A 57,671-nucleotide genomic window follows, 5' to 3' on the forward strand; every position below is an offset into this window, starting at 1 on the left:
CTCAGAATCTATTTTCCGCTAACTTGCAACAACGCTTTTATACTCATGTGCGATTCCCCTACCCCTTGGGGGGGGGAGATGTTCGGCAGGACAGAGGGGGGTGCCTTGCGAGCGCGCGAGTTACCCGCTCACACATAACTCCCCAGCGCGATCCGGGTAAAACGCCAGTTCACCTCCGGTAATTGCGAGGCGGGGAAGGTCAGCACGATCTGCTTGGTGCGCACCGGGCCGCGGAAGCCGGCGAAGAAGATGGACTCGTCGAGTTCCGGCGCCAACTCTATGCTGGAGAAGGCCCAGGTGTCGTCGCGGTCGGCGCTGAGGATCAGGAGACCATCCTCGTCGAAACCGACATCCACGGACGGGTGGATGTGGAAGCGGATGGTGACGTTGTCGCGGCCATTGTTCCGAGGCGGTTTGTCGCCTGGGCCCAGGAAGCGGTCGCGGCCCTCGATGACGCTGCCATTATGCGAGAGCACGATGGAGCGCTCGTGATAAATACCGAACAGCCTAGCGTAGCCGTCATGACGGGCGGTGAAACCCTGCTGGTCCATGCCCTCGATGCGCTTGATCTGCACCTTGGTCGGCCCGGCGATGATCGGCGTGCCGAGCATGTTGGAAAGGCTGGATGAAAGGCTGAAACGGCAGGAGGATGTGTCGTTGACGGTGGCCGTGGAATGGGCGGCGGTGGAGCGGCCGAGCGGGCGGAATTCCGGCGGGCCGTAGCGGTCGATGCCGGCATTGACTACATAGCGCTGCCGTCCGGACGACATTTCGAAGGCGAGGCAGCCGGCATGGGCATCGCGCGAGGCGGTGACGGGCGGCGGCAGGCCGGTGTCGGCAATGATGGTGGTCGAGCCCATCGACATGCGCTCATAGCCCGAATGCGGCGCGTGGGTGAGCGGCGACCCCGCCGTCTCATCATGACGCAGCACGGCGATGATGCGCTCGGGCAGGGTGGGGCCCACGCCGTTGAACAGGGCAAGGCTGCCGTCGTGATGGCGGAAGAAGCGCAGCGCCGGCAGCATTCGCTCCACCGCCTCGATGAGCGCCTTGGGCGGCGCTTCCGCGCCATTGGCATAGGTCTGGCGCAGCGGCAGGAGATCGGCCAGCAGTTCCAGCACCGTCATGGGATTGCGCGAGATGTGTCCGCCATCGGGGAGGATCTGGCGGATCAACTCATGCTCCAGATGCCGCCGCGCGGCGCGGGCGGTGGAGGGCGAAACGGGCAGCGCCAGCGAGGCGAAGGCGAGCGCGATGCGGGCGCGGAGCTTTTCCTCGCCATCGTCCATCACAGCCGCGACGGTGCGCAAATAACGGACCTGAAAGGCGAGCGAGCGCATGAATTTGCGGTAGGCGCGGAGCTCCGACCCGGCAAGGATGAGATTGGAATATTGCAGCCAGGCGATGATGCGCTGCGCGGTGATCTCGGGCGCCCAGGCCGTCCCGCCCATGCGGCGGCCATGCAGCGCGATCCAGTCATCGACGAGCGCGCGGGCATTGACCGTGGCAAGTTCATTGCCTGCGGCGCGCAGATGGCGCAACCAGCCGAAATTGTGCAGTTCCGCCTCCCATGCCGCGCTGGGCGGCTCGATGGCGAAAGGAGAGCGGCCGCCGGTCTCGACCGTGCGCCCGGCGAGCGAGAAGCGGCCCCGGTAGAATTCCTGCGCGATCTGCGGATCGGCTATGCGAAGGTCAGGTGGGGCGATCAGCACGCGCTCGGGCGTGAAGCCGGTGAAACGCCAGCGGAAGAGCGGCCCCATGCGCACACGCCGACGCATCCGCCGCCACATCTGCGCCGCGGCCAGTCCCCAAAGATGCGGCGTTTCGCTGAGCGCGACCGTCACGGGTTTCCTGCCCCTCGTAGTTTGTTCTAGCCGAATGATCCGGTCCTTGGCAGTTTATGCTTCGCTAATAGTAAAGCCTTTGTTAACCATACTTCGCAAAGGCATTGGTTTCGAGCATGCCTTCCAAAACCGATTCCCACTTTTGGGAGACATGCTTTAATTCGAGAAATCAGCAATCCAATCTAATATCTATATACGGCGGAATCTCGCCGCGAAAAATCCATCCATGCCCGCCAGCCGCGGGTCGGGATGGGGATAGTCCGCCGGGGTCGACCGCAAGAAGCCTTCCGGCGTCACCAGGCCCTCAAGACCCGGAAATTCAGTTTTCGATACAGGATAAGCTTCAAGCAGCTTGTGTTCAAGGGTCTGTCTTGCGACCGCCTCGCCCTCGGCGGGATCGAGCGAGCAGTTGGAAAAAACGATGGTGCCGCCGGGCCTTACCATTTCCACGGCGCGGGTTAGCAGTTCAGCCTGCAGCGCGGCGAGCTTGTTTATGTCCTCGGGCGATTTCGTCCAGGGCACATCGGGGTGACGGCGCACCGTGCCGGTGGAGGAGCAGGGCGCGTCGAGCAGCACGGCATCGAACGGCTCGTCCGGCTGGTATTGCAGGAGATTGGCCTCGACGGCGTGGGTTTCAAGCTTCAGCCGCTCCAGATTGCCCTTGAGGCGGGCGAGGCGATTGGCGGAAATATCGAGGGCGGTGACATCCGCCCCGGCAAGGGCCAGTTGCGCGGTCTTGCCGCCGGGCGCGGCGCAGAGGTCGGCGACGCGCTTGCCCTTGATTTCGCCAAGGAGGCGGGCGGGGAGGCTGGCGGCGGCATCCTGCACCCACCATTCGCCGTCTTCAAAGCCCGGAAGCTCGGTAAGAGCGCTTTCCAGCTTGGCGAGCCGTACCGTGCCGTTCGGCAGCACAATTCCGCCAAGGCGCTCGGCCCAGCCTTGCGGGTCGCTCTTGACGGTCAAATCCAGCGACGGCTCGAGCGCTTGCATGGCGAGGATGGCGTTAGCCTTCACCTCGCCATAGGCTTTGACGAGGCTTTCCGCAAACCAGGCGGGCGCGTTGGGCAAGGTGATGGCGAGCCTGTCCTTGCCGCGGGAGAGTCGGCGGAGCACCGCATTGACCAGCCCGGCGTACCGGCGGTTACGCGGGTCGTCATTGGCGGCGGTGACGGCCAGGTCGACGGCGGAATGGTCGGGGATGTCGAGATAGAGAATCTGCGCGGCGGCTATGTGCAGAAGCGTCTTCAGCGCCACGGCATTTTCCGGCAGGGGCCGGTCGACCAATTGGCTCAGGAGCGCCCCGATGGTGCCGCGATTGCGCAGCGCCGCGCCGAGAATGGCGCGGACCAGTGACCGGTCGCGATCGTCGAGTTTCAGATAGTGGGGATGGCCATGCTTGGCATCCGTGAGCCCGTCGAGCGAAGTTTTCGTCTCGATGACCGCGCCGAGCAATCTTGCGGCGCATTGGCGTGCGGCGAGGCCCGGCTTCTGGACGGTTTCCTGCTGGTTCTGTTTCTGCTTGCTCCGGCTGAGCAACCGCCCGCCGCTCACGACCACGGACCTTTCCGCGGGGCGGTATCGCCGGAATCGGGCGGACTGCCCCAGGGGTGAAGCGCAGTCGGCTCTCCGCCCCAGAGGGGTGAACGCGAGGCCGTGCCGCCGGGTACGGAGCCGAAGTCAGAACCGGACTGCCCCATTTCCCCCGCCATCGCCTGCAGGGCGGCGATGCGGTTCTGCGTGTCGGGGTGGGTGGAGAACAGATTGTCCGCGCCCTGCCCGTTCAGCGGGTTGATGATGAACATATGCGCGGTGGCGGGGTTGTGCTCCGCTTCCGCGTTGGGGATGTCATGCGCGCCCATCGCGATCTTGCGCAGCGCCGAGGCGAGCCAGAGAGGATGGCCGCAAATCTCCGCGCCGCGCCGGTCGGCGGAGTACTCACGGGTACGGCTAATCGCCATTTGCACCAGCATGGCGGCCAGCGGCGCGACGATCATGGCAATCAACATGCCGACGAAGCCCAGCGGATTGTTGTTCTCCCGATTGCCGCCGAAGAAGAACGCAAAATTGCCGAGCATGGAAATCGCGCCGGCGAGCGTCGCGGTGATGGTCATGGTCAGCGTGTCGCGGTTCTGGACGTGGGCAAGCTCGTGCGCCATCACGCCGGCGAGTTCCTGCGGGGTGAGGCTCTGGAGAAGGCCGGTGGAGGCAGCGACGGCGGCGTTTTCCGGGTTGCGCCCGGTAGCGAACGCATTGGGCTGCGGGTTGTCCATGATATAGACGCGCGGCATCGGCAGGCCGGCGCGCTCAGCCAGTTCCCGGACGATGCGGTAATATTCGGGAGCGTTGCGCTCGTCCACTTCATGCGCGCCATACATGCGCAGCACCATCTTGTCGGAATTCCAGTAGCTGAAAATATTCATCCCGGCGGCAAAGACGAGCGCGATCATCATGCCGCCCGTGCCGCCGATGAGATAGCCGAGGCTCATGAACATCGCCGTCATGAAGGCCAGCAGCATGGCAGTCCGCATCATGTTCATCGTCAATCTCCACTTTTGTTCGCCGCAAGCCCGGACGGAAAACCGCTTCACACTTTTCCTGGACTTGCTTTCGGCAAAGCCCGGTTTGCGGCTTTACAGCGTTCGCCTATATGATGGTATCGAAACCGCCAAGCTTCAATGTGTGAGCAAAGGGATATCGAGGGAACTAGATGAGCGAGAAAAAGGATATTCCGCCCGCAGCCGAACGCGCGTTGAAAGAAGCGGAAGAGCGGCGCGCGGCGGAAGCTGCCGAAAAGCAGGTCCAGCGCGAAATCGGCGGGCGCGGCGGCAAGGACCCGGCGCGATTCGGCGATTGGGAAATCAAGGGCCGGGCGATTGATTTTTAGCGAACCGGCGTGGTTAGGCCGGAGCATTGCCTTCACGCCGCCGATTTAAACGGCTTCACATCTGGCAGTTTGCGCTCAAGCGCTTTGGATAACTCGTAATTGGCTTGCAACGCCATCCAAGCGCGTGCCGTCCCTACTCCTGCACGCTCCAGGCGGATCGCAAGGTCGGAACTGATGCCGGATTTCCCATTGATGACGCGGGAAAGCGTCGTGCGGGCGATACCGAGACGCCGCGCCGCATCCGTTACTTCAAGGCCGAGCGGGGTCAGTACGTCTTCTCGCAGCATTTCTCCGGGATGAGGATGATTCTTCATCATATTCATTCTCTTCAATGGTAATCGTTAGCGAAATGCTTCACTGGTGGGCATGAGCAAGTCGACGCTTTACAGGCATGGTACCACTTTGCCGTTAGGGGGAAATATGAAGTTCATTAAAAAGACCGCGCGGGTAATTAAAATCGCTCTTTCTGTAAGTCTAATTTCAGTTGCTCTAACTGGGTGTTTATCGAAATGGCAAACGTTTCACATAGACTTTGGGATAGGAAAAAAACTTGAGAAGGATTGGAAAGGGACGTCCGTCCAGTCCTTCGAAAGCCGGTTTGGCGCCCCTACGGAGAAGACGACGACCAACAATGTCACAACGATGAAATGGATTGCCTCTAAGTTACATTGGGTGTCCTCACAACTTTATAATCAGCCCTTGGGGCCTAATATGTATATGCGCGTTTATAAACCCGCACACTATGAAACTGCAAATTGCATTCTCGCAATTTCTAGCGAAGGTGGCATCATAACCGGAGTCAAGATTATCAGTGATGCGACAATCGAGAGGAAATCTCTCTGCCAGACATCCTTTGGGCGCTAAGCATCTCAGTAGCAGTTAGTGGTCACGGAGCATTGAATGATATCCAAAAATACTGAGCCACAATTCTGTTGCGAACGAATGAAGTATGACCTGAGGCAGGTCTGCGAGCTTCACCCAGACCGCTCTGACTGCCCAGATGCGCTTATCGGGACAATGAATGGCGGGTATGGCCTCCTCATTCACGATGGTGGAAGTTCGATGGTTGAGATTTTATATTGCCCTTGGTGCGGCACAAAACTTCCGAAGATGACCAACTGAACTGGAGCATCCGTCTGATTTGACTTAATGAGGAAGGCCGGAGTTACCCGGCCTTTCGCATTCATCCCTGCCTGTTCTGTCTGTGCTCGATCAACCCTTCCACCACGCCTGGATCCGCCAGCGTCGAGGTATCACCCAGCGAGCCGAAATCGTCTTCGGCTATCTTGCGCAGGATGCGGCGCATGATCTTGCCGGAGCGGGTCTTGGGCAGGCCGGGGGCGAACTGGATCTTGTCAGGCGTGGCGATGGGACCGATTTCCTTGCGCACATGGGCGACGAGCTCCTTGCGCAGTTCGTCGCTTTGCTCGGCATCGGCCATCAGGGTGACATAGCAATAGATGCCCTGTCCCTTGAGGTTATGGGGATAGCCGACCACGGCGGCCTCGGAGACGAGGTGGTGGGAGACGAGGGCCGATTCCACTTCCGCGGTGCCCAGCCGGTGGCCGGAGACATTGAGCACGTCGTCCACACGGCCCGTGATCCAGTAATAGCCGTCCGGGTCGCGGCGGCAGCCGTCGCCGGTGAAATATTTGCCCTTGTAGGTGGAGAAATAGGTGTCCACGAAGCGCTGGTGGTCGCCATAGACCGTGCGCATCTGGCCGGGCCAGCTATCGACGATGCAGAGATTGCCGTCGGCCGCGCCTTGCAGCACGTTGCCTTCCTGATCGACCAGTTGCGGCTGAACCCCGAAGAAGGGTCGCGTGGCGGAGCCGGGCTTCAGCTTCGTCGCGCCGGGCAGCGGGGTGATCAGGATGCCGCCCGTTTCCGTCTGCCACCAGGTATCGACAATGGGGCAGCGGTCTTCGCCCACCACATGGTAATACCATTCCCACGCTTCCGGATTGATCGGCTCGCCGACGGAGCCGAGCAGCCGCAGGCTGGAGCGCGAGGAGCGGGTGACAAATTCGTCGCCCGTGCCCATCAGCGCGCGAATGGCCGTTGGGGCGGTATAGAAGATATTGACCTTATGCTTATCGATGATCTCCCAGAACCGGCCGTAATCGGGATGGTTCGGCACGCCTTCGAACATCAGCGTCGTCGCGCCATTGGCGAGCGGACCGTAGACAATGTAGGAGTGGCCCGTCACCCAGCCGACATCGGCGGTGCACCAGTAGATGTCGCCGTCATGGTAATCGAACACATATTGATGCGTCATCGAGGCGTAGACGAGGTAGCCGCCCGTGGTGTGGAGCACGCCCTTGGGCTTGCCGGTCGAGCCTGAGGTGTAGAGAATGAAGAGTGGGTCTTCCGCGTTCATCGGCTCGGCGGGGCAGGCGGCTTCCGCCGCCTCGGTCTCCTTATGATACCAGAGGTCACGACCCGGCTCCCAGCCGATCTTGCCGCCGGTGCGGCGCACGACGAGAACGTTCTTGACTTCCAGCCCCTGCTTGGCCGCGATGCCGATCGCAGTGTCGGTGTTGGCCTTGAGCGGGATCGGCTTGCCGCCGCGCACGCCCTCGTCTGCGGTGATAACGAAGGTGGATTGGCAATCGACCAAACGCCCGGCGAGCGCATCGGGCGAGAAGCCGCCGAACACCACCGAATGGACCGCACCGATGCGCGCGCAGGCGAGCATCGCATAGGCCGCTTCTGGAATCATCGGCATATAAATGGTGATGCGGTCGCCCTTCCTGACGCCGTGCTTCTTCAGCACATTGGCGAGGCGGCAGACCTCGGCGTGAAGCTCGCGATAGGTGATCTTCCTGTCGAAATAGGGATTGTCGCCCTCCCAGATGATCGCCACCTGATCGCCGCGCTTTTCCAGATGCCGGTCGATGCAATTATAGGAGACGTTGGTTTCGCCGTCCTCGAACCATTTGATCGAGACGTCGCCCGTGAAGGACGTATTCTTTACCTTGGTGTAAGGCTTGAACCAGTCGATGCGCTTGCCGTGCTGTGCCCAGAAACCTTCCGGGTCGTTGATGCTTTCGCGATACCATTCCTGATAGGTTGCGTCATCGACAAGCGTATTCGTCTTTGCGTCCGGCAGGACGGGGTAAACCTTCTCCGACATGAAATTTCCTCCGCTATCCAAGCCGGCGTTGCCTCCCCACCAGCCTTTGAAACAATTAGTTAAGTCTTTTGAATGCTTCTAGCAACAATACCAAAGCAGGATTGGTCTTCATCGGCTGCCGAAAATGGCCGAGCCGACGCGAACAGATGTTGCGCCGAAGGCAATCGCCGTATCATAATCGCCTGACATGCCCATGGAAAGCTTCTTGACACCGGCCTCACGGGCGATCTTTTCCAGAAGCGCGAAGTGCGGTCCGGGGTTCTCATCCGCAGGCGGGATGCACATCAGTCCTTCCATGGCGAGGCCGTGGGTATCGCGGCAACGCTCCACGAAGGCCACGGCTTCCGCTGGTGCGATGCCCGCCTTTTGCGGCTCAAGGCCCGTATTGACCTGCACATAGAGCTTCGGAAAGCGGTTCTGTTTTTTCATCTCGGCGGCCAGCGTCGCGGCAATCTTTTCGCGGTCCACGGTTTCGATCACGTCGAACAGGGCGACCGCCTCGGCGGCCTTGTTGGATTGCAGCGGGCCGATCAGGTGCAGTTCGATGCCCGCGTAAGCCTGCCGCAGTTCCGGCCATTTGGCCTCTGCCTCCTGAACGCGGTTTTCACCGAAAACGCGCTGGCCGGCGTTGAGCACGGGGCGGATATCGTCGGCGCCGAAGGTCTTCGACACGGCGACGAGCGTGACCGATCCTTCGGGCAGTTTCGCCTCGCGTGTCGCCTCTACGATTCTCGCACGGACGGTTTCCAGGCGCTCGACGGCATTGACGGCATCGCTCATGACGTTCATTTCCTTAAATTTATACGGTTTGGGACGCTCACGGCGCGGCGAAGGTTGACGCCCCCGCCATTCCATGGTGAAGGTCCGCCCAAAGATTCAAAATCCTCTTTGCAAGAGAAATACGGTCATGGCAACCGAACGCTATAATCCGCGCGCCGCGGAAACCCATTGGCAGAAGGTCTGGGAAGACGCCAGGATCTTCGAGACCCGGAATGACGACCCGCGGGAGAAATATTACGTCCTCGAGATGTTCCCCTATCCGTCGGGCCGCATCCATATGGGCCATGTCCGCAATTATACGATGGGCGACGTGGTGGCCCGCTACAAGCGGGCCAAGAGCTTCAACGTGCTGCATCCGATGGGCTGGGATGCGTTCGGCCTGCCGGCGGAAAACGCGGCGCGGGACAACAAGGTCAATCCGCGCCAGTGGACCTATGCCAATATCGAGACGATGAAGGGCCAGCTGCGCAAGATGGGCCTTTCGCTCGACTGGACGCGTGAAATCGCCACCTGCGACCCGAGTTATTACCGCCATCAGCAGAAACTGTTCCTCGATTTCTGGAAGGCCGGGCTGGCGGAGCGCAAATCCGCCAAGGTGAACTGGGACCCGGTCGACATGACGGTGCTTGCCAATGAGCAGGTCATCGACGGGCGCGGCTGGCGCTCCGGCGCGCTGGTGGAACAGCGCGACCTGACACAGTGGTTCCTGAAGATCACCTCGATGGGGCAGGAACTGCTCGATGGCCTCGAAACGCTCGACCGCTGGCCCGAGAAGGTCCGAATCATGCAGCAGAACTGGATTGGCCGGTCGGAAGGCCTCTTGATCCGCTGGGCGCTCGACAAGGCTACCGCGCCCGATGGCGAGAGCGAGCTGGAAGTCTACACGACCCGGCCCGACACGCTGTTCGGCGCATCCTTCCTGGCGATCTCGCCGGACCATCCGCTGGCGAAGAAGGCTGCCGAGACCAACCCCGATCTCGCGGCCTTCGCCGAGGAATGCCGCCGCATGGGCACCTCGGTCGCCGCGCTGGAGACGGCGGAGAAGAAGGGTTTCGACACGGGCATCCGGGTCAATCATCCGTTTGACGAAAACTGGAAGGTACCGGTCTATGTCGCCAATTTCGTGCTGATGGATTATGGCACCGGCGCGGTCTTCGGCTGCCCGGCGCATGACCAGCGCGACCTCGATTTCGCCAATAAATATGGCCTGCCGGTGGTGCCGGTCGTCCTGCCTGATGGGGATGACGCCGCGACGTTCCAGATTACGGAAGAGGCGTTCACCGATGACGGTGTGATGATCAACTCACGCTTCCTCGACGGGATGAAGCCCGAGCAGGCTTTCCAGGAAGTGGCGAGCCGCCTCGAAAAGATCACCATCAATGGCCGTCCGCAGGCAGAGCGCAAGGTGCAATTCCGTCTGCGCGACTGGCTGATTTCGCGCCAGCGCTATTGGGGTTGCCCGATCCCGGTGATCCATTGCGACGATTGCGGCGCGGTGCCGGTGCCGGACAGCGATCTGCCGGTGCTGCTGCCCGATGACGTCAGCTTCGACAAGCCGGGCAATCCGCTCGACCATCATCCGACCTGGAAGCATGTGAAGTGCCCCCATTGCGGCAAGGATGCGCGGCGTGACACGGACACGATGGATACCTTCGTCGATTCGTCCTGGTATTTCGCCCGCTTCACCGATCCCCGGAACGAGAATCAGCCGACGACGCTTTCCGCTGTCGACGGCCCCTCGGGCTGGCTGCCGGTCGACCAGTATATCGGCGGCGTGGAACATGCGATTCTGCACCTGCTCTATTCGCGCTTCTTCATCCGCGCCATGAAGGCGACCGGGCATGTCAAAACGGTCGAGGAGCCCTTCCAGGGGCTGTTCACCCAGGGCATGGTGGTGCACGAGACCTACCGGGACAAGAATGGCTGGGTATCGCCCGCCGATATCCGCATCGAGGAGAGCGACGGCCAGCGCAAGGCCGCGCTGCTTTCCACGGGCGAGCCGGTGGAAATCGGCTCCATCGAGAAGATGTCCAAGTCGAAGAAGAATGTCGTCGACCCCGACGATATCATCGCTTCCTATGGCGCGGATACGGCGCGCTGGTTCATGCTCTCCGATTCGCCCCCGGACCGCGACGTGATCTGGACCGAGGCGGGCGTCGAAGGCGCGCACCGTTTCGTGCAGCGCATCTGGCGGCTCATTTCGGAAGCTGCGCCGATGCTGAAGGCGGTTCAGCCGAAATCAGCCTCCGAAGGCGAGGCGGGTGTCATCTCCAAGGCCGCGCACAAGACGTTGAAGGCCGTGGGCGAGGACATCGAGAAGCTGTCCTTCAACCGCGCGGTGGCTCGTCTCTACGAACTCGCCAACACGCTCGCGTCCCCGCTGCAGGCGGCAGCCGGCGGCAAGGCGGATGCGGCTCTGCTTTCGGCGCTGCGCGAGGCGGTGGACATCCTCATCGCCATGATCGCCCCGATGATGCCGCATCTGGCGGAAGCCTGCCGGGCGGAGCTGGGTGCGGACGGACTCGCCGCCACGGCGCCGTGGCCGGCCTTCGATCCGGCATTGATTGTGGAGAACGAGATCACGCTTCCTGTGCAAATCAACGGGAAGAAAAGAGGGGATTTGACAATCGCCCGCGATGCGGATCAACTGACCGTGGAGAAGGCGGTGCTCGAACTTGATTTTATCAAGTCGGCCCTGAACGGGAACGCGCCGAAAAAGATCATCGTGGTGCCGCAGAGGATCGTCAATGTCGTTGCCTGATCGCGCTTTTTTGGCCACGCGGAAGCGTTTCGCGGTTCTAGTGCTGCTGGCGGGGACGCTGGCGGCTTCGGGTTGCACTGTGCAGCCGCTCTATTCGGGCGGCGGCGCGGGTTCGGCCATCGGCGGCAGCGTCCAGCCGGGCATGCGCGACAAGCTCGCCTCGATCGAGATCGAACCGGCGACGACGCGCTACGGGCAGGAAGTGCGCAACAAGCTGATCTTCCTTTTCAGCGGCGGTGCGGGCGAACCGGCCACGCCGGCCTATCGCCTGTCGCTCGGCGTGACATCCTTTACGACCTCAGCGGTCAGCGTCGACGTCGGCGATTCGACGGATAGAACAGGGCGTCCTTCCGCCGGTACGGTGCAGGTCTCGTCGAACTATGTGCTGCGTGATACGGCGGGCAAGCAGATTGCCACGGGCAGGCGGGCGGTGAGCGCCTCCTTCGACCGCCCGCGCCAGGAATTCGCGAATCTTCGCGCTGAGCGCGATGCTCAGGACCGCGCGGCGCAGGAACTGGCGGAACATGTCATGCTGGCCGTGGCGCAGGATCTGGCGCGGCAGCGCTGAGTTTCTGTCGCAGCCTTTAAGCGGCTCGCGGCTGTGGCGGATATCATCGTCGCGCCTGATTCGTGGGATAAGGGCGCGAGATGATGCGACTGACCTCCTTTTCAGCCAAAGGCTACCGATCGCTCCGCTCTGTCCGTCTCGACATTGGGCAGGTTTCGCTGTTTGTCGGCGAGAACGGCGCGGGAAAGTCTAACCTCTACCGGGCGCTGCAATTGGTGAAGGCGGCGGCGGAGGGCACGCTGGCTTCCGAAATCGCGCAGGAGGGCGGGATGCAGTCTGCGCTCTGGACGGGCATGCGCAAAGCGGGGCAGCCGCAGCGAATCATTCTCGAAAGCCATTTCGAGGACGAAGATACGGCGGCGCGTTTCTCCTACCGCATCGAGGCGGGACTTCCGCCGCCGGTATCCGCGGGCTTCGGGTTCGAGCCTCACATGAAGGAGGAGGAACTCAGCCTCGATACCGGACGGCGGCCCGTCGATATGATGAGCCGCAAGGGGCCGGCGGTCTTCGCGCGGGACGGGGAGGGGAAGCGCATCCAGCATCCCGTGCAGATGCTGAATTCGGAAACGGCGCTTTCCCAACTCGCAGGCTCCGGGCGCTATCCCGAAATCAGCGCCATCGGCACGGTGCTTAGGGGATGGCGTTTCTATCATGGATTCCGCACCGACCGGGATTCACCGGTGCGCCAACCGTCCGTCGCGGTGACCTCGCCGATGCTCGATGAGGATGGCGGCAATCTTGCCGCTGTTTTCGCGACGCTCAGGCATATCAGAGGCGATACGGTCGATCTCGACCGCTGTATCGAGGACGCGCTTGGCGGCGCGAAACTGGCTGTGCCGCTGCCGGAGCGGACGGCGTGTTTCGGCCTTGTGCTTCCCGAATTTCCGCAGCGGGTGTTCGGTCCGGAAGAACTGTCGGACGGCCAGATCCGTTTTCTGGCGTTGGCCGGGGCGTTGCTGTCCTATCGCCTGCCGCCGCTCATCGCCCTCAACGAGCCGGAAGCGAGCCTGCACCCCTCAATGTTGCAACCTCTTGCTGGCATAATCGCCAGGGCGGCGGAGCGGGCCCAGGTTTGGGTGGTCACGCATTCCCGCATCCTTGCAGAGGCCATTCATGCCGAAACAGGCGCAAGGCCGGCGACAGTTAGGAGGAAAGACGGGGAGACGGTGGTGAGTGGGTGATCCTCTTCACCCGTGGTTCGAGGCTTAGCCGCCGCCCTCCATTCACTCTAACTATGAGGGCAGGGACCGTTGCGGCTCCAGTAACCGCTCTCCTGAGGTACGATACGAAGCGACGCGGCCTTGAAGGGCGAGGGCGCTTGGCGCCCTCGCCCAAACTATCAGGCGATCTTCTGCCCCGTCTTCGCCCAATCGGCGAGGAAGGATTCCAGCCCCTTATCCGTCAGCGGGTGCTTGGCGAGCGCCTTCAGCACGGCGGGCGGGACGGTGGCGACGTCGGCGCCGATGAGGGCGGCGTCTTTGACATGGTTCACGGTGCGGATCGAGGCGGCGAGGATCTCGGTCTTGAAATCGTAATTGTCGTAGATGGTGCGGATTTCGGCGATGAGTTCCATGCCGTTGATGCCCATATCGTCGAGGCGACCGATGAAGGGCGAGATGAAGGTCGCACCGGCCTTGGCGGCGAGAAGAGCCTGGGTGGCCGAGAAGCAGAGCGTGACGTTGACCTTGCGGCCCTCCGACGTCAGCGCTTTGCAGGCCTTGAGGCCGTCGAGCGTCAGCGGCACCTTGATGCAGATATTGTCGGCGATCTTCGAGAGAATGGCGGCTTCCTTCATCATGCCGTCGAAATCAAGCGCGGTGACTTCAGCGGAAACCGGGCCGGAAACGATGCCGCAGATTTCCTTGGTGACTTCGAGGATATCGCGGCCAGATTTCGCTATCAGCGAGGGATTGGTGGTTACACCGTCGAGGAGGCCGAGATCGTTCAGCTCGCGGATTTCCTTCACATCGGCGGTATCGACAAAGAATTTCATTTCAGTCCTCCATAAACTGGCTGGCGAGGTATCGGGCTTGGCCTTTAAAAGACCCCCCCTCTTATCCTCTAAGGTGGGTTTCCTTTACTCCAAAGCCAAGCCAAGGTCACGCGATCATGTCGAAAGATTCGCACCTACCTCGCAGGATCGTACCCGTGCTCGTGCCGATGCCCGCAGAACGGCCCTATTCCTATACCGTGCCTGATGGGATGAGCGTCGTGCCGGGTTCGATCGTGCGGGTGCCGCTGGGCCCGCGCGAGGTGGCGGGCATCGCTACGGGCGGAGAGACGGATTCGGTCGACGCGAAGAAGCTGCGGCCGATTTCGCAGGTGTTCGACTGCCCCCCGGTTCATCCGGATATGCTTCGCTTTGTCGCGTGGGCGGCGGATTATACGCTGTCGCCGCCGGGCATGGTGGCGCGGATGCTGCTGCGCGTCCCCGCCGCCTTCGACCCCGAGCCGCCGATTCCGGGCCTGCGCTATGCGGGTGAGAGGCCCGACCGGCTGACGGATGCGCGCGCGCGGGTGATGGAGCTCATTGAGGATGGCATGGCGTGGACGCGTTCCGGTCTTGCCCATGCAGCCGGGGTCTCGACGACCGTCGTTGAAGGGCTGAAGACGCAGGGCGTGTTCGAGGAGGTGATGATCCCGCCGCCGCCGGTGGTGGCCGCGCCCGACATCGACTTTGCCCGCGCCGATCTCTCGCCGGACCAGCGGGCGGCGGCGGACATGCTGGTGGAGAATGTCGAGGCGAAAGGCTTTTCCGTCTGCCTGCTCGACGGTGTGACCGGCTCGGGCAAGACGGAAGTTTATTTTGAGGCGGTGGCGAAGGCGATCGAGCAGGGGCGGCAGGTGCTGATCCTCCTGCCGGAAATCGCGCTGACGCAGCAATTCCTCGATCGCTTCCACAATCGCTTCGGGGCGAAGCCCGCCGAATGGCATTCCGACTTGCCCCCGAAAATGCGTGAGCGCGTCTGGCGGCAGGTGGCGGAGGGGCAGGTGCGGGTGGTGGCGGGGGCGCGCTCGGCGCTGTTCCTGCCGTTCCGCGAATTGGGGCTGATCGTGGTCGATGAAGAGCACGATCCCGCCTACAAGCAGGAGGACCGGGTCTTCTACAATGCCCGCGACATGGCTGTCGTACGCGGCCATATCGGCGGTTTTCCCGTCGTGCTCGCCTCGGCGACGCCATCGGTCGAAAGCCAGGTCAATGCGGAGCAGGGGCGCTACCGGCGTATCCGGCTTTCTTCCCGCTATGCCGAAGCCGCGATGCCTGACCTCAAAACCATCGACATGCGCCGCTCGCCGCCCCCGCCGGGGCGGTTCCTCTCGCCGGTGCTGACCGGAGCCATCGCCCAGACCCTGGAGCGGAAGGAGCAGGCGCTGCTGTTCCTCAACCGGCGTGGCTATGCGCCCTTGACGCTGTGCCGCGTCTGCGGGCACCGCTTCCAGTGCCCGGATTGCTCGAGCTGGCTGGTGGAGCACCGCTTTCGGGGCCAGCTCATGTGCCATCAATGCGGCTATCACGAGCCGGTGCCGCAATCCTGCCCGTCCTGCGGCACGCTCGATCATCTGGTCGCTTGCGGGCCGGGGGTGGAGCGTATCGCGGAGGAAACGGCGGCGGCGTTTCCCGATGCGCGGATCATCGTGCTCTCATCCGACCTGCTTGGCGGGGTGAAGCGGCTGCGGCTGGAGTTGGAGGCTGTCGCCAAGGGCGAGGCGGATATCGTCATCGGTACGCAGCTGGTGGCGAAGGGCCATAATTTTCCGGGCATGACGCTGGTGGGCGTCATCGATGCCGATCTGGGCCTCGCCAACGGCGACCCGCGCGCGGCGGAGCGGACATTCCAACTGCTCAATCAGGTGACAGGCCGCGCCGGCCGCACGGGACGCAAGAGCATCGGCCTTCTCCAGACCTACCAGCCGGAGCATCCTGTCATGCGCGCCATCGTCTCGGGCGACGCCGAGGCGTTCTATGCGCGCGAGATAGAGGAGCGCGAGCGCGCCGGGCTTCCACCCTTCGGGCGGCTGGCGGCGCTGATCGTTTCGGCCAATTCGCGCGCGGAGGCGGAGAGCCATGCGCGAGGGCTACGGAGGGCCGCGCCGTCATCGTCGGAAATCGCCGTGCTCGGGCCTGCCGAAGCGCCGCTCGCGCTGATTCGCGGGCGGCATCGGTTTCGATTGCTGATCCATGGGACGAAGCGGGCGGATATTCAGGCTTTCATCCGGGCACTGCTCGCAGCAGGGCCGAAGGAGCGGGGATCGGTGCGGGTGCAGGTGGATATCGATCCGCAGAGTTTTTTGTAGAGTTGTTTTTTTCAGAATTGGAAACGTTGGAGGGGGGCGGCGTAGAGCGCCGGCGTTTCCGTTGGTTATGAAAAACGCAACAAGCGCTTTTTGTCGCACTTTTTTCAAACCTGCCTTATAGAGCGCGGATCGATTTTCGACGCATGGGGAATGACATGGATTTCTATTGGCCGGCGAGTGATGGGGAGTGGCTGGCATGGGCTTCGGCGCTTGTTACCGTGCTGTTCGGGCTTATCCTGTTCCTTGCGCCCGGCCTGTCGATGAAGCTGCTGCGGCTTGCGCCGCAGGGCGAGCGGCCGGAGGCTTTTGCCTCGATCCGCGCGACAATGGCGGGATTTCATATAGGCTTGGGCCTTTCCTGTATCATCTTCGCCCAGCCCTTCCTCTGGCTGGCGCTTGGGGCGGCGTGGGGTTTCAGCCTGTTCGGGCGGCTCATCTCGATCATGTCGGACAAGGGTAGCACGTTTTACAACTTTATGGCTGCGCTGCTCGAATTTCTGCTCGCCGCCGCGCCGCTGCTTTTCGCTTTCGGTTTCGTCGCTTAAGGGGGCCTGAGGGGCAAAAAACCCGGCAATTGCGACAAAGCTGACCAAAAACAGCGGGATTCGCGTGTTGCGAGTCCCGTTCGTTCATGCTAGAGGGCAAACGAATTTCAGCGGGGATGTTCAGCACATCTAATATGCGCTGAGAAAAATCAATAAAGTCAATGATTTAGGTTGACCTGACCTTCAGGCCCCAAGTCTTGACGCTAACCAAGAGAGCCTGTTGTCCGTGACGGAAAGTTCATCGCTCATTTCAGGTGTCGCGCGGCGTTATGCCGGATCGCTGTTCGATCTGGCGCTGGAAGCAAATTCCGTCGCCGCTGTGGAAAAAGACCTCGGCCGGTTCGAGGCTCTCTTGAATGGCAGCGACGATCTGAAGCGCTTGGTCACAAGCCCGGTCTTTTCGACCGAGGAGCAGGAAAAGGCGATCGCCGCCGTCGCCGACAAGGCGGGCATCACGGGCCTCGTTGGAAACTTCCTGCGTGTCGTCGCCGCCAATCGCCGGCTGTTCGTGCTGCCCGGCATGATCGCGGCGTTCCGTGAGATCGCAGCGACGCATCGCGGCGAGATTTCCGCCGACGTGACCGCCGCCCATGAACTGTCTGCCGCACAGCAGAATGAATTGAAGGCGACGCTCAAGGGCGTGGCCGGCAAGGACGTGACGATCAATGTCACCGTCGATCCGTCGATCCTCGGCGGCCTCATCGTCAAGATGGGCTCGCGCCAGATCGATACCTCCCTTCGCACCAAACTTTCTTCTCTCAAGCTTGCACTGAAAGAGGTCGGCTGATGGACATCCGCGCTGCGGAAATTTCCGCAATCCTGAAAGAGCAAATCAAGAACTTCGGCAAAGAGGCGGAAGTCTCCGAAGTCGGCCAGGTTCTGTCCGTCGGTGACGGCATCGCCCGCGTTTACGGCCTCGACAACGTCCAGGCGGGCGAAATGGTCGAGTTCCCGAGCGGCATTCGCGGCATGGCGCTGAACCTTGAAAGCGACAATGTCGGCGTCGTCATCTTCGGTTCCGACCGCGACATCAAGGAAGGCGACACCGTCAAGCGCACGGGCTCCATCGTGGACGTCCCGGTCGGCAAGGGGCTGCTCGGCCGCGTGGTCGATGCGCTCGGCAATCCGATCGACGGCAAGGGTCCGATCCAGGCGACCGAACGCCGCCGCGTCGACGTGAAGGCTCCCGGCATCATGCCGCGCAAGTCGGTGCATGAGCCGATGTCGACGGGCCTCAAGGCCATCGATGCGCTCATCCCGGTTGGCCGCGGCCAGCGCGAGCTGATCATCGGCGACCGCGAGACCGGCAAGACCGCGATCATTCTCGACACGATCCTGAACCAGAAGCCGGGGCATGATTCCGGCCCCGAGAACGAGAAGCTCTACTGCGTCTATGTCGCCATCGGGCAGAAGCGCTCGACCGTCGCGCAGTTCGTGAAGGTTCTGGAAGAGCGTGGTGCGCTCGAATATTCGATCATCGTCGCCGCCACCGCTTCCGATGCGGCGCCGATGCAGTTCCTCGCGCCGTTCGCCGGCTGCGCCATGGGCGAATATTTCCGCGACAACGGCATGCACGCCCTCATTGGCTATGACGACCTCTCCAAGCAGGCCGTCGCCTATCGCCAGATGTCGCTGTTGCTGCGCCGCCCGCCGGGCCGCGAAGCCTATCCTGGCGACGTCTTCTACCTGCACTCGCGCCTGCTGGAACGCGCGGCGAAGCTCAATGAGGACAATGGCGGCGGTTCGCTGACCGCGCTGCCCGTCATCGAGACGCAGGGCAACGACGTGTCGGCCTTCATTCCGACCAATGTGATCTCGATCACCGACGGCCAGATCTTCCTCGAGACGAACCTGTTCTACCAGGGCATCCGTCCCGCCGTGAACGTCGGCCTTTCGGTGTCGCGCGTCGGCTCCGCCGCCCAGATCAAGGCGATGAAGCAGGTCGCGGGCTCGATCAAGGGTGAACTGGCGCAGTACCGCGAAATGGCGGCCTTCGCGCAGTTCGGCTCGGACCTCGACGCGGCGACGCAGCGTCTTCTCAACCGCGGCGCGCGCCTGACGGAACTCCTGAAGCAGCCGCAGTTCTCGCCGCTGAAGACGGAAGAGGAAGTCGCGGTGATCTATGCCGGCGTCAACGGCTATCTCGACAAGCTCGCCGTCAACCAGGTGGGCAAATTCGAGCAGGGGCTGCTGGCTTATCTGCGCAGTGAGCACAGGCAAGTGCTGGATTCGATCCGCACCGAGAAGCAGCTCACCGACGACATCAAGGCCAAGCTCAAGGCGGCTGTGGACGCTTTCGCCAAGAACTTCGCTTGAGTTTTAGCCGCATGACCTCTCTAGGTCATGCTGTTTTTAGTCGCATGATCCTGCCCGAAAAGTCTGCGACTTTTCGGGGTCATGCTACCGACAGGACGAACGGATGCCTTCACTCAAGGATCTGAGAAACCGTATCGCCTCGGTCAAGGCGACGCAGAAGATCACCAAGGCGATGCAGATGGTCGCCGCGGCGAAACTGCGCCGCGCCCAGGAGGCCGCGGAGGCCGCGCGGCCCTATTCGCAGCGCATGGGTACGGTTCTCGCCAACATCGCGCAGAATGTCAGCGGCGAGGATGCGCCTGTTCTTGTCACCGGCACGGGTTCCGACAAGGTGCACCTGCTTGTCGTCTGCACGGCGGAGCGCGGCCTTTGCGGCGGTTTCAACTCGCAGATCGCGCGTCTGGCGCGCGACCACGCGCGCAAGCTCCTCGCTGAAGGCAAGACGGTGAAGATCATGACCGTCGGCAAGAAGGGCGCGGACATCCTGCGGCGCGAGTTCGGCTCGATGTTCATCGAGCATTTCAACCTGCGCGAGGTGAAGCAGATCGGCTTCGCCAATGCCGACGAGATCGGGCGCAAGGTTATTGCGCTGTTCGATGAAGGCGCGTTCGACGTCTGCACGCTGTTCTATTCGGAGTTCAAGTCGGTCATCAGCCAGGTGCCGACCGCGCAGCAGCTCATTCCCGCTTCCGCAGGCGGCGAGGCGGCGGCGACCGAAGGTCAGGGCGCGCTTTACGAATATGAGCCGGACCCGGCGACGATCCTGAGCGACCTTATTCCGCGCAATATCTCGGTGCAGATTTTCCGGGCGCTCCTGGAAAATGTGGCCGGCGAGATGGGCGCCAAGATGAGCGCGATGGACAATGCGACGCGCAATGCCGGCGACATGATCAACAAGCTGTCGATCACGTATAACCGCCAGCGGCAGGCTCAGATCACCAAGGAACTGATCGAAATCATTTCGGGCGCGGAAGCGCTCTAATCGGAAGGTAAGGATCGATGGCAAAAGCAGCGACCCCGAAAACTACCGCCGAGGCCACGCCGGCTCCGGCAGAAAAGGCCGCGCCCAAGGCCGCGGCAGCAAGGACCACGAAGGCCGCGGCAGCGAAAGCGCCCGTGGCTGCGAACCTGTCGAAGGGTGGCGCCAAGGGCCGCGTCAAGCAGGTCATCGGCGCCGTCGTCGACGTGCAGTTCGATGATCACCTGCCGCTGATTCTGAACGCGCTCGAGACCGAGAACCTTGGCAACCGTCTCGTTCTGGAAGTGGCGCAGCATCTGGGCGAAAACACCGTGCGCACCATCGCCATGGACTCGACCGAAGGTCTGGTGCGCGGCCAGGAAGTCACCGACACCGGCGCTCCCATCGAGGTTCCGGTCGGCGAAGCGACGCTCGGCCGCATCATGAACGTTATCGGCGAGCCGGTGGACGAAGCCGGTCCCATCGACACGCCGATCAAGCGCGCCATCCACCAGAACGCGCCTGAGTATATCGAGCAGTCGACGGAAGCCCAGATCCTCGTCACGGGCATCAAGGTCATCGATCTTCTGGCTCCCTACGCCAAGGGCGGCAAGATCGGCCTGTTCGGCGGCGCGGGCGTCGGCAAGACCGTTCTGATCATGGAACTGATCAACAACGTCGCGAAGGCGCATGGCGGCTACTCCGTGTTCGCCGGCGTCGGCGAGCGCACCCGTGAGGGCAACGACCTCTATCACGAAATGATCGAATCGGGCGTCAACAAGCCCGGCGGCGGCGAAGGCTCCAAGGCCGCGCTGGTCTATGGCCAGATGAACGAGCCGCCCGGCGCCCGCGCCCGCGTTGCGCTTTCCGGTCTGACCGTCGCCGAATATTTCCGCGACCAGGGCCAGGACGTGCTGTTCTTCGTGGACAACATCTTCCGCTTCACGCAGGCGGGTTCCGAGGTGTCGGCGCTTCTCGGCCGTATTCCTTCGGCGGTGGGCTATCAGCCGACGCTCGCCACCGACATGGGCGCCCTGCAGGAACGCATCACCACCACCACCAAGGGCTCGATCACCTCGGTGCAGGCCATTTACGTGCCCGCCGACGATCTGACCGACCCGGCGCCGGCTACGTCCTTCGCGCATCTTGACGCGAAGACCACGCTGTCGCGTTCGATCGCGGAAAAGGGCATCTATCCGGCGGTGGACCCGCTCGACTCGACCTCCCGCATGCTTGACCCGATGGTCGTCGGCGAGGAGCATTATGAGGTTGCCCGTCAGGTGCAGTCGATCCTCCAGCGCTACAAGTCGCTGCAGGACATCATCGCGATCCTGGGCATGGACGAGCTTTCCGAAGAGGACAAGCTCACCGTCGCCCGCGCTCGCAAGATCGAGCGCTTCCTGTCGCAGCCCTTCTTCGTCGCCGAAGTCTTCACCGGCTCGCCGGGCAAGCTTGTCGACCTCAAGGACACGATCAAGGGCTTCAAGGGCCTCTGCGCTGGTGAATATGACCACCTGCCGGAAGCTGCCTTCTACATGGTTGGCTCCATTGAGGAAGCTGTCGAGAAGGCGAAGCGTCTGGCTGCGGAAGCGGCATAAATCAAAGGGAGTAGTGAGGTAGGCAGTGAGATAGTGAGCTAGACGATTTCTACTTACTACTCACTATTCCCTACTCACTAAAACGAACATGGCTGAAGCCTTCCAATTCGAACTGGTGTCGCCGGAGCGTCTGCTGCTTTCCGCCAAGGTCACGGAAGTCGTGATTCCCGGAAGCGAAGGCTACATGACCGTGATGGCCCGCCATGCTCCCCTGATGGCGACCATCAAGCCGGGCGTGATCAAGGTCAAGCAGGCCGACGGCAAGGACGATTCCTATGTGGTGTTCGGCGGTTTCGCCGACGTCACGCAGGAGAGCTGCACGGTTCTGGCCGAATCCGCCGTGCATGTGGACGACCTCAACCGCGAGGATCTCAAGCGCCGCATCGAGCGGGCGCGGGGGGAACTCGACGATGCCGACACGCACGAGAAGCGCACCAAGGCCGAGCAGTTCCTGCATCAACTGATGACGCTGGGCGACTCGATCCTGCCAGCCTGATTTCGGCTTACCGACTTTAGAGAAGCGGCCCTTGCGGCCGCTTTTTTGCGTTTGGTTGATTGATGAGCTTGGCAGGGCGGTACACCCCCCTGTCCTGCCGGACATCTCCCCTTCTCTCCGATCGTCATCCTCGGGCTTGACCCACGGATGTCCGGCACGTTTTTTGCGTTACATTCGAACTGCATTTGGCTTGGATCTGGGGGAGGGTTGGATGCCTTATCACGGCGCTCAATGCGGTGGAAGAGGGTTTGCATATCGACGCGATGGAAGAGCGTGTGTCGAAGGCTCGCAAGGAAAACGGGCTGCTGTCTTTGTGGTGCTGGCGGCGTTATGGATGAGCTTGATCAGCAGATAGGTGATGATGGCCGCGGCGATCTGCAGACGAAGGGCATTGGGCTGGTGTTGCCGCTGGTCAGTTCATAGAATACCGGAAGCCGGACTTTCGGGTCGAACACGACATGGACCTTGGCGGCGACCTTGCCGTTCTGGAAATGCGCCCAGTGCTCGGCGCCGTGGCCGGGCTGAATGAGGGTGGAATCGACCAGCCGCAGTTCATCGTGGGCTTTGCGCGCTCTGGTTGGCGAAAGCCGCGCCAACAGCGCGGGGATCAGCGTCTCGAACGCCGCCGCCGGGCGGGCGCGGTTGGCGTCCGACAGGGTGGACCGGCAGGCGGGCTCTATCCGGCGCCGCTTCAAGGCCGGACCGTGGACGGCAAGGGCCGCCTCGATATCCCGCAGCCCGTGAGCCTCGATGAGTTGCCCGGCCATCAGGGCCACCAGATGGGAGCGGGCGTCCGGAACCCGATGCCCTTTATCCATCTTGTAGGAAGCCACCGCCCGGTCGAGTACCGGCCACGGAAGATGCTGCAAAAGCTGGGACAACATTGTAGCTTGAACGCGCACGGCATTGGCCTCCTTCAGAACCAGATCGTCGGTGAAAACGTCTATTCCGAAGTAGAATCAATGCCATGCCCCTTGTCCAGCACAATCCAACCGGACAGCAGTGGGACAAGCCCGAGGATGACGGCGAGGGGGCGTTGCTTCAAGCTAATTCTGACAGACACTAGCGGGCGGATGAGGGTGGTGACGGGTGCGCTTTTGCTGACGAACGTCGCGCACGCGTCACCACCTCCACCCGACCCTTCGGGCCACCCACCCTCCCCGTAAGGGGGAGGGAAGGGCGCGATCTCGCCGGCAGGGCAGGCGGGATGTGTTCGCGTCGGCATTGACAGCCTGCCATGGTCGCGCAGGGTTGAAAACAAGTGATTGGCGCGGTCATGGAAAAACTCTCCCGTCGGGGGATATTGCCCGCGTCTGAGCTTTCGGGAGCCGCCCGAAGGCTCAATTCAAGCGCATGATTGTCTTAAGCATGCGTAGCCGATCGGGCGCCGGCTTGAAGCGCGTCCGCCGCTTATGGAGGACTATCCCATGGGCATGAAGATACTTTCCGCAGCTACCATCATCCTCGCCTTCACCGCCTATGGCGCGCAGGCCGAGCAGTTCACACAGGGTACGGTGAAGGCCTACGACCAGAATGCCGAGACGATCACGCTCGACAATGGTTCGACCTTTGCCCTGCGCCCCGGTGGCCATCCGGCCGTTACGAAGGGTGAGGCGGTCGTGGTCGCCTCCGATGACAATTACTACGGCACCCACTATGCCGATGTTGTCGCTCCGGCTACCTCTTCTCCCGCCGGCATGAACGGCAACCAATGAGCCGCCTGATCTGCCTTCCCTAATTCCGGGGAAGGCAGGATCGCAGGGGTAGGGTAAGGCGCGCTATTGCGTCAGGGTTCGCAGATGATGGATCAGGCCCGCGGCGGCGGACATGGCTTCCTCCGGCGCGCGAGCCAGGATGGCGTCGATCATGGCGATGTGCGCCTCGGTGGAAGCGGCTATGCCGTCGTCATGCTTGAGACGGAACCAGAAGCGCCGGCTGTGGGTCTGCAGCGGCGCGGCGAGACGCGTGGCGAAAGGATTGGCCGCCGCGTGGCCCATCACAGCGTCCAGCGCCTTGTCGGCATCGAGGAACTGGCCGACATCGTTTTCCCGCGCGGACCTGCGCATTGCATCCGCCGTCGCCTCAAGCCTCTCCCGGTCGCGTGATCCGGCGAACCGCGCCGCGTCGCGGGCCAGAATTTGTTCCACGCCCTCACGCGCGTCGAGCACCTTGACGAAGTCTTGCGGGTCGAGCGGGGTGATGGCGATGCCGGAGCGGGGACGCACTTCCAGCAAGCCCTCCCAGGCTAGCCGCTGGATCGCCTCGCGCACGGGCGTGCGGCCCATGCCCGTCAGTTCGATCAGCGCGCGCTCGTTGACCACCATGGTCGGTTCGAGCACGAGCGTCACGATCAGCCGCTCAAGCGTGCGGTAGGCCTGCTCGGCAAGGCTTTCTCCGTTCACGTTTTCGAATATCGCCAAACGCAACCTCCCTATGCTTGACCGCTACGGAGCGTACAGATATATCACTGATATATCAATTATCGAAAGCCGTGTGGAGGGAATGCCATTGCGGCATTCGTCGGAAAATGGGGGACGCGGCGCGATGTCCGGCAGCGGGACGCAGGATCAGGAAACCATCGTCATTGGCGCGGGCATCATCGGCATTTGCATCGCCGCCTATCTGGCCGAAGCTGGGCACAAGGTTCTCGTCATAGACCGCACCGGCATCTGCGAGGAGACGAGTTCCGGCAATGCGGCGGCGCTGGCCTTCTCCGACATCCTGCCCCTGGCCTCAAAGGGGGTGCTGGCTAAGCTTCCCCGGTGGCTTGCCGATCCCCTCGGGCCCTTCACCATCCGTCCTTCCTACCTGCCGCGGCTCGTGCCGTGGCTTTATCGTTTCTGGCGGGCGAGCGGCGACGAGGCGCAGGCCCAATGCATGGTCGCACAGGCGGCGATGATGCGGCTTGCCGAAAGGGAAATGCTGGCGCTGATGAAGCGTGCCGGCGTCCTTTCCATGCTGCGCGAGGACGGCTCGCTCGAACTCTATGAAAGCGAGGCGGAGCTAAAGGCGGCGCTGCCCGGATGGGACGCGCGGGAAAAGGCCGGCATCGCCTATTGGCACATCAGGGGCAAGGAACTGGCGGAGTATCAGCCGGGGCTTTCCCCACGCTTCGTCGTCGGCAGCTTCGTGCCGGACTGGAAGACGGTGAGCGATCCCAAGGTTCTGGGACAGGCGCTCTGGTCCTATGCGGAGCGCGCCGGGGCTCGGTTCATGAAGGGCGAGGTGAGGGGGCTCGAGCCGTCGGGCGGCAACACCTCGATCCGGCTGGCCGATGGCCGGGCATTGCTTGCGGGGAGGGTGGTCATCGCGGCGGGGGCGTGGTCGCATCATCTTGCCCGGCAATGCGGTGACGCCATTCCGCTCGATACCGAGCGTGGCTATAACACCACGCTGCCCGTCGAGAGCTTCGATCTGCGGCGGCAGTTGATTTTCGGGGGGCACGGGTTTGTCATCACGCCGCTTTCCACGGGCATCCGCGTCGGCGGGGCGGTGGAATTCGGCGGCCTGGAACTGCCGCCCAATTATGCGCGCTCCGAGGCGATGCTGAAAAAGGCTTCTCAGTTTCTGCCTGATCTCAAGACCGAAGGCGGGCGGCAATGGATGGGCTACAGGCCGTCGCTGCCGGACTCGCTGCCCGCCATCGGCCGGGCCAGGAATGCGCCCAATGTCTATTATGCGTTCGGCCATGGCCATCTGGGACTGACCCAGTCCGCCGCGACCGGCCGGCTGATCCGCGACCTCGTTACGGGCCAAGCCCCAGCGGTCGATCTCAAACCCTTCAATCCGCAACGTTTTTAAGGTTCTAACAAAAATGGCCAGGCACTCCTTCTTCTGCGTCGATGGGCATACCTGCGGCAATCCGGTGAGGCTGGTGGCGGGCGGCGGCCCGAACCTGGAGGGCGCGAACATGATGGAGAAGCGGGCGCATTTCCTGCGCGAATATGACTGGATCCGCACGGGCCTCATGTTCGAGCCGCGCGGGCATGACATGATGTCCGGCTCGATCCTCTATCCGCCGACGCGGCCCGATTGCGACGTGGCGGTGCTGTTCATCGAGACCTCCGGCTGCCTGCCCATGTGCGGCCATGGCACGATCGGCACGGTGACGATGGCGATCGAGCAGGGGCTGGTGACGCCGAAGACTCCCGGTAAGCTCAATCTCGAAACGCCCGCCGGGCTGGTCGCCATCGAATATGAGCAGAACGGGCAATATGTCGAGCGTGTACGGCTGACCAATGTGCCGGGCTTTCTCTATGCCGAGGGGCTGGAGGTCGAATGCCCCGACCTCGGCCCGATCAAGGTGGATGTCGCCTATGGCGGCAATTTCTACGCCATTGTCGAGCCGCAGGAAAACTATAGCGACATGGCGGATTACAGCGCCCTGCAGCTCATCGGCTGGAGCCCCGTGCTGCGCGAGCGCCTCAACGAGAAATACAAGTTTCAGCATCCGGAACTGCCCGATATCAATCGCCTGACGCATATCCTCTGGACCGGTAAGCCGACCAAGCCGGAAGCGCATGCGCGCAACGCCGTGTTCTATGGCGAGAAGGCCATCGACCGCTCGCCCTGCGGCACCGGCACTTCCGCGCGCATGGCGCAACTTGCGGCGAAGGGCAAATTGAAGCCGGGCGACGAGTTCGTGCATGAATCGATCATCGGCTCGCTCTTCCACGGACGGGTCGAGAAGGCGACGGAAGTTGCGGGCCGCCCGGCCATCGTGCCTTCAATCGCCGGTTGGGCGCGTATGACGGGCTACAACACGATCTTCATCGATGACCGGGATCCCTTCGCGCATGGGTTTGTGGTTGCGTGACGGTGACGGAGAAACGTTAGCCGGGTAAATATGTGAAAATCTCGCGCAGGCCGTGAAAATCGGGGAAAAAGGCGCGACTTATATGGTTCCGTAGGGGAAATGGCTATAAATGCGAAGGGCTGCCATATCAGCCCTTCGTCTTATACAAAAATGGTTGCTTTCCGTGTCACAGCGGTTAGGTGTAAAGCGAACCGGCGAATAAGGGAACCGCCCAAAAAGGGCAGGAAATAACGTCGCGTTCGAAGACAGGGTGGCTTAATCGATGGAATATTTTATCCAGCAGGTGATCAACGGGCTGACGCTCGGCTCGATCTACGGGCTGATCGCAATCGGCTATACGATGGTGTATGGCATCATCGGCATGATCAATTTCGCCCATGGCGATGTCTTCATGCTCGGCGCTTTCATGGCGCTCATCGTCTTCCTGATATTGACGACATTCCTCGGCGGTGTGCCGGTCGTGCTCGCGCTCTTCATCATGATGCTGGTGGCGATGTGCCTGACGAGCCTTTGGAGCTGGACCATCGAGCGCGTGGCCTACAGGCCCTTGCGCGGATCGTTCCGGCTGGCGCCGCTGATCACTGCTATCGGCGTGTCGATCGCACTGTCGAATTTCATTCAGGTCACGCAAGGCCCGCGCAACAAGGCGATCCCGCCTATGATCAATGGTGGGTTCACGATTCCCAGTACCGGCATTATGATTTCACTAAAGCAGATCGTGATTATCGTAGTTACGGCGGTGCTGCTGGCAGCGTTCTGGTATCTGGTCAACCGCACCTCGCTTGGCCGCGCGCAGCGCGCCTGCGAGCAGGACCGCAAGATGGCGGCGCTGCTCGGCATCAATGTGGACCGCACCATCTCGCTGACCTTCGTCATGGGCGCGGCGCTCGCCGCGGTCGCGGGCACGATGTACCTGACCTATTACGGCGTCATCTCATTCTCCGACGGGTTCATTCCCGGCGTCAAAGCGTTTACCGCTGCAGTGTTGGGCGGCATCGGCTCGCTACCGGGTGCCGTGATAGGCGGGCTGCTCATCGGCCTCATCGAGGCGCTGTGGTCTGCTTATTTCTCGACCGACTATAAGGACGTGGCGGCGTTCTCCATTCTCGCCATCGTGCTCATCTTCATGCCATCAGGCATTCTTGGCCGTCCTGAAGTCGAAAAGGTGTGACCATGGCCGAACTCTCCAACTCCCGTCCGGATTCCGTGTTCGCCACCGCTATTCGCGAAAGCCTTGTGGCCGGCGTCATTGCATTCGGCTTGTTCGTTCTGATCATTGGCTTTCGCGCCGAGCAGAATATCAACAACGAACTCGTATTGGAACAACGCTGGGGACTCCTCTTCATCATGGTGGCTATAGCCGCCGTAGGACGCTTTCTCTTCACAGCGATTGTATCGCCCTGGCTGGCCGCAAGCCGCAAGGCGAAAGAGCTGGTGGAACTGGATGAGGCAGCGGAGCCTTCCTTCTTACGGCGAAATTTCACAAAGCTCGCGATCGTTTTCCTGCTCATCTATCCCGTCCTCGTTGTCTCGATCTTCGGTTTGCAAAGCTCGCTGAAACTGGTCGATAATTACGGCGTTCAGATTCTGATCTATGTAATGCTCGCCTGGGGGCTAAATATTGTCGTCGGTCTCGCCGGGCTGCTCGATCTGGGCTATGTCGCCTTCTATGCGGTCGGCGCCTATTCCTATGCGCTCCTCTCCAGCTATTATGGCCTGTCGTTCTGGGTGCTGCTGCCGATTGCGGGTATTCTTGCCGCGACCTGGGGCGTCATTCTCGGCTTCCCGGTGCTACGCCTGCGCGGCGATTATCTCGCCATCGTCACGCTCGCTTTCGGCGAAATTATCCGCCTCGTCCTCATCAATTGGAAGGAGGTTACCAATGGCTCGGCTGGCATTTCCGGCATCGCCAAGGCAACGCTGTTCGGCATTCCCTTCACCGCGGGCAAGGACGGTTTCGCGGCCATATTCGGCCTTCCGCTATCCTCCGCTTATTACAAAATTTTCCTCTATTACCTGATCCTGTTCCTGGCGCTGCTCACCGCCTGGGTGACGATCCGCTTGAGGCGCATGCCTGTGGGCCGTGCGTGGGAAGCGCTGCGGGAGGACGAGATCGCCTGCCGCTCGCTCGGCATCAACACGACGACGACCAAGCTCACGGCCTTCGCCACGGGTGCGATGTTCGGCGGCTTCGCCGGCTCATTTTTCGCGGCGCGCCAGGGCTTCGTCAGCCCCGAATCATTCGTGTTCCTGGAATCGGCGGTCATTCTCGCCATCGTGGTTCTCGGCGGCATGGGCTCGCTCATCGGCATCGCCATCGCGGCGGTGGTGATGATCGGCGGCACGGAAATCCTGCGCGAGATGGGCTTCCTCAAGCTCGTTTTCGGGCCGCAGTTCACGCCTGAGCTTTACCGCATGCTGATCTTCGGTCTCGCCATGGTGGTGGTGATGGTGTGGAAGCCGCGCGGCTTCGTCGGGCACCGCGAACCCAGCGCCTTCCTGCACAAACGCAAGATGATCTCCGGCTCCTTCACCAAGGAGGGCCACGGCTGATGTCGGCGACGCAACCCCTATCCGGTCAATCTCCCATGGACCCAATCCTCAAGGTGGAACACCTGTCGATGAAGTTCGGCGGGCTGGTGGCCATCAACGATCTGAGCCTCGAGGCCAGGCGCGGCGACATCACTGCCGTGATCGGCCCCAATGGCGCGGGCAAGACGACTGTCTTCAACTGCATCACCGGCTTCTACAAGCCGACAGGCGGCATGCTGACGCTGGCGCGCAAGAACGGCGAGAAATTCCTTCTCGAACGGCTGCCCGGCCATCTCATCACCGACAAGGCGAAGGTGGCGCGCACTTTCCAGAACATCCGCCTTTTCTCCGGATTGACGGTGCTGGAGAATTTGCTGGTGGCGCAGCACAACCCGCTGATGAAGTCTTCGGGCTATACCATTCTCGGGCTGCTCGGCTTCCCCGCATACAAGCGAGCGGTGGCGGAGGCGACGGAGAAGGCGCGGTACTGGCTCGAAAAGATCAATCTGATCGACCGGGCCGACGATCCCGCGGGCGATCTGCCCTATGGCGACCAGCGCCGCCTGGAAATCGCCCGCGCCATGTGCACGGACCCGGAACTGCTCTGCCTCGACGAGCCGGCGGCGGGCCTCAACCCGCGTGAATCGGCGGAGCTCAACAGACTGCTCCTCGACATCCGTCGCGAGACGGGCACGTCCATCCTCCTCATCGAGCACGACATGTCGGTGGTGATGGAAATCTCCGACCATGTGATCGTGCTCGAATATGGCACGAAGATTTCCGACGGAAAGCCCGATGCGGTTCGCAACGATCCGAAGGTCATCGCCGCCTATCTCGGCGTCGAGGACGAGGAGATAGCCGAAGTAATCGAGGGAGCGGAGGCAGCCCATGTCGCCGACCCAGCGGATGCTGCGGTCGCGCAACTGGTTCGTGAGGCCGAGGCTGAGGACAAGCCTGCCGAGGGGAGCAAATGATGCCGGCCACGAATACGCTTCTCAAGGTCGAGAATGTCGAGACCTATTACGGCAATATCCGCGCGCTCAAGGGCGTGGACATCACGGTGGACGAAGGCGAGATCGTCACGCTGATCGGCGCCAATGGCGCGGGCAAGTCTACGCTGATGATGACCATCTGCGGCAGCCCGCAGGCGCGCACGGGCCGTGTCGTCTTCAACGGGCAGGACATCACCCGCCTGCCGCCACATGAGATCGCGCGGTTGCGCATCGCGCAGTCGCCTGAGGGCCGGCGCATCTTTCCGCGCATGAGCGTGCTTGAGAATTTGCAGATGGGCGCGAGCCTCGACAATCTCAAATTCTTCGATGAGGATGTGCAGACAATCTTCGAATTGTTCCCGCGCCTGAAAGAACGCATCAACCAGCGCGGCGGCACGCTTTCGGGCGGCGAGCAGCAGATGCTGGCGATTGCCCGCGCGCTGATGGCGCGGCCGAAGCTGCTGTTGCTGGACGAGCCGTCGCTGGGCCTCGCGCCGCTGATCGTCAAGCAGATCTTCGAGGCGATCAAGGAATTGAACCGCACCAAGGGGCTGACCGTGTTCCTCGTCGAGCAGAACGCCTTCGGCGCGCTGAAACTCGCCGACCGCGGCTATGTCATGGTCAACGGCTCGATCACCATGAGCGGTTCGGGCAAGGAGCTTCTCGCCAATCCGGAAGTGCGCGCCGCCTATCTTGAGGGCGGAAGGCATTAAGGGAGAGATCGACATGCAAGGCATTCTCTACGAAGAACCGTCTTTCTGGCTCTTCCTGTTCGTCACCTGCATTCTGGGCGGCTGGGCCGCGTGGATGACCGGGCGGGCTTGCGCCCAGACCTGGCGCACCTATCCCGCCTTCCTGCTTTACATGCTGCCGCTCGGCTTTGCGGTGCGCTTCATCCATCACGCGCTGTTCGACGGGACGATGCTGTCGCTGCACTATTACATCATCGACACCATCGTGCTTGTCATCATCGGCACGATCGGCTTCCGCTATACGCGCACCAACCAGATGGTGCGGCAGTACAGCTGGCTCTACGAAAAAGTCTCGCCGCTTTCCTGGCGCGAAAAGAACACTTGAGAAGAGTTTAATGAATCGCGCTGTTTCCATGAAACAGCGTGACAAGGGCCGGTAATTCGGCAAGTGTTATTCCCAAGCGGTGCGTGGGGCATCGCAAGGGGTGTAAAAGAATGGGAGTCATTCGCATGAAGAAATCATTGTTTTCCGGCGTTGCACTTGCGGCCCTGGTGGCTTTCAGCGGTAGCGCCTGGGCGGACGTGCTGTTCGGCATCGGCGCGCCGATAACGGGCCCGAACGCTGTCTATGGCGCGCAGATCCAGAAGGGCGCCGAGGCTGCGATCAAAGAGGTCAACGACGCCGGCGGCATCAATGGCGAGAAGATCGCCATCACCATCGGCGATGACGTCTCCGATCCGAAGCAGGGCATCTCGGTCGCCAACAAGTTCGTCGCCGACGGCGTGAAGTTTGTCATCGGCCCCTTCAATTCGGGTGTGGCTATCCCAACTTCCGACGTTTACGCCGAGAACGGCATTCTCCAAATGTCTCCCGCCGCGACCAACCCTGTTTATACCGACCGCGGCCTGTGGAACACCTTCCGCACCTGCGGCCGTGACGACCAGCAGGGCGGCATTGCCGGCAAGTACATCGCCGACCATTTCAAGGATGCGAAGATCGCCGTCATCCATGACAAGACGCCCTATGGCCAGGGCCTTGCCGACGAAACCAAGAAGGCGCTGAACGCCGCCGGTATCAACGAAACAGTCTATGAAGGCGTGAATGTCGGCGAGAAGGATTTCTCGGCCCTCATCGCCAAGCTGAAGCAGGCGGGCGTCACGGTTCTCTATTGGGGCGGCCTCCACACCGAAGCCGGCCTGATTATGCGCCAGCTCGCCGACCAGGGCCTGAAGGTTCAGTTCATCTCGGGTGACGGCATCGTCTCCAACGAGCTGGCCTCGATCGCGGGCGAAGCTGTCGCCGGCACGCTCAACACCTTCGGTCCCGATCCACGCACCAAGCCTGAGAATGCCGACCTCGTGAAGAAGTTCCGCGACGCGGGCTTCGAGCCGGAAGCCTACACGCTCTATTCTTACGCGGGCGTCCAGGCCATTGCTGCCGCCGCCAAGGCCGCGGGCTCGAACGACCCGCAAGAAGTGGCCAAGGCGCTGAAGGAGAAGGGTCCGTTCAAGACCGTTCTCGGCGACATCTCCTTCGACGAAAAGGGCGATCCGAAGCTCCCCGGCTATGTCATGTACAAGTGGCAGAAGGGCGCAGACGGCAAGTATACCTACGTCCAGCAGTAAGCCCCTTTACGGTTGATCAGAGTGCCCGGCCATCGTGCCGGGCATTTTGTTTTGAAGGTGGGGCGCCTCCTTCCCCCTGGCGGGGAAGGTGCCCGCGTTAGCGGGCGGATGGGGGTGGTTACGTGCGCGCTACGGTCTTCGAAGCATGCGCTTGACGTCACCACCCCCACCCGACCCTTCGGGCCACCCTCCCCGCAAGGGGGAGGGAAGGTGCGAGCCGGGCGCTGTCCCGCCTAAGCATCTACAAAATGTCCTCGCGCGCCCATCACACTCCGTTTGCACTGCAACAATTTGCGGAGTAAGCATGTGGACGGCTTCGGAGGAGGAGCCGGTTGCGCCCGAACCAATAACAATAAAAAAGGGGCGATGGATCGGCTTTGATCTGGAACCGTTTATGCAGGTCCGGATGAAATCGATTTGAATTCTCCCGGACCTGGCCGAGCACTCATGCAGTTTGGGAGACCTGCCTTGCCGATCAAGAAGATCCTCGTCGCCAACCGATCCGAAATCGCCATCCGCGTCTTTCGCGCGGCCAATGAGCTGGGGCTGAAAACGGTCGCCATATGGGCGGAGGAGGACAAGCTCGCACTGCACCGCTTCAAGGCGGATGAAAGCTATCAGGTGGGGCGCGGGCCGCATCTGCCGCGCGATCTGGGGCCGATCGAAAGCTATCTCTTCATTGACGAAGTGATCCGGGTTGCCAAGCTGTCCGGGGCGGATGCGATCCATCCGGGCTACGGGCTATTGTCGGAAAGCCCGGAATTTGCGGAGGCTTGCGCCGAGAACGGCATCATCTTCATCGGGCCGAAGCCGGAGACGATGCGGCGGCTGGGCAACAAGGTGGCGGCGCGCAATCTGGCGATCGAAATCGGTGTTCCCGTGGTGCCGGCGACCGAGCCGCTGCCTGACGACATGGAGACGGTGAAGGCGATGGCCGAAAAGATCGGCTATCCGGTCATGCTCAAGGCTTCCTGGGGCGGCGGCGGGCGCGGCATGCGCGCCATCCGGTCGGCGGCAGACCTCGCCAAGGAGGTGACCGAGGCCAAGCGCGAGGCGAAGGCTGCCTTCGGCAAGGATGAGGTCTATCTGGAAAAGCTGGTGGAGCGCGCGCGCCATGTCGAGGTGCAGATACTCGGCGATATCCATGGCAATGCGGTGCATCTCTTTGAGCGCGACTGCTCGATCCAGCGGCGCAACCAGAAGGTCGTGGAGCGCGCGCCCGCACCTTATCTCAGCGATATCAAGCGTAGGGAACTTGCGGGTTACGCGCTGAAGATCGCCGAGGCGACCGATTATATCGGCGCGGGGACCGTCGAGTTCCTGATGGATGCCGATACGGGCAAATTCTATTTCATCGAGGTCAATCCGCGCATCCAGGTCGAGCATACCGTAACCGAACAGGTGACGGGCATCGACATTGTGAAAGCGCAGATCCGCATCCTCGAAGGCGCGGCCATCGGCACGCCGGAATCGGGCGTGCCTGATCAGGAGGACATCAGGCTCAACGGCCATGCCCTGCAATGCCGCATCACCACGGAAGATCCAGAACAGAATTTCATCCCGGACTATGGCCGGATCACCGCCTATCGCGGAGCGACCGGCTTCGGCATCAGGCTTGACGGCGGCACGGCCTATTCGGGCGCGGTGATCACCCGTTTTTACGATCCGCTCTTGGAAAAAGTTACCGCCTGGGCGCCGACGGCAGACGAAACCATCGACCGGATGCACCGGGCGCTGCGCGAGTTCCGCATTCGCGGCGTGGCGACCAACCTGACCTTCCTCGAAGCGATCATCACCCATCCGCAGTTCCGGGCGAATGAATATACGACGAAGTTTATCGACAACACGCCGGAACTGTTCGAGCATGTGAAGCGGCAGGACCGCGCCACCAAGCTTTTGACCTATCTGGCCGATGTCACCGTCAATGGCCATCCCGAGACGAAGGGCCGCGCGCGGCCATCGGCTGACGCCGCCTGGCCCAAGGTGCCGCATGTGCCTGACGGCAAAATCGCCGACGGCACGAAGCAGCGGCTCGATGCGCTGGGGCCGAAGCAATTTGCCGAATGGATGCGCAATGAAAAGCGCGTGCTCATCACCGATACGACCATGCGCGACGGGCACCAGTCGCTGCTCGCCACCCGTATGCGCACCTATGACATCGCGCGTATCGCCGGAACCTATGCCCGCGCGCTGCCCAATCTCTTTTCGCTCGAATGCTGGGGCGGGGCGACCTTCGACGTGGCGATGCGCTTCCTGACCGAAGACCCGTGGGAGCGGCTGGCGCTGATCCGCGAGGGCGCGCCCAACATCCTGCTGCAGATGCTCCTGCGGGGGGCGAACGGCGTCGGCTACAAGAGCTATCCGGACAATGTCGTCAAATATTTTGTCCGGCAGGCCGCGCAAGGCGGCATTGATCTCTTCCGCGTGTTCGACAGCCTGAACTGGGTAGAGAACATGCGCGTATCGATGGATGCGGTGCTGGAGGAAAACAAGCTCTGCGAGGCGGCGATCTGCTACACCGGGGATATTCTCAACGCTGCCCGGCCGAAATATGATCTGAAATATTATGTCAGCCTTGCCCAGGACGTGGAGAAGGCAGGCGCGCATATCATCGCCATCAAGGATATGGCAGGGCTGTTGAAGCCGGCGGCGGCGAAGGTGCTTTTCAAGGCGCTGCGCGAGGCGACCGACCTGCCGATCCATTTCCATACGCATGACACATCTGGCATCTCCGCCGCGACGGTGCTGGCGGCGGTGGAGGCGGGCGTCGATGCGGTCGATGCGGCGATGGATGCGCTCTCCGGCAACACGTCGCAGCCTTGCCTCGGCTCCATTGTCGAGGCGCTGCGCGACACCGACCGCGATCCGGGCCTTGACCCGGAGTGGATTCGCAAGATTTCCTTCTATTGGGAGGCGGTGCGCACCCAATATGCCGCCTTCGAGAGCGATCTGAAGGGGCCTGCCTCGGAGGTTTACCTGCATGAAATGCCGGGCGGCCAGTTCACCAATCTGAAGGAGCAGGCGCGCTCGCTGGGGCTGGAAACCCGCTGGCACGAGGTGGCGCAGGCCTATGCCGACGTCAACCGCATGTTCGGCGATATCGTCAAGGTGACGCCATCCTCCAAGGTGGTGGGCGACATGGCGCTGATGATGGTGAGCCAGGACTTGACGGTGGCCGATGTGGAGAACCCGGAGAAGGATATCGCCTTCCCGGATTCGGTCGTCTCGATGATGCGCGGCGATCTGGGCCAGCCGCCCGCCGGGTGGCCCGAAGCCTTGCAGAAGAAGGTGCTGAAGGGCGAAAAGCCGTTCACCGTGCGGCCCGGCTCGCTGCTCGCGCCCGCCGATCTCGACAAGGAGCGCAAGGAGATTGAGGAGAAGCTCGGGCGCAAGGCCAGCGACAAGGAGTTCGCCTCCTATCTCATGTATCCCAAGGTCTTCACCGATTACGCGGTGGCTCAAGAGACCTATGGCCCGACAAGCGTGCTGCCGACCCCGGTCTATTTCTACGGGCTGGCCCCCGAGGAGGAGGTGTTCGTCGATCTCGAACGCGGCAAGACGCTGGTCATCCGCAACCAGGCGATGGGCGAGACGGATGAGAAGGGCATGGTGACGGTGTTCTTCGAACTCAACGGCCAGCCGCGCCGCGTCAAGGTGCCGAACCGTGCCAAGGGCGCGGCGGGCAATGGCGTCAGGCGCAAGGCCGAGCCCGGCAATGAAGCCCAGATCGGCGCGCCGATGCCGGGGATCGTCTCCACCGTGGCGGTGGCGGCAGGCCAGACGGTCAAGGCCGGCGACGTGCTCGTCTCCATCGAGGCGATGAAGATGGAAACCGCTGTTCATGCGGAGAAGGACGGCGTGATGGCGGAAGTGCTGGTGCGCGCGGGCGACCAGATCGACGCGAAGGATTTGCTGGTGGTGTTTGGGTAACAGCGTTTGTGCGGCGGTGCTAGAGCTGTCCATGTTTTGATGGAATCAGCGCCAAGCGCCCTCGTGGTTCGAGGCTCATTCCGCTTCGCTCCAATCGCACCTCACCATGAGGGCTACTGAAGCGCCGACGCCCCTTCATCCTCATCCTGAGGTGCTCGCGAAGCGAGCCTCGAAGGGCGAGGATGAAGGGGATCGCAGTACAGCCTACTGTTTTTATCTAATTGAAAACAGTAACGAGCCTCAGACTTTCAATTGACGTGTGGTTTCAGCTTCTAGCGCTGCCAGCACCTCATCCACCGTCCGCCCTTTCGAGGGATCCGCCTTCATCTCGTCATAAGCCGCAACGCCTTCCGTCCGCAGCCAGTGTTCAAACGCTGGGTCGCCCTCGTGAGGGCTTTCATGCTCCCGCAAGGGCGTACAGCCCGTCGAGAATAACCTCGCTCTCGCTGGCATATTCGCCCGAGGCCACCTTGTCCTTCACCATTTGCGCCATGTCATCCGGCAGGGTGATTTTCAACTGTGTGCTGCGTATGGGGCCTCTTATCTGAAACAGCCTGTCAGGGGGTGAATCCTATCACATATGGCGCTCACCGGGAATCATTTCGAGGCCCCTTGCCAGCCGCGTCCGAGGCCGCTATGCATCATGCATGTTTGTGCACGATTCTGCATGATTAAGGGCAAGCATGAGCGGATCGGATTTTCTTCTGCAGGAACGACAGGCGCGGATCGCGGAGAAGCTGGCGGCATCGGGAAAGGTGCTGGCGGGTGAACTGGCGGTGGAGTTTTCCGTTTCGGAAGATACGATCCGGCGGGATTTGCGCGAGATGGCGGCGGCGGGGCTCTGCCGCCGTGTCTATGGCGGGGCGCTCGCCATTCCGCCCACCGCGCCTTTCGCCGAGCGGGCGGCGGACCAGCCGGAGCGCAAACGAGCGCTCGCGCTTGCTGCCGCGCGCTTCATCGCGCCGGGAATGCTCGTATTCCTTGACGCGTCCTCGGCCAATCTCGCCATTGCGCGGGAAATTCTGGGCATACCCGGCGTTACTGTCGTAACCAATGCGCCGACGATTGCCTCGGTGCTGATGGAAGGCGTCGATGTCATCCTCATCGGCGGTTCCATAGACCGGCGCGTCGGCGGAGCGCTGGGGAGTAGGGCGCTGGCCGATGCGGAGCGGCTGCGGCCCGATCTCTGCCTTCTTGGCGCTTGCGGCGTTGACGTGGAGGCGGGCATCACCGCGTTCCATCTGGAGGATGCCGAGTTCAAGCGGACCATCGCTCGCCGCAGCCGTTCAGTGATGACGACGGCGATGAACGAGAAGCTTGGAACCGCCGCGCCGCATGATGTGATTGCCTTAAGCGAATGCGGGCGGCTCGTTGTCGAAGCGGATGCGGACGAAGCCATCATCGAAACAATCGCGGCGCTGGGCGTCGATATCATCAAGGCCGGCAAGGCTTGAGTGTGGAGAGAGACATGGAAATGCGCGTGGAAACCGCACAGGGCGAGGCGGTGCGGTCGGGCTATCTGCCGAAGGAGAGGCTGGCCATATGGCTGCTCTTCCTGATGAACGGCTTCATGATGGGAAACTGGGCGCCGAAAATTCCGGAATTCGCGGAGCGGCTTGGCTTGAGCAAGACCGAGCTTGGGCTGATGATCTTCGCCTTCGGCCTCGGCTCGCTCGCAATGATGCCTGTGGCGGGGATGTATATTGCGCGTTTCGGCAGCGCGGTGATTTCCAAGGTGACGGCGGTGCTGCTGCTTCCGTCGCTGCTGGCGCTTACCTTTACGCAAAGCGTATGGGCTGCGGCCATTGCGATTCTTCTCTTTGGCGGGTTTGTCGGCGCGATGGATGTGGCCATGAACGCCAATGCGGTGGCGGTGGAGCGCAAGATGCGCCGCGCCATCATGTCGTCCTGCCATGCGTTCTGGAGCCTAGGCGGGCTTCTGGGCGCGGGGCTGGGCGGCGTTCTCATCGAGCATTCGGGCACGGCGGTGCATGCCATGGTGGCGACTGTCATCGCGGCCATTGTGCTCGTCATCGCCTGGCCCATCGTGCTCATGGACCGTCCGGCGCGGGAAGAATCCGGTCAAGCGGTCCGCGCGACATTGCCGCTGAAGCCTCTGCCCTGGCTGGTGGGCGCGATGGCGCTGTTCTGCATGGTGCCCGAGGGCGCGGTGCTCGACTGGAGCGCGCTTTACCTGACGCAGGATCTGGGCGCGACGGCGGCGGTCTCGGGCCTGGGCTTCGCAGCTTTCTCGCTGACCATGGCGATCATGCGCTTCGCGGGCGATCTGGTGCGCGACCGGTTCGGCGCGGTCAATACGTTGCGGGTATGCACCGTCATCGCCATGGCCGGGATGCTGTTCGCCAGCCTTGCCTCCGATCCGATCATGGTTATCGTCGGCTTCGCGCTCTGCGGCCTCGGCATTTCCAACATGGTGCCCATCGTCTTCTCCATCGCCGGCAATCTGCCGGGCATGTCACCGGGCGTCGGCATCTCCATCGCCACCACACTCGGCTATTCGGGCATCCTGTTCGCGCCGTCCACCATCGGCTTCATCGCGGAGCATACCGGCTTTTCGGCGGTTTTCGCGGCCCTGCCGCTGCTGCAGGCGGTGGTGCTGGTGTTCTCGCGGCTCGCGCGCTATGCGGATCATCAAGAGGCGGTGGCGCAGCACGAGCAAAGGGTATAAAACGCCACGAAACATGCCCATGGCAGTGAGTAAAATGGCAAGCGAAACACCCAGCTATTTCTCCCATCCCTTCCCCCGCCGCGCCTCGGTGGGCGTCATGGTGGGCGGCGTGATGGTCGGCGGCGGCGCGCCTGTCGTCGTGCAGTCGATGACCAATACGGACACCGCCGATGTGGATGCGACGGTGGCGCAGGTCGCAGCATTGCATCGCGCGGGCTCGGAGATCGTGCGCATCACCGTTGACCGCGACGAGGCGGCGGCGGCAGTGCCGAAAATCCGCGAGCGGCTGGACCGGCTCGGACACGACGTGCCGCTGGTCGGCGATTTCCACTATATCGGCCACAAACTGCTGGCGGATCATCCGGCTTGCGCCGAAGCGCTGGCGAAATACCGCATCAATCCCGGCAATGTCGGCTTCAAGGACAAGAAGGACAAGCAGTTCGCCGATATCGTCGAGATGGCGATCCGCTATGACAAGCCGGTGCGGATCGGCGTCAATTGGGGCTCGCTCGACCAGGAACTGCTGACGACGCTGATGGACCGCAACCAGGTCGAAGGCTCGCGGCTCACGGCGCAGGAGGTGATGCGCGAGGCTATCGTGCAGTCGGCGCTCATCTCCGCGACGCTGGCTGAGGAAATCGGCCTGCCGCGCTCGAAGATCATCCTGTCGGCCAAGGTCAGCCAGGTGCAGGACCTCATCGCCGTCTATACGGAGCTCGCCAAGCGCTCAGACCATGCGCTGCATCTGGGCCTGACCGAGGCCGGCATGGGCACCAAGGGCATCGTCGCTTCGTCCGCCGCGATGGGCATCCTTTTGCAACAGGGGATCGGCGACACGATCCGCATCTCGCTGACACCGGAGCCGGGCGGCGATCGCACGCGCGAGGTACAGGTGGCGCAGGAATTGCTCCAGACCATGGGCTTCCGCCAGTTCGTGCCCATCGTCGCGGCCTGTCCGGGCTGCGGGCGCACGACTTCGACGGTGTTTCAGGAACTGGCGCAGACGATCCAGAACGACCTCCGCGCCAACATGCCGGTGTGGCGCGAGAAATATCCGGGCGTCGAGGCGCTGCAGGTGGCCGTCATGGGCTGCATCGTCAACGGACCGGGCGAATCCAAACACGCCGATATCGGCATCTCGCTCCCCGGCACCGGCGAAACGCCCTCTGCTCCGGTCTTCGTCGATGGCAAGAAAGTGACCACCCTGCGCGGGCCCGGCATCGCGCAGGAATTCCAGAAGATGGTGGCGGAGTATATCGAGAACCGGTTCGGGATGGGGCGGGAGAAGCGGGCGTCGGTGGGGTAAACCCCGCTGCGCGTGACGCCTGCTCTGCCTTATAAAGCCCGCGTGGCGGCTTCCGGCGTTGCCTTCAGGCTCGCGGCCCAGAAGGCGAGCGTGACGAGGCTTATCCCCGCGCCGAGCAGGCAGACGCCGTTCCAGCCCGCATGGGCGTAGACCCAGGTGGAGAGGACGGAGCCGCCAGCGCTGCCGATGGAGTAGAAGACCATATAGGCGGCTGTCAACCGGTTCTGTGCGTCGGGGCGCACGCGGTAGATCATCGCCTGGTTGGTGACATGCACCGCCTGCAGGCCGAAATCGATAATCAGCACCCCGGCGATCAGCCAAAGGAGCGAATGCCCCAGCAAGGCGATCGGTCCCCAGGCAACGAGCATCAGCAGGAGCGCGATGCCCGTCATGCGCTGGGCATGGCCGCGGTCGGCAATTCTTCCGGCCCGGGAGGCGGCGAGCGCGCCCGCCGCTCCCGCAAGGCCGAAAAGCCCGATCTCGGCATGGCTCAGTTCGAAGGGCGGCGCGCTCAGCGACATCACCAGCGGCGCGAGCAGCGTGGTGATGTCGGCGAAGATCAGCATCGCGATGATGGCGCGAATGCGTAGCACCGGCTCCGACCGGAATAGCGTCGCGAGCGACAGGATCAGTGCCGGATAGGGGAGGCCTGCGGACTCGCGGCGCTGGCGGGGCAGGCTGCGCCAGAGCGCGAGGCCGATCAGCAGGGTGAGGAGGGCGGAACTCAGGTAAACACTACGCCAGCCGCTCACATCCGTCAGCGCGCCCGCCACGGCGCGGGCCAGCAATATGCCGAGCACGATGCCGCTGGTGACGACGCCGACGACGTGGCCGCGCCGCTCCGGTTCGGCAAGGCTTGCGGCGTATGCGACGAGCGCCTGGGTGACCACCGCAAGCAAGCCCATTGCGCCCATGGAAACGAGCAGCAGCGTGGAATTGGCGGCGAACCCTATCGACAGGAGGGCGAGGGCCGACAAAAGGAAATGGCCGACGATCAGCTTGCGCCGGTCGAAGAGATCGCCGAGCGGTACGAGGAAGATGAGGCCGAGCGCATAGCCCACCTGGCTTGCAGCAACGATCAGTCCCGCCGTGGCACGGGAGAGGCCAAGATCGTCGGCCATCACATCGAGCAGGGGATGGGCGAAATAGACATTTGCCACCGCAAGGCCGCTGGCCACAGCGAAAAGCAGAAGCGTGGCGGAAGAGAGCGCCGGGCGCGCGCTCGCATTCGCGGACGGCATCGCCGCCGCGCCGGATGAAGCAGACATGAGAGACTCCGCAATTTGGTTTTAAAATGAAACCATTTTGCTTGTAGCGAAAAGAGTTTTATATTGCAACCATATTCGAGGAGGGAACCGCATGGTCCGCAAGACGAGCCTGAAAGGGGATTATTGCCCCAGCGCGCGGTCGCTGGATGTCATCGGCGACTGGTGGTCGCTCTTGATCGTGCGCGAGGCGTTCGATGGGGTGACGCGGTTCAGCGCCTTCCAGAAAAATCTCGGCATCGCCCGGAACATCCTGGCGGACCGGCTGCGCAAGCTGACGGGGGAGGGGATTCTGGAAACGGTCCCTGACCCCAAGGGCGGGGCGCATCAGGAATACAGGCTCACCGCCAAGGGGCGCGACCTTCTGCCTGTCATCGTGGCCTTGCGCCAATGGGGCGAGAAACACCTCTTTGCGCCGGACGAGCCGCGCTCCCATCTCGTGGACCGCTTCACGGGACAGGAGGTGGCCCCGCTCGATGTGCGGGCCCAGGATGGCCGGCTGCTCTCGGCCGACGATGTGATCATCGTCAAGGTGCGGGAGGAGGACGTTTAAATCCCGGTTTGGCTGACATATTGATAGCAGCGACTGCGAAAACGCATTCCTTGACGCTGTTGACAGCCAACCTCCGGCATTTTCAGCCGCTCGGCGTGGTTTGCATCAACCCATACGAGGAAGCACGGGATTGAGAAGATCAGAGGGGAGAAGAAGGGTTAGAGGGGCCTAACTCTCCCGGTCCGCGATGAACTGCGCGGCCTGCTTCAGCAGCGCGGCATCCGCCCCGAAAGGCTCCAGCAGCATTTCGGCCTGTTCGACGAGGCCGCGCAGTTGCTTTCTCGTCCATTCGACCCCATGCAGCGAGACGAGCGTGGCCTTGCCTGCCGCGGCATCCTTGCCGGTTGCCTTGCCCATCGCCGCGGCGTCGGCGGTGACGTCGAGGAGATCGTCGGCGAGCTGGAAGGCGAGGCCGATGGCCGAACCGTATTCCGCCAGGCGCTCGCGGTCTTCCGGCACGGCATTGCCGATGATTGCGCCCGCCTCGCAGGCGAAGCGGATGAGTGCGCCGGTCTTCATCGCCTGCAAGGTGATAATGCCGCTTTCGTCCGGCTTGCGGGTTTCGGCCGAGAGGTCGAGCATCTGGCCGCCAGCCATGCCGCCCAGCCCCGCAGCACGGGCAAGGGCGGCGACGAGCATCACTCGCGTCTGGGCGGGGAGGGCGGTCTCTTCGCTGGCGACGATCTCGAAGGCATAGGTCAACAGGCTGTCGCCTGCGAGGATCGCCGTCGCCTCGTCGAAGGCCTTGTGCACGGTCGGCTGGCCGCGCCTGACATCGTCATCATCCATGGCCGGCAGATCGTCATGCACGAGCGAATAGCAATGGATGCACTCAAGGGCGGCGGCGACGCGCAACGCCGGCTCCTTGTCAGCGGCGAAGAGGGCAGCGCTTTCCATGAGCAGGAAGGGACGGAGCCGCTTGCCGCCATTGAGGACGCCGTGGCGCATCGCGGCCATGAGCCGGTCGGGCCTGGCGATCTCGCCATTGCGTGAGTGCGCATCGAGCAGCTTCTCAAGCGCGGCTTCCACCAGACGGGCGCGCGAGGCCAAAGCAATTGCGAAATCAGGGCGAAGGATATCAGTAGCCATCGGTCCGGCATGGACGAAAGGCGCGCGCCGGTCAACCGGTCCATGGCGACGCCGAAGTTTTTTCACGGAACTGTCGCGTGGTGGGAAAACTTTCGGCCTGATGTTATCGAATCGGGAATCCAGACGTTATACCGCCAATAAATCGGGCTTTTACCAGGCGATGGGTTCAATCTTCGATTGGAATGTTCTATGCGGGAGAGGGCTGCAGATGGGCAAGGCGTGTGGCGAAAGTGGTGATACGGGAGAGGGATGGCAGGGGTTATCTGGCCGATCCGATTCATACGCGGCTGCTGCGTGGTTTCGGGCGGGTGCTGCTCGTTCTCTTCTTTGCCCCGCTTTTGCTTCTTCTCGTCTATCTCGTTCCCTTCGTTCATCCGGTCTCAACCCTCATGCTGCGCGATGCGGTCGTGCTTGGCGGCTATGACCGGCAATGGAGGTCTCTTGACGAGATATCGCCCGTGCTCATCAATTCGGTGATGATGTCGGAGGACGGCCAGTTCTGCCGCCATGCGGGCATCGACTGGCGGCAGCTCGATCTGGTGCTGGGCGAGGCGGCGGAGGGAGAGCGCACGCGCGGCGCTTCCACCATCACCATGCAGACGGTGAAGAATCTTTTTCTTTGGAATGGCCGCTCTTATTTACGCAAGGCTTTGGAATTTCCGCTGGCGATGGCCGCCGATACGATCCTGCCCAAACGGCGGGTGATGGAAATTTACCTGAACATCGTCGAGTGGGGGCCGGGGATATATGGCGCGGAGGCTGCGGCGCAGCATCATTTCGGCCGCTCCGCCGCGCGGCTGACGGCGCGGCAGGCCGCGCTGCTGGCCGCCACGCTGCCCAATCCGATCCTGCGCAACCCGGCAAAGCCCAGCCGCGGCATGCAGCGGATCGCCCGCATCATCGAGGCGCGGGCGAGGCGCGCGGGGCCTTATGTCGGCTGTGTGCAATAATCGCGGATTGGTGGGAAAAAAATACGGGGCGCTCTGGTCAAGCCCCGTTATTGCGTGTATAGGCACGCGGACTTTCCGGAATTTTGTCCGATGTGACAGGCTCCGCCGGGGCCGGGCCGGACCTTTGTTGACCGATCAGTGGAGCTGAATCCATGGCTGTACCTAAACGAAAGACCTCTCCGTCGAAGCGCGGCATGCGCCGTTCGGCCGATGCGCTGAAGGCCCCGACCTATGTCGAGGACAAGAACTCCGGCGAACTGCGCCGCCCGCACCATATCGACCTGAAGACCGGCATGTATCGCGGTCGCCAGGTGCTGACGCCGAAGGACTGAGTTTCCTTTCGAGCGAATGAATTGAAAAGACCGGCTCTTGCGCCGGTCTTTTTTGTTTGGTGGTTCGATCGGTAATAGCGCCCTCCTTCCCCCTTGCGGGGATTGAGGAGCGTTCGGCCGCAGGCCGAGGAAAGGCCAACGATTTGGCTTTTCCAGCGACGAAACCCGCGTTAGCGGGCGGATGGGGGTGGTGACGTTCGCGCCTGCTTCGAAGAGCGTGGCGCCAAGCGTCACCACCCCCATCCGACCCTTCGGGCCACCCTCCCCGCAAGGGGGAGGGAGGGGCGCGATATCTCAACCCGCATCCGCCGCAAACCCCGCCGCCTCGATCCCGGCAACCGCGGCAGCTTCGTCATTATCCGACGTGTCGCCGGAAATGCCCGCCGCGCCCAAGATCTCCCCCGAACCGTCCTTGATCAGCACGCCGCCCGGTACTGGCATGATGCGTCCGCCGGAAACGCCGGAGAGCCCTTCGAGGAAATGCGGGCGGTCTTTTGCCTGATTGTGCAGCCAGCGCGAGCCGCTACCTACGGCGAGCGCGCCGAAAGCCTTGCCCGAAGCGATCTCGAAACGCAGGATCGAGGTGCCGTCCTGCCGCTGAAACGCCTTCAGATGACCGCCGGCGTCATAGACGGCGACGACGAGCGGCTTCAGCCCCAGCGCGTTCGCCTTGGCAAATGCGCTCGTGATGATCTCATTGGCCTTGTCGAGTGTGAGCTGCGCCATGGGATTTTTCCTTTTCGGTAGGGTGTTACATTTTATAGGTCTATGCGAGGCAACCCCCCTCTGCCCTGCCGGGCATCTCCCCCACAAGGGGGGAGATTGGCCTTCATCAATGACGGCGCATCTTTCTGCAACGTTGACGAATGGCGAAAGCAGACTCCCAGCCAATCTCCCCCCTTGTGGGGGAGATGTCCGGCAGGACAGAGGGGGGTGATGGGGAGCGCCAGCATTTCCATTTTAGCCTTTTTATCGCGCGCGGCGGCGATTGCACGGCAAAATCCGGTAGCCGATGGAAAAACTGTTTGTCGCAGGGCGCGAAATTATTTCACGATCTCGTCGATCTTGCGCTGCATGGCGGCGATCTGTTCCTTCAACTCGCGCAGTTCGTCGCTGGAGGGCCTTGCCGCCTCAGGTTCGTCCTTCTTCGGCTCCGCCCTGCCATTGGGCGCGTCGCCCATCGGGAAGGGACTGAACATGCGCATCGCCTGGGCGAACATCTCGGTGTTCCGACGCACCTGCTCTTCGATCAGCTTGGTGGGGAAGTTGCGCATGAAATCGGTGGACGACTTGCCAAAGGTGGATGCCATCTGCTCGCGCATCCGCTCCTGCTCCTTGGAGAAGGCGGTCATGGACTGCTCGAGATAGCTCGGCAGGACCATTTGCATCTGGTCGCCATAGAAGGCGATCAGTTGCCGCAGGAAGGAGATGGGCAGCATGTACTGGCTGTCCTTGTCGTTCTCCAGTTCGAAGATGATCTGCGTCAGCACGCTGTGCGTGATGTCCTCGCCGGTCTTGGCGTCCTGGACGGTGAACTCCTCGCCCTTCTTCACCATCGCAGCCAGATCCTCGAGCGTGACATAGGTGCTCGTGCCGGTGTTGTAGAGCCGGCGATTGGCGTATTTCTTGATGATGGTTGGGCCAGTTTTTTGGCCTGTCTTTGTCACGATCAACCTCCCCCGCACCCCATTGAAGCTGAAAATTCTCCCCGAGGCGAAGAATAGGGCTAAAATCCGCATATATCAAAGCGTTTGTGCGATGCGGGACCTGTCAACCCCATTCTATTGTGCGCCGCCCTTGCCAAGCCGCCCTTTCCCGTTTCATCTTGGGTCTCAAAACAGGAGGATTTTCATGAACAAGACCGGAAACGGCCATGTCGTCATCGCCAGCGCGGCGCGTACGCCCGTCGGCTCGTTCAACGGCGCTTTCGCCAGTGTACCCGCGCATGAGCTGGGCGCGGCGGCGATCCGCGATGCCCTGTCGCGGGCGGGCGTCGAGGCAGGCGAGGTGGACGAAGTGGTGCTCGGCCAGGTGCTGACGGCGGGCGAGGGGCAGAACCCGGCGCGCCAGGCGGCGATGGCGGCGGGATTGCCTGATGAGGCCACCGCCTTCGGGATCAACCAGCTTTGCGGCTCGGGCCTGCGCGCCGTCGCCATCGGCATGCAGCAGATTGCGCTGGGGGATGCGCGGATCATCGTCGCGGGCGGGCAGGAATCCATGTCCATGGCACCGCACTCGGCGCATCTGCGCGGCGGGGTGAAGATGGGCGATTTCAAGATGATCGACACCATGCTGAAGGACGGGCTCACCGACGCCTTCCACGGCTATCACATGGGCATCACGGCGGAAAACATCGCCCGGCAATGGCAGCTTACCCGCGAAGAGCAGGACATCTTCGCCGTCGCCTCGCAGAACAAGGCGGAAGCGGCGCAGAAGGAGGGGCGTTTCCGTGACGAGATCGCGCCCTTCACGGTGAAGACGCGCAAGGGCGAGACGGTGGTTTCGGAGGACGAGCATATCCGCCATGGAGTGACGCTCGACACGCTCGCGAAGCTGAAGCCGGCCTTCGACGGGCAGGGGTCGGTGACGGCAGGCAATGCCTCGGGCATCAATGACGGGGCGGCGGCGGTAGTTCTCCTTACCGAGGCCGAGGCGGAACGGCGCGGGATCGAGCCGTTGGCGCGCATCGTCTCCTGGGCAACGGCGGGAGTCGATCCGGCGATCATGGGCACGGGACCGATTCCGGCGACACGCAAGGCGCTGGAAAAGGCGGGCTGGAGCGTCGGGGAACTCGATCTGGTCGAGGCGAACGAGGCCTTCGCGGCGCAATCCTGCGCGGTGGTGCGCGATCTTGGGCTTGATCCAGATATCGTCAATGTGAATGGCGGGGCCATCGCCATCGGCCATCCCATCGGCGCATCCGGGGCGCGGGTTCTGACGACGCTGCTTTACGAGCTGAAGCGGCGGCAGGCGAAGAAGGGCCTCGCGACGCTCTGCATCGGCGGCGGCATGGGGATCGCGCTGTGTGTCGAGCGCCTTTGAAGCGCCATTTTAAAGACCCATTGTTGCCAGAAAGCCGGTACCCATAGACGGCCAAAATGGAAGAAAAATGCAACGAGTCGCACTTATTACAGGCGGGTCGCGCGGGATCGGCGCGGCCATTGCAATCGCGTTACACAAGGCCGGTTACCGGGTAGCGGTCAATTATTTCAGCGATGACGAAATGGCCGAGCGGTTCAGCGCGGAGCACGGCATTCCGATCTATCGCTGGGATGTGTCCGACTACCAGGCCTGCGGAGACGGCATTGCCCGGGTGGAGGCGGATCTGGGGCCCGTCGAGGTGCTCGTCAACAATGCCGGTATCACCCGTGACGCCATGTTCCACAAGATGACCGTGGAGCAGTGGAAAGAGGTGATCGACACCAATCTCAACGGCGTCTTCAACATGGCGCATCGTGTCTGGCCGGGTATGCGGGAGCGGAAATTCGGTCGCATCATCAATATTTCCTCCGTCAACGGCCAGAAGGGCCAGGCGGGCCAGGCGAATTATTCCGCTGCCAAGGCGGGAGATATCGGGCTCACCAAGGCACTGGCGCAGGAAGGCGCGCGGGTCGGCATCACGGTCAATGCGATCGCGCCCGGCTATATCGGGACGGAAATGGTCCGGGCGATCGATGAAACGGTGCTCAACGAGCGGATATTGCCGCATATTCCGGTGGGGCGGCTGGGCGAGCCGGAGGAAATCGCGCGCATCGCGGTGTTTCTGGCTTCCGATGAGGCGGGGTTCATTACGGGGTCAACCATCGCGGCCAATGGCGGGCAGTATATGGTCTAGCGCCTTGCCTTCCCCTTGCGGGGAGGGTGGCCCGAAGGGTCGGGTGGGGGTGGCGACGTTTGCGCTAGGGTCTTCGAAGCAAGCGCAAATTTCACCACCCCCATCCGCCCGCTAACGCGGGCACCTTCCCCGCAAGGGGGAAGGAGGGCGCCAGGGACTGTAACCGTTCCAAAACGGCACAGGTGGTTAACGCTATCTCCAATCCTTTTCTCCGTCCCAGCCAATTTCTCCTCCCGCCTATGCGGATATCTCCCCCAACAATACCATATGTGGTGAGAACAAAGCAGGAAAACGGGCGGAAAGCTGATTCGTCGCCGATTCGTTCGGCGTTTGGTCGAAGGGTTAACGGAACAGCCCTTTCTTGCTGCACAGGGCGTTAATCTTCCATAAGGAATTATTGCGATTTTACTAAAATTTGAATTAGCGAAAAATTTCTCGCAGCCCGCGGAGTGCCAAAGGTTAACGGCTGCGTTCTTCTCAATAGCTCCAGCCGCCTTGCGATTCAGCATCTGGTAATGCAAAGCGCATTTCCCACTAGATATCGCGGTGAACAAAGCGGGAATTCAATCAGGTCGGTGATTCGTCGCCGATTCGTTCGGTTCACGTTCCGTTTCTTAACGACAGGCGATGTGAGCACGCAATCATGGGTTTCGGTGCGCCTCCGATAGTGCTACGCAGAAGACATAAGTTGAATTCGGTCGTTTGAGTCATGAACCATCATCCCGCAAACGAATTGCCTCTCATCCTCTCCGGCCGCGATGTCACCGCCGTGCTGGGGCCGACCAATACGGGCAAGACGCATCTGGCCATCGAGCGGATGCTCGCGCATGAGAGCGGCATTATCGGACTGCCGCTGCGGCTGCTGGCGCGGGAGGTCTATGGCCGTATCGTCGAGCGGGCAGGGGCGGCCAATGTCTCGCTGGTGACGGGCGAGGAGAAGATCGTGCCGCCGGGCGCGCGCTACTCGGTCTGCACCGTCGAGGCGATGCCGCGCACCACAAATGCCGCCTTCGTCGCCATAGACGAGGTGCAATTGGCGGGCGATCTGGAGCGCGGCCATATCTTTACCGACCGCATCCTGCATTTGCGCGGACGGCAGGAGACGCTGCTGCTCGGCGCGGCCACCATGCGCGGCATATTGGAAAAGCTGCTGCGCGGCATTTCCGTCGTCACCCGGCCACGGCTTTCCCACCTTGCCTATTCCGGCTCGAAGAAGATCACCCGCCTGCCGCGCCGCACGGCCATCGTCGCCTTCGCGGCGGACGAAGTCTATGCCATCGCCGAGCTTATCCGCCGCCAGCGCGGCGGGGCGGCTGTGGTGATGGGGGCGCTTTCCCCGCGCACCCGCAACGCGCAGGTGGCGCTCTACCAATCGGGCGATGTGGATTTCCTTGTCGCGACCGACGCCATCGGCATGGGCCTCAATCTCGATGTGGACCATGTCGCCTTTGCCCAGAACCGCAAGTTCGACGGCTATCAGTTCCGCGATTTGACCGCCGCCGAGCTTGGCCAGATCGCGGGCCGGGCCGGGCGGCATGTGCGCGATGGCACATTCGGTGTCACCGGCCAGGTGGACCCTTTCGAAAACGAGCTGGTCGAGAAGATCGAGGGCCATGCCTTCGATCCGGTGAAGGTGCTGCAATGGCGCACCGCGCGTTTCGACTTTTCCTCCATCGATGCCTTGCGCCGCTCCATCGACGCGCCCGCGCCGGCGGAGGGGCTGGTGCGAGCGCTGCCGGCCGTGGATGCGCAGGCGCTCGACTATCTGTCGCGCGACAATGACATTGCGCGGCTGGCGGACAGGCCCGACCGGGTGGAAAAGTTGTGGGATGCCTGCGCTTTGCCCGACTATCGCAAGATTGCGCCCGCACAACACGCCGATATCATCGCCGCGATCTATTCCGACCTTGTCCGGCGGGGCCATGTGGACGAAAACTACATGAGCGAACAGGTGCGGCTGGCGGACCGGACGGATGGCGAGATCGATACGCTATCGCACCGGATTGCACAGATTCGCACCTGGACTTTCGTGTCGCACAGGCCCGGATGGCTTGCCGATCCGACACATTGGCAGGAAAAGACGCGCGAAATAGAGGACAGACTGTCCGATGCGCTACATGAACGGTTGACGAAACGCTTTGTAGACCGCAGGACAAGCGTGCTCATGAAGCGCCTGAGAGAGAATGCCATGCTTGAAGCCGAAATAAGCCCGTCCGGTGATGTCCTTGTGGAAGGCCACCATGTCGGGCAATTGGAAGGGTTCCGTTTTACCGCCGACACGAAGGCCGAAGGGGCCGACGCCAAGGCGCTGAAGGAAGCCGCGCAAAAGGCGCTTGCCGCCGAGTTCGAACGCCGGGCCGAGCGCTTCGCCGCATCGGCCAATGGCGATTTCGCGCTTGGCTCCGATGGCGTGCTGCGCTGGATCGGCGCGACCGTCGCCATGCTGGTGGCGGGCGACGACCCGCTGAAGCCGCGTGCGGTGCTGCTGGCGGATGAGCAATTGACAGGCCCGGCGCGCGAAAAGGTCGTGGCGCGGGTGGACCGCTTCGTGGCGCATCATCTCGAAACAGTGCTGAAGCCGCTGTTCGATCTCGCCAATGCCGACGCGCTCACCGGGATGACGCGCGGGCTCGCCTTCCGCATCGTCGAGAATTTCGGCACGCTGCAACGCCGCGACGTGGCGGAGGAAGTGCGCGGGCTCGATCAGGATTCGCGCGCGGCGCTGCGCCGCCTGGGCGTGCGCTTCGGCGCCTATCATGTGTTCGTGCCGGCGCTGCTGAAGCCCGCTCCGGCGGGGCTGATCACGCTGCTCTGGGCGCTGAAGGAAGATGCGCGCGAGCGCCCCGGCTATGGCGATGTCGTTCATGCCTTGGCGGCAGGGCGCACCTCCGTCGTGGTGGATGCCGCCTTCGATCCATCCTTCTACAAGCTGGCGGGTTTCCGCATGCTGGGCCGCCGCGCGGTGCGCATCGACATTCTGGAGCGGCTTGCCGATCTCATCCGCCCGGCGCTTGCCTGGCGTCCCGGTTCCGGCGCGCGCCCGGACGGGGCCTATGACGGCAGCCGCTTCATCGTCACGCCGCCGATGATGTCCATTCTGGGCGCGACCGCTGACGATATGGAAGAAATCCTCAGGGGCCTCGGCTATCGCCATGAGCCCGCGGATAGCGCGCAAATATCGGCCAAGCTCGCGGAGCTGGATCGCTTCGCTGCCGGAGCCGCCGCTCCTGCCGGAGACAAGGCCGCCGTTCCGCCCGCCGAGCCGGTGGGGGATCTGGCTGCTTTCGTGAAGGAAAAAGCTGCGGAGCCCGCGCCTGTCGTGGAAGCGGCTCCTGCCGTGGATGTTGATACCGAGGCAAAGCCGGCGGAAACGGCGGAAGAGGTGAAGCCGATCCTGCTCTGGCGGCCGGGCCGCTTCGAGGGGCGCGGACGTCAGCAGAACCAGCAAGGCAATCGCCATCGCGGCCATCAGAATCAGAACCGGCCCGCCGAGGCAAAGAGCGAAGGCGAGGGCGAACGCCGCAAGGAATTCCGCGGCAAGCCTCGCCATCAGCAGGATGGCAAGGAGGGCGGCAAACGCTTCCACAAGGGTGAGGGCCGGCCCGAGGGCCACGATCAGCGCAAGGGCAATAATGGCGGCAAGCCGCATCACGCGAACCGCGACGGCGGCAAGCGTCACGAACAGCGGCAGGAGCGTCCGGTGAAGATCGATCCGGATTCGCCCTTCGCCAAGCTCGCGGCGCTGCGGGAGCAGCTGAAGAAATAACGTTATGGCGGCGACGGGCGAAAAGCAGCGCATCGACAAATGGCTGTTCTTCGCGCGCGTCGTCAAATCGCGCTCGCTGGCGGCGAAGCTAGCCATGGGTGGCCGGGTGCGGGTCAACCGCGACAAGATCGACCAGGCGGCCTATCCGGTAAAGGTCGGCGATGTGCTGACCGTCACGCTCGAGCGGCGAATCCTCGTCTACAAGGTGCTCGCTACCGGCCATCGCCGCGGTCCGGCTGAAGAAGCCCGGCTTCTCTACGAGGACATATCGCCGCAGCCTGAAAAGAGCGCCGCGCCACAGCCCACGGATTTGCCCGTTCGCGATGCGGGTAGCGGGCGGCCCACCAAGCGGGAGCGGCGGGAGATTGATCGGCTGCGGGGGGAGTTTGAGTAGGCGTTTTGATTGCAAGGCTGTGCCAGGGACACCCCCCTCTGTCCTGCCGGACATCTCCCCCCTCAAGGGGGGAGATTACGCATTCATGAGCGGCCCAGTACCAATCGCAGACGTTGTAGGATGAGGGAGTAGCTCTGTGTCAGCCAATCTCCCCCCTTGAGGGGGAGATGCCCGGCAGGGCAGAGGGGGGTGTTGTCCCGCCAACGTTTCCGCTCTATGTCCTGGCCACGCCGGTAAAATATTCTCCCTTCCCACACCCACACAGATATGATTTCGCGTTCTGCGGTGTAGTGCCGCGCGGGCTGGTGCATCCCCTTGCATGCCGGCTGCAAAAGCGTTAGCTCACTGCCATAATTTAAAGAAGACCGTATCAGGAGTCCTGTTATGACCTATGTCGTGACCGACAATTGCATCCGCTGCAAATATACGGATTGCGTCGAGGTCTGTCCGGTCGATTGTTTTTACGAAGGCGAAAACATGCTCGTCATCAATCCTGACGAGTGCATCGATTGCGGCGTATGCGAGCCGGAATGCCCGGCGGAGGCGATCAAGCCGGATACCGAGCCCGGCCTCGACAAATGGCTGGAACTTAACGCCGAATACGCCGTTAAATGGCCGAACCTGACCGCGAAGAAGCCGGAGATGTCCGAAGCCAAGGAAATGGACGGGGTCGAAGGCAAATTGGAGAAATTCTTCTCTCCCGAGCCGGGTGAAGGTGACTAGGAATTTGCGGCGAGGCGGCCTCTCATTGGACGCCTTCGCTGACTTATTTTTAGCACCCGCGGCAAATTGTTGATTCTTTCAGCTTTTTATGTTAAGAGTTCATTCATAAATGTCGATGGCTGGACGTCAACTCGTGACGCATATGCGTTAATCACCGAAAGGCTGTTTTTCTTTTTCCGGTCTTTAGCGGGTGCCGGTGGAATTGTGTGGCCAAGGCCCACATCAGGCGCCGCTTCCGGACGAGACAGTTTGCGCTTTCCTTGATTTTCGCCTTTCCGGACAGGGTCGGCAGACCGGTTTCCCCTTGCTTATGGGGCGCCGGCTTACCATGTGTTAACCGGCGGGTCCCGCCGGGCACAAGAGGGAGTATGAAGCGTAATGACATCCCAGCAGAAAAAGCCCGCGACGCGCCAGGGTTTCAAGACGAGCGAATTCATCGTTTATCCCGCTCATGGCGTCGGCCAGATCGTGGCTATCGAAGAGCAGGAAGTGGCGGGCCACAAGCTTGAACTTTTCGTGATCGATTTCCAGAAAGACAAAATGCGCCTCAAGGTGCCGGTCGCCAAGGCATCGACCATCGGCATGCGCAAGCTTTCCGAGACGGATTATGTCGACCGCGCGCTGAAGGTCGTGCAGGGCCGTGCGCGCGTGAAGCGCACCATGTGGTCGCGCCGCGCGCAGGAATATGATGCGAAGATCAATTCGGGCGATTTGATCTCGATTTCGGAAGTGGTGCGCGACCTCTACCGCGCCGAAAACCAGCCGGAGCAGTCCTATTCGGAGCGCCAGCTTTACGAAGCCGCGCTCGACCGCATGGCGCGTGAAATCGCCGCCGTCAACAAGATGTCGGAAACCGAAGCCGTCCGCCTGATCGAGGTGAACCTCGCCAAGGGACCGAAGCGCGGCGCCAAGGCCGACGCGGAAGCCGAGATCGAGGAAGACGAGGCCGAAGCCGCGTAAGACTTCGTGGACGCACGGCGGTCCCAAGGGCTTGGGGCCGGGTGATTAAACAGAAATGGCCGCATCGGAAACGGTGCGGCCATTTTTGTGTTGATGATTTCAGCGACGACGTTTCGCTTTGTAAGAAACACCATTTTACCGGTGCGGTCGCTTCACCGTCGAGGCATGGATTCCTGTGACAAGCACAGGAATGACGGAGGTGTTTTTTCTTCCACGAGAACCGTTCGAGCGGAGGGCGCGCGCCGTGCTGAAAAGGTCAGAGGTTGGCCGCAGCAGCAAACCTATCGTCATTCCTGTGCTTGTCACAGGAATCCATGCCTCAACCGTTCTGCTATCATAACAGCCCAAATTATTCAGCGAAACGCTCCGGGCTGGCAGCCAGCCCTCAGCTCATCCCAAGCGCGTCCTTGTAGAGCTGGATCATTGCCTCTTCTTCCTGACGCTCCTGCTCTTCCTTCTTGCGCAGGCGGATGACGGTGCGGACCGCCTTGGCGTCGAAGCCCGAGCCCTTCAGTTCTGCGTAGACATCCTTGATGTCGTCGGAGATCGTCTTCTTTTCTTCCTCAAGCCGTTCGATGCGCTCGATGAAAGCGCGCAGCTGTCCGACGGCTACCGTCTGTGCGGTGTCACTTGTGATATCGTCCACGGATTCGTTCTCCAGATCGGTTGGGGGATTTGAACAAGTCGATGCCCGACGCAGCGCGGCGGGTCAAGACCACGATGCGCGTCATTCGCAGCCTATATTGTCAGGGATATGGTTTATAATCGGTGAGGCGCCTGCCGTACTGCGTTTGCGGTTTCTCCGTGACGGGCGGTTCCGCCATTCTTTTGCCCAATCGCCAGCGTCCGAAGTTTTCCCGGCTCCTCACGTTCCAAGTGCGTTGACATCATCAGCGAAACTGCCGAAAAGAGGGCAACCAAGATGGGATATTCAAGCGTGACAGGCTCGCGAATGCGCGCTCAACACCTCACCGTTTTTTCCGGCGCTCTCGCTCTGGGCATGATGCTCATGGGTACGGCCGCGCGCGCGGATTTCCGCGTTTGCAACGCAACACAGAATCTCGTCGGCGTGGCGATCGGTTATCGCGCCAAGACCGGATGGATCACCGAAGGCTGGTGGCACATCAACGGCTCGAGCTGCAAGACGCTCATCGAAGGGCCGCTTTCGCAGCGCTATTACTATCTCTATGCCGAGGACGCCGAAGGGGGAGGCCGTTGGGACGGCCCGGTGAACATGTGCGTCGCGGAGAGGGAATTCAAGATCACCGGCGTCAACGATTGCTTCGCTCGCGGTTTCCAGCGCGCCGGATTTCAGGAATACGACACGGGAGAACAGTCGAGCTGGATGGTCCAGCTGACCGACGAAACGCCTCCCGAAAATCCGACAGTGACAGGAACGAATAATCCATGAGACGCAGCCGCAAGGTCAAAATTCTCGCAACGCTTGGACCGGCTTCATCAGAGGAAGCGGTGATCCGCAAGCTTTACGAGGCGGGGGCGGATGTTTTTCGCATCAATATGAGCCATGCCGACCACGATCTGATGCGCGCCCTCGTGCAGCGCATCCGCAATGTGGAGCGGGAAATGGGCCGGCCCATCGGCATTCTCGCCGATCTGCAGGGGCCGAAGCTGCGTGTCGGCAAGTTTAGGGATGGCAAGGTCGCCTTGACGCCCGGCCAGAGCTTCACGCTCGACGATCAGGATGTGCCGGGTGACAACACCCGCGTTTTCCTGCCGCATCCGGAAATTCTGCAATCGGTCGAGCCGGGGCATCGGCTGCTGATCGATGACGGTCGCCTGGCGCTGGTGGCGGAAGAGGCGGACGGCAAGTCGATCCGGTGCCGCGTGGTTTCCGGCACAGGCATTTCCGACCGCAAGGGCGTGAGCCTGCCCGACACGACGCTGGGCGTGAGCGCGCTCACCGAGAAGGACCGCAAGGACCTTGACGCTGTGCTGCAGGAAGAGATCGACTGGGTGGCGCTTTCCTTCATCCAGCGGCCCGAGGATCTGGCGGAAGTGCGCAAGATCGCGCGTGGACGCGTCGGCCTTCTCTCCAAGATCGAAAAGCCGCAGGCTGTCGCTCGCCTTGACGAGATCATCGAGCTTTCGGACGCGCTGATGGTGGCGCGCGGCGATCTTGGCGTGGAAATGCCGCTCGAGGCGGTTCCGGGCATCCAGAAGCAGATCATCCGCGCCGCACGCCGCGCCGGCAAGCCTGTTGTCGTCGCCACGCAGATGCTGGAATCGATGATCACGGCGCCGGTGCCGACCCGCGCGGAGGTGTCGGATGTCGCCACCGCCGTGTTCGAGGGCGCGGATGCGATCATGCTTTCCGCCGAATCAGCTGCCGGGCAATATCCGGTCGAGGCGGTTGCCACCATGGCGCGGATTGCCGAGAAGGTGGAACGCGACCCGACCTATCCGGGCATCATCCACGCGCAGCGCTCCGAGCCGGAAGCGACGGGCGCGGATGCGATTTCGCTCGCCGCAAGGCAGATCGCCGAGACGCTCAAGCTGTCGGCCATCATTACCTATACGGCATCGGGAACGACGGGCCTGCGCGCCGCACGCGAGCGCCCGCAGACGCCGATCATTGCGCTCTCGCCCATCGTGGAGACGGCGCGCCGGCTTTCCCTCGTCTGGGGGCTGCATTGCGTCGTGACAGAGGATGCGAAGGATCTCGACGACATGGTCGACCGCGCCTGCAACATCGCCTTCCGCGAAGGCTTCGCCAAGCCGGGCGACCGCGTGATCATCACGGCAGGCGTACCGCTGCGCACGCCCGGTTCGACGAATATGCTGCGCATTGCCTATATCGGAGCGGATGGGCTGACGGGGATTTGATAAGTCCCTGCTCTCGCTGCGCCGTCATCGAGGCGGCTGGCAAGCCACCCCTCATCCGGCCCTACGGGCCACCTTCTCCCACAAGGGGAGAAGGGAGGGGGCTGGCATGGCGCTTAGAGCGTTTCACGGTTTGATGGAAACTGTTGCTACCGTGACCCATTCACCCTCGCCCTTCGATGCTCGCTACGCGAGCAC

The 57,671-nt window shown here is 62.2% G+C and carries 47 protein-coding genes and 4 pseudogenes; 36 read left to right on the plus strand and 15 right to left on the minus strand.

All coding sequences use genetic code 11. From position 1 onward, the window contains the following. Positions 1–128 precede the first annotated feature (128 nt). The 3 genes and pseudogenes from IEX53_RS12240 to htpX all read right to left on the minus strand — a co-directional run. Positions 129–1,844: a heparinase II/III family protein gene (locus tag IEX53_RS12240; protein WP_188824461.1), complete on the minus strand. Its 1,716-nt coding sequence runs from the start codon at positions 1,842–1,844 to the stop codon at positions 129–131. 189 nt (positions 1,845–2,033) lie between these two features. After that, a complete protein-coding gene (locus tag IEX53_RS12245) occupies positions 2,034–3,401 on the minus strand; it encodes an RsmB/NOP family class I SAM-dependent RNA methyltransferase (RefSeq protein WP_188824462.1) in 1,368 nt (455 codons plus the stop codon). A gap of 56 nt (positions 3,402–3,457) precedes the next feature. After that, a pseudogene (gene htpX, locus IEX53_RS12250) lies at positions 3,458–4,381 on the minus strand (zinc metalloprotease HtpX); the annotation flags it as partial. Between the two features lie 170 nt (positions 4,382–4,551). Here htpX and IEX53_RS12255 point away from each other — a divergent pair. Then, entirely contained in the window at positions 4,552–4,728 is a 177-nt protein-coding gene (locus IEX53_RS12255) for a DUF1674 domain-containing protein (protein WP_188824464.1), read from the plus strand. Between the two features lie 32 nt (positions 4,729–4,760). Here the strand turns inward: IEX53_RS12255 and IEX53_RS12260 are convergent, their stop codons facing one another. Continuing rightward, positions 4,761–5,045, minus strand: coding sequence for a HigA family addiction module antitoxin (locus IEX53_RS12260; RefSeq protein WP_188824465.1), 285 nt, complete (start codon positions 5,043–5,045; stop codon positions 4,761–4,763). A 583-nt stretch (positions 5,046–5,628) separates the two neighbouring features. On the opposite strand from IEX53_RS12260, the gene IEX53_RS24380 reads away from it, so the two are divergent. Beyond that, positions 5,629–5,850, plus strand: a complete 222-nt coding sequence (locus IEX53_RS24380) for a DUF6980 family protein (protein ID WP_373288637.1) — start codon at positions 5,629–5,631, stop codon at positions 5,848–5,850. A gap of 61 nt (positions 5,851–5,911) precedes the next feature. Here IEX53_RS24380 and acs read toward each other — a convergent pair whose 3' ends face one another. Then, the gene (gene acs / locus IEX53_RS12265) at positions 5,912–7,864 is read right to left on the minus strand and encodes an acetate--CoA ligase (RefSeq protein WP_188824466.1); all 1,953 of its coding nucleotides are present in this window, start codon (positions 7,862–7,864) and stop codon (positions 5,912–5,914) included. A gap of 108 nt (positions 7,865–7,972) precedes the next feature. Further along, the gene (locus tag IEX53_RS12270; protein ID WP_188824467.1) at positions 7,973–8,644 is read right to left on the minus strand and encodes a YggS family pyridoxal phosphate-dependent enzyme; all 672 of its coding nucleotides are present in this window, start codon (positions 8,642–8,644) and stop codon (positions 7,973–7,975) included. A gap of 127 nt (positions 8,645–8,771) precedes the next feature. Here IEX53_RS12270 and leuS point away from each other — a divergent pair, with 127 nt between their 5' ends. The 3 genes from leuS to IEX53_RS12285 all read left to right on the plus strand — a co-directional run bounded on the left by leuS (position 8,772) and on the right by IEX53_RS12285 (position 13,154). Continuing rightward, positions 8,772–11,405, plus strand: coding sequence for a leucine--tRNA ligase (gene leuS / locus IEX53_RS12275; protein ID WP_188824468.1), 2,634 nt, complete (start codon positions 8,772–8,774; stop codon positions 11,403–11,405). Next, positions 11,392–11,973: an LPS assembly lipoprotein LptE gene (lptE, locus tag IEX53_RS12280; protein ID WP_188824469.1), complete on the plus strand. Its 582-nt coding sequence runs from the start codon at positions 11,392–11,394 to the stop codon at positions 11,971–11,973. Before leuS ends, lptE begins: the two co-directional genes overlap by 14 nt. 83 nt (positions 11,974–12,056) lie before the next feature. After that, positions 12,057–13,154 carry an AAA family ATPase gene (locus IEX53_RS12285; protein ID WP_188824605.1) on the plus strand — a complete coding sequence of 366 codons (1,098 nt, stop codon included), beginning with the start codon at positions 12,057–12,059 and terminating at the stop codon, positions 13,152–13,154. A gap of 158 nt (positions 13,155–13,312) precedes the next feature. On the opposite strand, the gene fsa is transcribed toward IEX53_RS12285, so the two are convergent. Then, on the minus strand, positions 13,313–13,966 hold the full coding sequence (fsa, locus tag IEX53_RS12290; RefSeq protein ID WP_188824470.1) for a fructose-6-phosphate aldolase: 654 nt from the start codon (positions 13,964–13,966) through the stop codon (positions 13,313–13,315). 116 nt (positions 13,967–14,082) lie between these two features. Between fsa and IEX53_RS12295 the strand changes: the two genes are divergently transcribed. The 7 genes from IEX53_RS12295 to IEX53_RS12325 all read left to right on the plus strand — a co-directional run bounded on the left by IEX53_RS12295 (position 14,083) and on the right by IEX53_RS12325 (position 22,182). Next, positions 14,083–16,269 (plus strand): primosomal protein N', encoded by a 2,187-nt coding sequence (locus IEX53_RS12295; protein WP_188824471.1) that lies wholly within the window; start codon positions 14,083–14,085, stop codon positions 16,267–16,269. A 155-nt stretch (positions 16,270–16,424) separates the two neighbouring features. Continuing rightward, positions 16,425–16,814, plus strand: a complete 390-nt coding sequence (locus IEX53_RS12300) for an AGROH133_08824 family phage infection protein (protein ID WP_188824472.1) — start codon at positions 16,425–16,427, stop codon at positions 16,812–16,814. Between the two features lie 226 nt (positions 16,815–17,040). Beyond that, positions 17,041–17,601, plus strand: coding sequence for a F0F1 ATP synthase subunit delta (locus tag IEX53_RS12305; RefSeq protein WP_188824606.1), 561 nt, complete (start codon positions 17,041–17,043; stop codon positions 17,599–17,601). After that, complete coding sequence (atpA, locus tag IEX53_RS12310) at positions 17,601–19,130, plus strand: F0F1 ATP synthase subunit alpha (RefSeq protein ID WP_188824473.1); 1,530 nt, start codon at positions 17,601–17,603, stop codon at positions 19,128–19,130. The genes IEX53_RS12305 and atpA overlap by 1 nt, the downstream gene beginning before the upstream one ends. A 103-nt stretch (positions 19,131–19,233) precedes the next feature. Continuing rightward, positions 19,234–20,112, plus strand: coding sequence for a F0F1 ATP synthase subunit gamma (locus IEX53_RS12315; protein ID WP_188824474.1), 879 nt, complete (start codon positions 19,234–19,236; stop codon positions 20,110–20,112). Between the two features lie 17 nt (positions 20,113–20,129). Continuing rightward, a complete protein-coding gene (atpD, locus tag IEX53_RS12320; protein ID WP_188824475.1) occupies positions 20,130–21,686 on the plus strand; it encodes a F0F1 ATP synthase subunit beta in 1,557 nt (518 codons plus the stop codon). Between the two features lie 88 nt (positions 21,687–21,774). Further along, positions 21,775–22,182 (plus strand): F0F1 ATP synthase subunit epsilon, encoded by a 408-nt coding sequence (locus IEX53_RS12325; protein ID WP_188824476.1) that lies wholly within the window; start codon positions 21,775–21,777, stop codon positions 22,180–22,182. Between the two features lie 344 nt (positions 22,183–22,526). Here the strand turns inward: IEX53_RS12325 and IEX53_RS12330 are convergent, their stop codons facing one another. Beyond that, positions 22,527–23,084, minus strand: a complete 558-nt coding sequence (locus IEX53_RS12330) for a DUF4372 domain-containing protein (RefSeq protein ID WP_188824477.1) — start codon at positions 23,082–23,084, stop codon at positions 22,527–22,529. Between the two features lie 525 nt (positions 23,085–23,609). Here IEX53_RS12330 and IEX53_RS12335 point away from each other — a divergent pair. After that, positions 23,610–23,897, plus strand: a complete 288-nt coding sequence (locus IEX53_RS12335; RefSeq protein ID WP_188824478.1) for a hypothetical protein — start codon at positions 23,610–23,612, stop codon at positions 23,895–23,897. A 63-nt stretch (positions 23,898–23,960) separates the two neighbouring features. Here the strand turns inward: IEX53_RS12335 and IEX53_RS12340 are convergent, their stop codons facing one another. Next, positions 23,961–24,617, minus strand: a complete 657-nt coding sequence (locus IEX53_RS12340; RefSeq protein WP_188824607.1) for a GntR family transcriptional regulator — start codon at positions 24,615–24,617, stop codon at positions 23,961–23,963. Between the two features lie 109 nt (positions 24,618–24,726). Between IEX53_RS12340 and IEX53_RS12345 the strand changes: the two genes are divergently transcribed. The 9 genes and pseudogenes from IEX53_RS12345 (at position 24,727) to pyc (ending at position 36,770) form a co-directional block, all read left to right on the plus strand. After that, positions 24,727–25,983, plus strand: a complete 1,257-nt coding sequence (locus IEX53_RS12345; RefSeq protein ID WP_188824608.1) for an NAD(P)/FAD-dependent oxidoreductase — start codon at positions 24,727–24,729, stop codon at positions 25,981–25,983. A gap of 13 nt (positions 25,984–25,996) precedes the next feature. Then, positions 25,997–26,998: a 4-hydroxyproline epimerase gene (locus tag IEX53_RS12350; RefSeq protein ID WP_188824479.1), complete on the plus strand. Its 1,002-nt coding sequence runs from the start codon at positions 25,997–25,999 to the stop codon at positions 26,996–26,998. Positions 26,999–27,260: 262 nt separating this feature from the next. Beyond that, on the plus strand, positions 27,261–28,169 hold the full coding sequence (locus tag IEX53_RS12355) for a branched-chain amino acid ABC transporter permease (protein ID WP_188824480.1): 909 nt from the start codon (positions 27,261–27,263) through the stop codon (positions 28,167–28,169). 2 nt (positions 28,170–28,171) lie between these two features. After that, positions 28,172–29,551: a high-affinity branched-chain amino acid ABC transporter permease LivM gene (gene livM / locus IEX53_RS12360; RefSeq protein ID WP_188824481.1), complete on the plus strand. Its 1,380-nt coding sequence runs from the start codon at positions 28,172–28,174 to the stop codon at positions 29,549–29,551. After that, positions 29,551–30,483, plus strand: a pseudogene (locus IEX53_RS12365) (ABC transporter ATP-binding protein); the annotation flags it as partial. The gene livM and the pseudogene IEX53_RS12365, both read left to right, overlap by 1 nt. A 20-nt stretch (positions 30,484–30,503) precedes the next feature. Further along, on the plus strand, positions 30,504–31,235 hold the full coding sequence (locus IEX53_RS12370; protein WP_188824610.1) for an ABC transporter ATP-binding protein: 732 nt from the start codon (positions 30,504–30,506) through the stop codon (positions 31,233–31,235). Positions 31,236–31,248: 13 nt separating this feature from the next. Then, entirely contained in the window at positions 31,249–31,599 is a 351-nt protein-coding gene (locus IEX53_RS12375; protein WP_188824482.1) for a DUF6867 family protein, read from the plus strand. A 125-nt stretch (positions 31,600–31,724) separates the two neighbouring features. Then, positions 31,725–32,840 carry a branched-chain amino acid ABC transporter substrate-binding protein gene (locus tag IEX53_RS12380; protein ID WP_188824483.1) on the plus strand — a complete coding sequence of 372 codons (1,116 nt, stop codon included), beginning with the start codon at positions 31,725–31,727 and terminating at the stop codon, positions 32,838–32,840. A gap of 447 nt (positions 32,841–33,287) precedes the next feature. Beyond that, positions 33,288–36,770, plus strand: coding sequence for a pyruvate carboxylase (pyc, locus tag IEX53_RS12385; RefSeq protein ID WP_188824484.1), 3,483 nt, complete (start codon positions 33,288–33,290; stop codon positions 36,768–36,770). A gap of 240 nt (positions 36,771–37,010) precedes the next feature. Here the strand turns inward: pyc and IEX53_RS12390 are convergent. Continuing rightward, positions 37,011–37,302: pseudogene (locus IEX53_RS12390) on the minus strand (ribbon-helix-helix domain-containing protein). A 151-nt stretch (positions 37,303–37,453) separates the two neighbouring features. Between IEX53_RS12390 and IEX53_RS12395 the strand changes: the two are divergent. Genes IEX53_RS12395 through ispG form a run of 3 tightly spaced genes read left to right on the plus strand, consistent with a single transcriptional unit; the run spans position 37,454 to position 40,765 of the window. Further along, entirely contained in the window at positions 37,454–38,224 is a 771-nt protein-coding gene (locus IEX53_RS12395; protein ID WP_188824485.1) for a DeoR/GlpR family DNA-binding transcription regulator, read from the plus strand. 14 nt (positions 38,225–38,238) lie between these two features. Next, entirely contained in the window at positions 38,239–39,459 is a 1,221-nt protein-coding gene (locus tag IEX53_RS12400; RefSeq protein ID WP_188824486.1) for an MFS transporter, read from the plus strand. 34 nt (positions 39,460–39,493) lie between these two features. Next, positions 39,494–40,765: a flavodoxin-dependent (E)-4-hydroxy-3-methylbut-2-enyl-diphosphate synthase gene (gene ispG, locus IEX53_RS12405; protein WP_188824611.1), complete on the plus strand. Its 1,272-nt coding sequence runs from the start codon at positions 39,494–39,496 to the stop codon at positions 40,763–40,765. Positions 40,766–40,794: 29 nt separating this feature from the next. Here the strand turns inward: ispG and IEX53_RS12410 are convergent, their stop codons facing one another. Then, complete coding sequence (locus IEX53_RS12410) at positions 40,795–42,033, minus strand: MFS transporter (RefSeq protein ID WP_188824487.1); 1,239 nt, start codon at positions 42,031–42,033, stop codon at positions 40,795–40,797. Positions 42,034–42,124: 91 nt separating this feature from the next. Between IEX53_RS12410 and IEX53_RS12415 the strand changes: the two genes are divergently transcribed. Then, on the plus strand, positions 42,125–42,583 hold the full coding sequence (locus IEX53_RS12415; RefSeq protein ID WP_188824488.1) for a winged helix-turn-helix transcriptional regulator: 459 nt from the start codon (positions 42,125–42,127) through the stop codon (positions 42,581–42,583). Between the two features lie 168 nt (positions 42,584–42,751). Here the strand turns inward: IEX53_RS12415 and IEX53_RS12420 are convergent, their stop codons facing one another. After that, positions 42,752–43,672, minus strand: a complete 921-nt coding sequence (locus IEX53_RS12420; protein ID WP_188824489.1) for a polyprenyl synthetase family protein — start codon at positions 43,670–43,672, stop codon at positions 42,752–42,754. Between the two features lie 221 nt (positions 43,673–43,893). Between IEX53_RS12420 and mtgA the strand changes: the two genes are divergently transcribed. Both mtgA and rpmF read left to right on the plus strand, forming a co-directional pair. After that, a complete protein-coding gene (gene mtgA / locus IEX53_RS12425) occupies positions 43,894–44,622 on the plus strand; it encodes a monofunctional biosynthetic peptidoglycan transglycosylase (protein ID WP_373288638.1) in 729 nt (242 codons plus the stop codon). 152 nt (positions 44,623–44,774) lie between these two features. Then, the gene (rpmF, locus tag IEX53_RS12430) at positions 44,775–44,954 is read left to right on the plus strand and encodes a 50S ribosomal protein L32 (RefSeq protein WP_188824491.1); all 180 of its coding nucleotides are present in this window, start codon (positions 44,775–44,777) and stop codon (positions 44,952–44,954) included. A gap of 294 nt (positions 44,955–45,248) precedes the next feature. Here rpmF and IEX53_RS12435 read toward each other — a convergent pair whose 3' ends face one another. Together IEX53_RS12435 and phaR are read right to left on the minus strand one after the other, a co-directional pair. Continuing rightward, positions 45,249–45,680: a GlcG/HbpS family heme-binding protein gene (locus IEX53_RS12435; protein ID WP_188824492.1), complete on the minus strand. Its 432-nt coding sequence runs from the start codon at positions 45,678–45,680 to the stop codon at positions 45,249–45,251. 317 nt (positions 45,681–45,997) lie between these two features. Then, positions 45,998–46,621: a polyhydroxyalkanoate synthesis repressor PhaR gene (phaR, locus tag IEX53_RS12440; RefSeq protein WP_236016177.1), complete on the minus strand. Its 624-nt coding sequence runs from the start codon at positions 46,619–46,621 to the stop codon at positions 45,998–46,000. Positions 46,622–46,805: 184 nt separating this feature from the next. On the opposite strand from phaR, the gene IEX53_RS12445 reads away from it, so the two are divergent. The 6 genes and pseudogenes from IEX53_RS12445 (at position 46,806) to IEX53_RS12470 (ending at position 54,632) form a co-directional block, all read left to right on the plus strand. Then, the gene (locus IEX53_RS12445) at positions 46,806–47,996 is read left to right on the plus strand and encodes an acetyl-CoA C-acetyltransferase (protein ID WP_188824494.1); all 1,191 of its coding nucleotides are present in this window, start codon (positions 46,806–46,808) and stop codon (positions 47,994–47,996) included. Positions 47,997–48,063: 67 nt separating this feature from the next. Further along, the gene (gene phbB / locus IEX53_RS12450) at positions 48,064–48,789 is read left to right on the plus strand and encodes an acetoacetyl-CoA reductase (RefSeq protein WP_188824495.1); all 726 of its coding nucleotides are present in this window, start codon (positions 48,064–48,066) and stop codon (positions 48,787–48,789) included. A 709-nt stretch (positions 48,790–49,498) separates the two neighbouring features. Then, positions 49,499–52,277: pseudogene (locus IEX53_RS12455) on the plus strand (helicase-related protein); the annotation flags it as partial. Between the two features lie 282 nt (positions 52,278–52,559). Beyond that, entirely contained in the window at positions 52,560–52,949 is a 390-nt protein-coding gene (locus tag IEX53_RS12460) for an RNA-binding S4 domain-containing protein (RefSeq protein WP_188824497.1), read from the plus strand. Positions 52,950–53,333: 384 nt separating this feature from the next. Next, positions 53,334–53,672 (plus strand): ferredoxin FdxA, encoded by a 339-nt coding sequence (fdxA, locus tag IEX53_RS12465; RefSeq protein WP_188824498.1) that lies wholly within the window; start codon positions 53,334–53,336, stop codon positions 53,670–53,672. A 378-nt stretch (positions 53,673–54,050) separates the two neighbouring features. Then, positions 54,051–54,632: a CarD family transcriptional regulator gene (locus IEX53_RS12470; RefSeq protein ID WP_188824499.1), complete on the plus strand. Its 582-nt coding sequence runs from the start codon at positions 54,051–54,053 to the stop codon at positions 54,630–54,632. A gap of 385 nt (positions 54,633–55,017) precedes the next feature. On the opposite strand, the gene IEX53_RS12475 is transcribed toward IEX53_RS12470, so the two are convergent. After that, entirely contained in the window at positions 55,018–55,278 is a 261-nt protein-coding gene (locus IEX53_RS12475; RefSeq protein WP_188824500.1) for a DUF2312 domain-containing protein, read from the minus strand. A 354-nt stretch (positions 55,279–55,632) separates the two neighbouring features. On the opposite strand from IEX53_RS12475, the gene IEX53_RS12480 reads away from it, so the two are divergent. Next, on the plus strand, positions 55,633–56,043 hold the full coding sequence (locus IEX53_RS12480; RefSeq protein ID WP_236016184.1) for a DUF1036 domain-containing protein: 411 nt from the start codon (positions 55,633–55,635) through the stop codon (positions 56,041–56,043). Beyond that, positions 56,040–57,476, plus strand: a complete 1,437-nt coding sequence (gene pyk, locus IEX53_RS12485) for a pyruvate kinase (RefSeq protein ID WP_188824502.1) — start codon at positions 56,040–56,042, stop codon at positions 57,474–57,476. The genes IEX53_RS12480 and pyk overlap by 4 nt, the downstream gene beginning before the upstream one ends. Positions 57,477–57,671: the final 195 nt, after the last annotated feature.

The organism is Paramesorhizobium endophyticum, from assembly GCF_014640615.1.
In the GTDB taxonomy this organism is placed as follows: Bacteria; Pseudomonadota; Alphaproteobacteria; order Rhizobiales; family Rhizobiaceae; genus Paramesorhizobium; species Paramesorhizobium endophyticum.

Excerpts from the sequence above, each read along its gene's own strand:
- IEX53_RS12255 (WP_188824464.1), top strand. The coding sequence starts at position 4,552 with ATGAGCGAGAAAAAGGATATTCCGCCCGCAGCCGAACGCGCGTTGAAA.
- IEX53_RS12260 (WP_188824465.1), bottom strand. The coding sequence starts at position 5,045 with ATGATGAAGAATCATCCTCATCCCGGAGAAATGCTGCGAGAAGACGTA.
- IEX53_RS24380 (WP_373288637.1), top strand. The coding sequence starts at position 5,629 with ATGATATCCAAAAATACTGAGCCACAATTCTGTTGCGAACGAATGAAG.
- acs (WP_188824466.1), bottom strand. The coding sequence starts at position 7,864 with ATGTCGGAGAAGGTTTACCCCGTCCTGCCGGACGCAAAGACGAATACG.
- IEX53_RS12270 (WP_188824467.1), bottom strand. The coding sequence starts at position 8,644 with ATGAGCGATGCCGTCAATGCCGTCGAGCGCCTGGAAACCGTCCGTGCG.
- leuS (WP_188824468.1), top strand. The coding sequence starts at position 8,772 with ATGGCAACCGAACGCTATAATCCGCGCGCCGCGGAAACCCATTGGCAG.
- lptE (WP_188824469.1), top strand. The coding sequence starts at position 11,392 with ATGTCGTTGCCTGATCGCGCTTTTTTGGCCACGCGGAAGCGTTTCGCG.
- IEX53_RS12285 (WP_188824605.1), top strand. The coding sequence starts at position 12,057 with ATGCGACTGACCTCCTTTTCAGCCAAAGGCTACCGATCGCTCCGCTCT.
- fsa (WP_188824470.1), bottom strand. The coding sequence starts at position 13,966 with ATGAAATTCTTTGTCGATACCGCCGATGTGAAGGAAATCCGCGAGCTG.
- IEX53_RS12295 (WP_188824471.1), top strand. The coding sequence starts at position 14,083 with ATGTCGAAAGATTCGCACCTACCTCGCAGGATCGTACCCGTGCTCGTG.
- IEX53_RS12300 (WP_188824472.1), top strand. The coding sequence starts at position 16,425 with ATGGATTTCTATTGGCCGGCGAGTGATGGGGAGTGGCTGGCATGGGCT.
- atpA (WP_188824473.1), top strand. The coding sequence starts at position 17,601 with ATGGACATCCGCGCTGCGGAAATTTCCGCAATCCTGAAAGAGCAAATC.
- IEX53_RS12315 (WP_188824474.1), top strand. The coding sequence starts at position 19,234 with ATGCCTTCACTCAAGGATCTGAGAAACCGTATCGCCTCGGTCAAGGCG.
- atpD (WP_188824475.1), top strand. The coding sequence starts at position 20,130 with ATGGCAAAAGCAGCGACCCCGAAAACTACCGCCGAGGCCACGCCGGCT.
- IEX53_RS12325 (WP_188824476.1), top strand. The coding sequence starts at position 21,775 with ATGGCTGAAGCCTTCCAATTCGAACTGGTGTCGCCGGAGCGTCTGCTG.
- IEX53_RS12335 (WP_188824478.1), top strand. The coding sequence starts at position 23,610 with ATGGGCATGAAGATACTTTCCGCAGCTACCATCATCCTCGCCTTCACC.
- IEX53_RS12345 (WP_188824608.1), top strand. The coding sequence starts at position 24,727 with ATGTCCGGCAGCGGGACGCAGGATCAGGAAACCATCGTCATTGGCGCG.
- IEX53_RS12350 (WP_188824479.1), top strand. The coding sequence starts at position 25,997 with ATGGCCAGGCACTCCTTCTTCTGCGTCGATGGGCATACCTGCGGCAAT.
- IEX53_RS12355 (WP_188824480.1), top strand. The coding sequence starts at position 27,261 with ATGGAATATTTTATCCAGCAGGTGATCAACGGGCTGACGCTCGGCTCG.
- livM (WP_188824481.1), top strand. The coding sequence starts at position 28,172 with ATGGCCGAACTCTCCAACTCCCGTCCGGATTCCGTGTTCGCCACCGCT.
- IEX53_RS12370 (WP_188824610.1), top strand. The coding sequence starts at position 30,504 with ATGCCGGCCACGAATACGCTTCTCAAGGTCGAGAATGTCGAGACCTAT.
- IEX53_RS12375 (WP_188824482.1), top strand. The coding sequence starts at position 31,249 with ATGCAAGGCATTCTCTACGAAGAACCGTCTTTCTGGCTCTTCCTGTTC.
- IEX53_RS12380 (WP_188824483.1), top strand. The coding sequence starts at position 31,725 with ATGAAGAAATCATTGTTTTCCGGCGTTGCACTTGCGGCCCTGGTGGCT.
- pyc (WP_188824484.1), top strand. The coding sequence starts at position 33,288 with ATGCAGTTTGGGAGACCTGCCTTGCCGATCAAGAAGATCCTCGTCGCC.
- IEX53_RS12395 (WP_188824485.1), top strand. The coding sequence starts at position 37,454 with ATGAGCGGATCGGATTTTCTTCTGCAGGAACGACAGGCGCGGATCGCG.
- IEX53_RS12400 (WP_188824486.1), top strand. The coding sequence starts at position 38,239 with ATGGAAATGCGCGTGGAAACCGCACAGGGCGAGGCGGTGCGGTCGGGC.
- ispG (WP_188824611.1), top strand. The coding sequence starts at position 39,494 with ATGGCAAGCGAAACACCCAGCTATTTCTCCCATCCCTTCCCCCGCCGC.
- IEX53_RS12410 (WP_188824487.1), bottom strand. The coding sequence starts at position 42,033 with ATGTCTGCTTCATCCGGCGCGGCGGCGATGCCGTCCGCGAATGCGAGC.
- IEX53_RS12415 (WP_188824488.1), top strand. The coding sequence starts at position 42,125 with ATGGTCCGCAAGACGAGCCTGAAAGGGGATTATTGCCCCAGCGCGCGG.
- IEX53_RS12420 (WP_188824489.1), bottom strand. The coding sequence starts at position 43,672 with ATGGCTACTGATATCCTTCGCCCTGATTTCGCAATTGCTTTGGCCTCG.
- rpmF (WP_188824491.1), top strand. The coding sequence starts at position 44,775 with ATGGCTGTACCTAAACGAAAGACCTCTCCGTCGAAGCGCGGCATGCGC.
- IEX53_RS12435 (WP_188824492.1), bottom strand. The coding sequence starts at position 45,680 with ATGGCGCAGCTCACACTCGACAAGGCCAATGAGATCATCACGAGCGCA.
- IEX53_RS12445 (WP_188824494.1), top strand. The coding sequence starts at position 46,806 with ATGAACAAGACCGGAAACGGCCATGTCGTCATCGCCAGCGCGGCGCGT.
- phbB (WP_188824495.1), top strand. The coding sequence starts at position 48,064 with ATGCAACGAGTCGCACTTATTACAGGCGGGTCGCGCGGGATCGGCGCG.
- IEX53_RS12460 (WP_188824497.1), top strand. The coding sequence starts at position 52,560 with ATGGCGGCGACGGGCGAAAAGCAGCGCATCGACAAATGGCTGTTCTTC.
- fdxA (WP_188824498.1), top strand. The coding sequence starts at position 53,334 with ATGACCTATGTCGTGACCGACAATTGCATCCGCTGCAAATATACGGAT.
- IEX53_RS12470 (WP_188824499.1), top strand. The coding sequence starts at position 54,051 with ATGACATCCCAGCAGAAAAAGCCCGCGACGCGCCAGGGTTTCAAGACG.
- IEX53_RS12480 (WP_236016184.1), top strand. The coding sequence starts at position 55,633 with ATGATGCTCATGGGTACGGCCGCGCGCGCGGATTTCCGCGTTTGCAAC.
- pyk (WP_188824502.1), top strand. The coding sequence starts at position 56,040 with ATGAGACGCAGCCGCAAGGTCAAAATTCTCGCAACGCTTGGACCGGCT.